This window comes from Pseudomonas sp. 39004, assembly GCF_028682155.1.
Lineage (GTDB): Bacteria > Pseudomonadota > Gammaproteobacteria > Pseudomonadales > Pseudomonadaceae > Aquipseudomonas > Aquipseudomonas capeferrum.
The window spans coordinates 1-41,657 of sequence record NZ_JANIAG010000029.1 but is presented as its reverse complement, the minus strand read 5'-3'; the positions used below and the strand labels follow the sequence as shown (position 1 = coordinate 41,657).

The 41,657-nt window shown below is 62.0% G+C and carries 42 protein-coding genes and 2 tRNA genes; 30 read left to right on the top strand and 14 right to left on the bottom strand.

Annotated elements, in window-relative coordinates; all coding sequences use genetic code 11:
• Positions 1-92: 92 nt before the first annotated feature.
• Both NP534_RS07740 and mgtE read left to right on the top strand, forming a co-directional pair.
• Positions 93-169, top strand: a tRNA-Arg gene (locus NP534_RS07740).
• A 400-nt stretch (positions 170-569) separates the two neighbouring features.
• Positions 570-2,012, top strand: a complete 1,443-nt coding sequence (mgtE, locus tag NP534_RS07735) for a magnesium transporter (RefSeq protein WP_033699555.1) — start codon at positions 570-572, stop codon at positions 2,010-2,012.
• 96 nt (positions 2,013-2,108) lie between these two features.
• Here the strand turns inward: mgtE and NP534_RS07730 are convergent, their stop codons facing one another.
• Positions 2,109-2,435 (bottom strand): Arc family DNA-binding protein, encoded by a 327-nt coding sequence (locus tag NP534_RS07730; protein WP_033699552.1) that lies wholly within the window; start codon positions 2,433-2,435, stop codon positions 2,109-2,111.
• Positions 2,436-2,507: 72 nt separating this feature from the next.
• Here NP534_RS07730 and NP534_RS07725 point away from each other — a divergent pair, with 72 nt between their 5' ends.
• From NP534_RS07725 to NP534_RS07715, 3 genes are all read left to right on the top strand, one after another.
• Complete coding sequence (locus NP534_RS07725) at positions 2,508-2,771, top strand: hypothetical protein (RefSeq protein ID WP_077068496.1); 264 nt, start codon at positions 2,508-2,510, stop codon at positions 2,769-2,771.
• 12 nt (positions 2,772-2,783) lie between these two features.
• Positions 2,784-3,413: a phosphonate metabolism protein/1,5-bisphosphokinase (PRPP-forming) PhnN gene (gene phnN / locus NP534_RS07720; protein WP_274098340.1), complete on the top strand. Its 630-nt coding sequence runs from the start codon at positions 2,784-2,786 to the stop codon at positions 3,411-3,413.
• An 87-nt stretch (positions 3,414-3,500) separates the two neighbouring features.
• Positions 3,501-3,577, top strand: a tRNA-Arg gene (locus NP534_RS07715).
• A 24-nt stretch (positions 3,578-3,601) separates the two neighbouring features.
• On the opposite strand, the gene NP534_RS07710 is transcribed toward NP534_RS07715, so the two are convergent.
• From NP534_RS07710 to NP534_RS07690, 5 genes are all read right to left on the bottom strand, one after another.
• Positions 3,602-3,928 (bottom strand): AzlD domain-containing protein, encoded by a 327-nt coding sequence (locus NP534_RS07710; RefSeq protein WP_033699548.1) that lies wholly within the window; start codon positions 3,926-3,928, stop codon positions 3,602-3,604.
• Positions 3,925-4,668 (bottom strand): AzlC family ABC transporter permease, encoded by a 744-nt coding sequence (locus NP534_RS07705; RefSeq protein WP_274098339.1) that lies wholly within the window; start codon positions 4,666-4,668, stop codon positions 3,925-3,927. The genes NP534_RS07710 and NP534_RS07705 overlap by 4 nt, the downstream gene beginning before the upstream one ends.
• A gap of 130 nt (positions 4,669-4,798) precedes the next feature.
• Complete coding sequence (locus NP534_RS07700) at positions 4,799-5,743, bottom strand: dihydrodipicolinate synthase family protein (protein WP_443201075.1); 945 nt, start codon at positions 5,741-5,743, stop codon at positions 4,799-4,801.
• A 37-nt stretch (positions 5,744-5,780) separates the two neighbouring features.
• On the bottom strand, positions 5,781-7,154 hold the full coding sequence (gene abaF, locus NP534_RS07695; RefSeq protein ID WP_274098337.1) for a fosfomycin efflux MFS transporter AbaF: 1,374 nt from the start codon (positions 7,152-7,154) through the stop codon (positions 5,781-5,783).
• 185 nt (positions 7,155-7,339) lie between these two features.
• The gene (locus NP534_RS07690) at positions 7,340-7,960 is read right to left on the bottom strand and encodes a GntR family transcriptional regulator (protein WP_274098342.1); all 621 of its coding nucleotides are present in this window, start codon (positions 7,958-7,960) and stop codon (positions 7,340-7,342) included.
• Between the two features lie 281 nt (positions 7,961-8,241).
• Here NP534_RS07690 and NP534_RS07685 point away from each other — a divergent pair, with 281 nt between their 5' ends.
• Positions 8,242-9,276 carry a sensor domain-containing diguanylate cyclase gene (locus NP534_RS07685; RefSeq protein ID WP_274098336.1) on the top strand — a complete coding sequence of 345 codons (1,035 nt, stop codon included), beginning with the start codon at positions 8,242-8,244 and terminating at the stop codon, positions 9,274-9,276.
• Positions 9,277-9,348: 72 nt separating this feature from the next.
• Here the strand turns inward: NP534_RS07685 and lpdA are convergent, their stop codons facing one another.
• Genes lpdA through NP534_RS07665 form a run of 4 tightly spaced genes read right to left on the bottom strand, consistent with a single transcriptional unit; the run spans position 9,349 to position 14,310 of the window.
• Complete coding sequence (gene lpdA / locus NP534_RS07680) at positions 9,349-10,728, bottom strand: dihydrolipoyl dehydrogenase (RefSeq protein WP_274098335.1); 1,380 nt, start codon at positions 10,726-10,728, stop codon at positions 9,349-9,351.
• Between the two features lie 2 nt (positions 10,729-10,730).
• Complete coding sequence (locus NP534_RS07675; protein WP_274098334.1) at positions 10,731-12,017, bottom strand: dihydrolipoamide acetyltransferase family protein; 1,287 nt, start codon at positions 12,015-12,017, stop codon at positions 10,731-10,733.
• Positions 12,018-13,076, bottom strand: coding sequence for an alpha-ketoacid dehydrogenase subunit beta (locus NP534_RS07670; protein ID WP_033699538.1), 1,059 nt, complete (start codon positions 13,074-13,076; stop codon positions 12,018-12,020).
• Position 13,077: 1 nt separating this feature from the next.
• Positions 13,078-14,310, bottom strand: a complete 1,233-nt coding sequence (locus tag NP534_RS07665; protein ID WP_274098333.1) for a 3-methyl-2-oxobutanoate dehydrogenase (2-methylpropanoyl-transferring) subunit alpha — start codon at positions 14,308-14,310, stop codon at positions 13,078-13,080.
• 197 nt (positions 14,311-14,507) lie between these two features.
• Here NP534_RS07665 and bkdR point away from each other — a divergent pair, with 197 nt between their 5' ends.
• The 3 genes from bkdR to NP534_RS07650 all read left to right on the top strand — a co-directional run bounded on the left by bkdR (position 14,508) and on the right by NP534_RS07650 (position 17,896).
• The gene (gene bkdR, locus NP534_RS07660) at positions 14,508-14,993 is read left to right on the top strand and encodes a Bkd operon transcriptional regulator BkdR (RefSeq protein WP_027593063.1); all 486 of its coding nucleotides are present in this window, start codon (positions 14,508-14,510) and stop codon (positions 14,991-14,993) included.
• A gap of 196 nt (positions 14,994-15,189) precedes the next feature.
• The gene (locus NP534_RS07655; RefSeq protein WP_274098341.1) at positions 15,190-16,431 is read left to right on the top strand and encodes a glutamine synthetase family protein; all 1,242 of its coding nucleotides are present in this window, start codon (positions 15,190-15,192) and stop codon (positions 16,429-16,431) included.
• A 127-nt stretch (positions 16,432-16,558) separates the two neighbouring features.
• Entirely contained in the window at positions 16,559-17,896 is a 1,338-nt protein-coding gene (locus NP534_RS07650) for an MFS transporter (RefSeq protein ID WP_274098332.1), read from the top strand.
• 76 nt (positions 17,897-17,972) lie between these two features.
• On the opposite strand, the gene NP534_RS07645 is transcribed toward NP534_RS07650, so the two are convergent.
• The 4 genes from NP534_RS07645 to flgA form a co-directional block, all read right to left on the bottom strand.
• Positions 17,973-18,716 carry a flagellar brake protein gene (locus NP534_RS07645; RefSeq protein ID WP_274098331.1) on the bottom strand — a complete coding sequence of 248 codons (744 nt, stop codon included), beginning with the start codon at positions 18,714-18,716 and terminating at the stop codon, positions 17,973-17,975.
• 79 nt (positions 18,717-18,795) lie between these two features.
• Entirely contained in the window at positions 18,796-19,263 is a 468-nt protein-coding gene (locus NP534_RS07640) for a flagella synthesis protein FlgN (protein WP_274098330.1), read from the bottom strand.
• Positions 19,264-19,313: 50 nt separating this feature from the next.
• Positions 19,314-19,628 (bottom strand): flagellar biosynthesis anti-sigma factor FlgM, encoded by a 315-nt coding sequence (flgM, locus tag NP534_RS07635; RefSeq protein ID WP_033699529.1) that lies wholly within the window; start codon positions 19,626-19,628, stop codon positions 19,314-19,316.
• A 156-nt stretch (positions 19,629-19,784) separates the two neighbouring features.
• The gene (gene flgA / locus NP534_RS07630) at positions 19,785-20,537 is read right to left on the bottom strand and encodes a flagellar basal body P-ring formation chaperone FlgA (protein WP_156310990.1); all 753 of its coding nucleotides are present in this window, start codon (positions 20,535-20,537) and stop codon (positions 19,785-19,787) included.
• A 77-nt stretch (positions 20,538-20,614) separates the two neighbouring features.
• Here flgA and NP534_RS07625 point away from each other — a divergent pair, with 77 nt between their 5' ends.
• The 21 genes from NP534_RS07625 to fleQ all read left to right on the top strand — a co-directional run.
• On the top strand, positions 20,615-21,544 hold the full coding sequence (locus NP534_RS07625) for a chemotaxis protein CheV (RefSeq protein ID WP_033699526.1): 930 nt from the start codon (positions 20,615-20,617) through the stop codon (positions 21,542-21,544).
• 51 nt (positions 21,545-21,595) lie between these two features.
• A complete protein-coding gene (gene cheR / locus NP534_RS07620; protein ID WP_047583440.1) occupies positions 21,596-22,423 on the top strand; it encodes a protein-glutamate O-methyltransferase CheR in 828 nt (275 codons plus the stop codon).
• Between the two features lie 296 nt (positions 22,424-22,719).
• The gene (gene flgB, locus NP534_RS07615) at positions 22,720-23,127 is read left to right on the top strand and encodes a flagellar basal body rod protein FlgB (protein WP_033699522.1); all 408 of its coding nucleotides are present in this window, start codon (positions 22,720-22,722) and stop codon (positions 23,125-23,127) included.
• Positions 23,128-23,129: 2 nt separating this feature from the next.
• Positions 23,130-23,573 (top strand): flagellar basal body rod protein FlgC, encoded by a 444-nt coding sequence (flgC, locus tag NP534_RS07610; protein WP_274098329.1) that lies wholly within the window; start codon positions 23,130-23,132, stop codon positions 23,571-23,573.
• 12 nt (positions 23,574-23,585) lie between these two features.
• Complete coding sequence (flgD, locus tag NP534_RS07605; protein WP_274098328.1) at positions 23,586-24,287, top strand: flagellar hook assembly protein FlgD; 702 nt, start codon at positions 23,586-23,588, stop codon at positions 24,285-24,287.
• Between the two features lie 27 nt (positions 24,288-24,314).
• Entirely contained in the window at positions 24,315-25,637 is a 1,323-nt protein-coding gene (gene flgE, locus NP534_RS07600) for a flagellar hook protein FlgE (protein WP_274098327.1), read from the top strand.
• Positions 25,638-25,711: 74 nt separating this feature from the next.
• Complete coding sequence (locus NP534_RS07595) at positions 25,712-25,903, top strand: hypothetical protein (RefSeq protein ID WP_274098326.1); 192 nt, start codon at positions 25,712-25,714, stop codon at positions 25,901-25,903.
• Between the two features lie 158 nt (positions 25,904-26,061).
• Positions 26,062-26,802: a flagellar basal body rod protein FlgF gene (locus NP534_RS07590; RefSeq protein ID WP_033699512.1), complete on the top strand. Its 741-nt coding sequence runs from the start codon at positions 26,062-26,064 to the stop codon at positions 26,800-26,802.
• A 46-nt stretch (positions 26,803-26,848) separates the two neighbouring features.
• Complete coding sequence (gene flgG / locus NP534_RS07585) at positions 26,849-27,634, top strand: flagellar basal-body rod protein FlgG (protein WP_033699511.1); 786 nt, start codon at positions 26,849-26,851, stop codon at positions 27,632-27,634.
• A 48-nt stretch (positions 27,635-27,682) separates the two neighbouring features.
• A complete protein-coding gene (flgH, locus tag NP534_RS07580; protein WP_033699509.1) occupies positions 27,683-28,378 on the top strand; it encodes a flagellar basal body L-ring protein FlgH in 696 nt (231 codons plus the stop codon).
• A 12-nt stretch (positions 28,379-28,390) separates the two neighbouring features.
• Complete coding sequence (locus NP534_RS07575) at positions 28,391-29,500, top strand: flagellar basal body P-ring protein FlgI (RefSeq protein WP_033700185.1); 1,110 nt, start codon at positions 28,391-28,393, stop codon at positions 29,498-29,500.
• Between the two features lie 9 nt (positions 29,501-29,509).
• On the top strand, positions 29,510-30,664 hold the full coding sequence (gene flgJ / locus NP534_RS07570; protein ID WP_274098325.1) for a flagellar assembly peptidoglycan hydrolase FlgJ: 1,155 nt from the start codon (positions 29,510-29,512) through the stop codon (positions 30,662-30,664).
• 12 nt (positions 30,665-30,676) lie between these two features.
• The gene (gene flgK / locus NP534_RS07565) at positions 30,677-32,719 is read left to right on the top strand and encodes a flagellar hook-associated protein FlgK (RefSeq protein ID WP_274098324.1); all 2,043 of its coding nucleotides are present in this window, start codon (positions 30,677-30,679) and stop codon (positions 32,717-32,719) included.
• A 13-nt stretch (positions 32,720-32,732) separates the two neighbouring features.
• A complete protein-coding gene (locus NP534_RS07560) occupies positions 32,733-34,295 on the top strand; it encodes a flagellar hook-associated protein 3 (protein ID WP_274098323.1) in 1,563 nt (520 codons plus the stop codon).
• Positions 34,296-34,706: 411 nt separating this feature from the next.
• On the top strand, positions 34,707-35,636 hold the full coding sequence (locus NP534_RS07555) for a ketoacyl-ACP synthase III (protein ID WP_095063733.1): 930 nt from the start codon (positions 34,707-34,709) through the stop codon (positions 35,634-35,636).
• 305 nt (positions 35,637-35,941) lie between these two features.
• A complete protein-coding gene (locus NP534_RS07550) occupies positions 35,942-37,384 on the top strand; it encodes a flagellin N-terminal helical domain-containing protein (protein WP_274098322.1) in 1,443 nt (480 codons plus the stop codon).
• 76 nt (positions 37,385-37,460) lie between these two features.
• The gene (locus NP534_RS07545) at positions 37,461-37,814 is read left to right on the top strand and encodes a flagellar protein FlaG (RefSeq protein WP_274098321.1); all 354 of its coding nucleotides are present in this window, start codon (positions 37,461-37,463) and stop codon (positions 37,812-37,814) included.
• An 83-nt stretch (positions 37,815-37,897) separates the two neighbouring features.
• Entirely contained in the window at positions 37,898-39,283 is a 1,386-nt protein-coding gene (fliD, locus tag NP534_RS07540; RefSeq protein ID WP_274098320.1) for a flagellar filament capping protein FliD, read from the top strand.
• A gap of 128 nt (positions 39,284-39,411) precedes the next feature.
• Positions 39,412-39,813, top strand: a complete 402-nt coding sequence (gene fliS / locus NP534_RS07535; protein ID WP_033699497.1) for a flagellar export chaperone FliS — start codon at positions 39,412-39,414, stop codon at positions 39,811-39,813.
• A gap of 15 nt (positions 39,814-39,828) precedes the next feature.
• Complete coding sequence (locus NP534_RS07530; protein ID WP_274098319.1) at positions 39,829-40,122, top strand: flagellar protein FliT; 294 nt, start codon at positions 39,829-39,831, stop codon at positions 40,120-40,122.
• Between the two features lie 168 nt (positions 40,123-40,290).
• On the top strand, positions 40,291-41,657 hold a 1,367-nt coding region (fleQ, locus tag NP534_RS07525), incomplete at its 3' end, for a transcriptional regulator FleQ (protein WP_274098318.1).

The window sequence follows — 41,657 nt, the reverse complement described above, 5'->3', positions numbered from 1 at the left end:
GAATCCTGCTGAGTCCGCCACTTTTGAAGTGGCTTTGCTTGCAAGGCTACTTCAGTCAACCAGTGGTAACCTGGTCTAAAACTACCAATTGCGGACTCATAGCTCAGCTGGATAGAGTACTCGGCTACGAACCGAGCGGTCGCAGGTTCGAATCCTGCTGAGTCCGCCACACACAAACAAAAAGCCCGCTTATTCAAGCGGGCTTTTTGTTTTTCTGTTTCGCTGAATTGTCGGCGATGTCCAACTAAGCTTTTCTGTAATCGCTGGGGTACCGCCAGAAGCTGCGCGCCACCTGCCCAGAAAACAAATGTGCTTCCTGATCCAGTGCAGCCGTCGCACTGATAGCTTCGAGCGTTGTCCTAGCTTTATCTCGCAAACGATTGTTCTGGCCAAAAATTTAAGCGATCTGCCCGCCGAGGCAGTGTATGATTGCGCCCGTCAGCCCCGCCGGGGCTTGTGGAATACCACCATGGACTTACCCAGTAGTTACTCCTTAACAAGTTTCATACAGAAAGATCTGACCGATTGATTCCCCCGGCGTGCTCCGCTGCTGGGAGTGGAGTTCGCCTATGACTGAAGTAGAAGTAAAGAAAGCGCAAGAGAGCCTGCAGGATCGCCTGGCCCAGGTGGTCGAACTGCTGCAGCGTCAGCGTGTGGTCGAAGACCTCACCCACCGCCAGGAGGGTGCTCACCACGATCTGGTGGAAAACCTGGTCCACCGCCAGAACCTGGTCGAGCTGCAGCGCAAGCTCGATGACCTGCACCCCGCCGACGTCGCCTACATCCTCGAAGCCTTGCCCCTGGAAGACCGCCTGACGGTCTGGCAGCTGGTGCGCTCGGATCGCGACGGCGACATCCTGCTTGAAGTTTCCGATTCGGTTCGTCAATCGCTGATCGCCGACATGGACGATCACGAGCTGCTCGCCGCTGCCAAGGAAATGGACGCCGACGAACTCGCCGACCTGGCGCCGGAGCTGCCGCGCGACGTCGTTCACGAGTTGATGGAAACCCTCGATGCCCAGCAACGCGAGCGCGTGCGCTCGGCGTTGAGCTACGACGAGGAGCAGGTGGGTGCGCTGATGGACTTCGAGATGGTCACCATCCGCGAAGACGTCAGCCTCGAAGTCGTGTTGCGTTACCTGCGCCGCCTGAAAGAGTTGCCGAACCACACCGACAAACTCTTCGTGGTCGACTATGACGGCATCCTCAAGGGCGTGCTGCCTATCAAGCGCCTACTGGTCAATGACCCGGACAAGAAGGTGGCGGAGGTCATGGCGACCGACCCGGTGTCCTTCCATCCCGATGAAGATGCCTACGACGCTGCTCAAGCCTTCGAGCGTTACGACCTCGTATCCGCCCCGGTGGTGGACAAGAGCGATCGCTTGATCGGCCGTCTGACCATCGACGAAATGGTCGACCTGATCCGTGAGGAGAGCGAGAGCGAAGTGCTGAACATGGCAGGTCTGCGCGAAGAAGAAGATATCTTCGCTTCGGTCTGGCGTTCGCTGCGCAACCGCTGGGCGTGGCTGGCCATCAACCTGATCACGGCGTTCCTGGCCTCGCGGGTGATCGGCCTGTTCGAGGGTTCGATCGAGAAGCTGGTGGCGCTGGCTGCGCTGATGCCGATCGTGGCAGGTATTGGTGGTAACTCTGGCAACCAGACCATCACCATGATCGTGCGCGCCATGGCGCTGGACCAGGTGTCGCCAGGCAATACCAGCCGGTTGATGCGCAAGGAACTGGCGGTGTCGCTGCTCAACGGCCTGATCTGGGGTGGTGTGATCGGTGTGGTGGCGTTCTGGCTGTATGACAGCTGGTCGCTGGGCCTGGTGATGACCGCGGCGATGACGCTTAACCTGCTGTTGGCCGCGCTGATGGGCGTGTTGATCCCGATGACGCTGACGCGTCTGGGGCGCGATCCGGCGATGGGGTCGAGCGTGATGATCACTGCGGTTACCGACAGTGGCGGGTTCTTCATCTTCCTCGGGCTGGCGACGCTGTTCCTGCTTTGAACCTCGGCGTGTGGGGGCGGGTGAACCCGGCTCCCACAGGCAGAACCAAAAAAGCCAGCTTACGCTGGCTTTTTTGTACTCGCTTGCAAGCTGACGTCAGGAAGCGTCTGCGGCCATTTCCACATCGTGAGCGATGAGGGCGACCAGAGCGTTCTGCTGTCGGTGCGACAGTTGGCGGAAGCGCTGCAGCAACTCGCGCTCATGCAGGGACAGTTCAGGGCTGTCCAGGCGCATGCTCAGCTCGTCACCCAACGCACCTTCCTGGATAAGGCTCTGTTCCAGGCGCGCGATGATTTCGGAGTTCATGCTGCGGTGATGGTTGCGCGCTACCTCGGCAATGCGCTCACGCATCCCGTCTGGCAGGCGGACGACAAACTTGTCAGCAGTGCGGCTCGAATAAATAGCCTGTTTCAATGGGCGCATATAAATTGACCGGATTTTCTGGTTCAGGGGACGCGGTTGTCAAATTGGCCGCACGGGGGTGGAAGTACGACCGTGACGACGACAAAATGTTCAACCGACATGGAAAATTGGATGCTCATCTTGCCTCATGCTCGCCGTTTCCTTGGCGTCAATTCTGTGACAAATAGTGAGCTGGATAAAGGCTTTATGCCAGTACCAATTATCAGAAATGAGCACTGGTTTGAAAAGTTTTACCTGCCCCAACTTGCCCTGCCGTCATTCTTCTGCCGTCAAAAACTGGTAAAACGCAGCAAAAGGCCAAGAAAACACCTAGAATGCGCGGGTTTCCTTCCATAGAGCATAGTGGCTATGCAACATGACGCAAGCGCTCGTCGATCAGCGACAGGCAGGCTGATATTTCTCATAGGACCCTCGGGTTCCGGGAAAGATTCCCTGATCGATGCCGCGCGCGAACAACTTGTTGCAGCCGGGGTGCAAATCGCCCGTCGCGTCATCACCCGTTCGGCCGAAGCCAAGGGTGAAGCGGCCCACGGCGTCACTGCCGAGCAGTTCGAAGCGCTGTGTGCCCAGGGTGCATTCGCCATGCACTGGCGCGCCAATGGCCTGGGTTACGGCATCCCGCTGCAGGTCGATCAATGGCTGCAGGCGGGCAGGCCGGTGCTGGTGAACGGTTCCCGCGCCTACCTGAGCGAAGCGCGGCGGCGCTATCCGGACCTTCTGCCGGTGCTCATCGACGTGAAACCGCAGGTGCTGCGCCAGCGCTTGCTTGCCAGGGGCCGGGAGACTGCGCAAGAGATCGAGCAGCGCCTGGCACGTAACAGCGGGTTGCAGGCGGTTGCCGATCCGTCAGTTCATGTGTTGGACAACTCCAGCACGCTCGAAGCAGCAGTGACGAGATTGTTCAAACTGCTTCACGATGAAGGCGTGCTTGCCGGGCCAGACGTGCCCGGCACCGGCCCGCAGAAAAGGATTACGTGAAAAAGGCCTGTTGCAGCATGACAAACGCCAGCATGCTGGTTAACATGCTGGCCGTCCAACCGTGCAGTGCTCACTGCCGGTGTTTGCGTCTCAGTAGCTCAATTGGATAGAGCATCCCCCTCCTAAGGGGAAGGTTGCAGGTTCAATTCCTGCCTGGGACGCCATTTCTTCACTCCCTCCGCCAAAGCCTACAGCCCCCAGTGCTTCAACGCCCACAGCGCGCCCATGCCCACGCCCAGCGTCAGCAGCGTGCTGCGCGTGCGCCAGGCCACCAGGCCCGCGAGTATCGCGGCCGGTATCTGCGGGTTCAGCCAGTCGAAGTCGGCCTGCCGGTCAGGCAGCACTACGGCCGGCAGCACCAGTGCGGCCAGCACGCTGGCCGGCACATACGCCAGGGCGCGGCGAAACAGCGGCGGTATGCGCAGCACGGCGTAGAACTCGATGAACGACAAGCGCACCGCAAAGGTGCCCAGGCCGATCAGCAGGAAGGTCATCCACGGGGTCATTTCGCTCATGATGCTTCCTGTTCGCGGTTTTCATCAGCTACAGGCTGCACGGTTCTGCCTTTTTGCAGGCGCTCGAGGAGCAGGCCGGCGATGATCCCGCCCAGTGCACCCGCCAACAGGCCCAGGTTATAGGGCAGGCCCACCGCCAGCACGGCGAGTACACCACCGGTCAATGCCGCGCCTAGGGTCGCCGGGCTGCGCAGGCTGGGGATCAGCAGCGCCAGGAACGACAAGGGGATGGCAAAGCCCAGGGACCAGTCTTCCGGGATGCCCGCGCCCAGGTATATGCCGGCCAGCACCGAGAGGTTCCAGCCGAACCACATGGTGATGGCCGTGCCGGCATAGTAGTGGAAGGCGAAACGGCCCAGTTCCCCCGAGGCCATTTTCAACGAACACAAGGCAAAGGACTGGTCCGAAAGCAGGTAGGCCATCGGCCACTTGCGCCGCCGCGGCAGGTGGCCAAGGTGCGGGGCCAGGCTGGCGCTGTACATCAGGAAGCGGAGGTTGATCACCAGCGCCGTGACCACCATGGTTACCGGCAGGGCGCTGTTCTGCATCAACTGCATCACCACCATTTGCGCCGAGCCTGAATAGAACAGCAAGGTCATGCCGATGGCATCGGCGGGCGACAGGCCCATGCCGATGGCCGTGACCCCGGTGATCAAGCCGAACGGCACGACCCCGGAGGTCAACGGCAGGACGCTGTGGGCGCCCTGTCTGAACGCTTGGGTCGCGCTGGGGTACGGCATTTGAAGTCCTTGACGGTGTACGGGAGGGCGAGGGTTGCTGCCAAGGTAATGCCCGTGAAAGCTGGCCGCAAGGGTAGATCTTGCACACTGCCGCCCCCTGCCCAGGGGAAGGGGGCATGGCTGCGCGTTGTCAGTCTACGTTGTTGGCCGCCGACCAGTCGGCGTACCAGGCGCGGAACAGCGCGTACTGCTGTTCGGCATAGCGGCGCTGGGCGTCGGTCAATGCATCGGTTTCGTTGAAGTGCAGGGCGTATTCCGGGTTGCCGTTGAGCACCATCAGGTGCTTGTAGTACAGCACCAGGTCGCAGCCTTCATCGAAGGACGACAGCACGGCCAGGGCCGCTTCCAGTTCCCCGGCAAGGCGCCGCGCTTTGGCATCGCCCTGGGCTGCACGTTTGGCCAGCGCCACCAGGTGCAGCACCTCGCGCGGCAGCGCATTGCCAATGCCGGTGATGGCGCCGGTGGCATTGCAGTTGACGAACCCGTGCACCACCTGGGTATCGACGCCCACCATCAAGGTGACGTCATCATCTTTGGAGGTGATGAACTCTGCGGCATAACGCATATCCGCAGCGCCGCCGAACTCCTTGAAGCCGATCAGGTTGGGGTGCTCGCGGCGCAGTTCGAAAAACAGGTCGGCGCGGGTCGCGAACCCGTAGTACGGGCTGTTGTAGATCACCGCCGGCAGCTGCGGGGCGGCATCGAGGATGGCCTTGAAGTGGGCCTTCTGGGCCACTCCCGACGCACCACGGGACAGCACACGGGGGATCACCATCAACCCCTGGGCGCCGACCTTCGCCGCATGGGCGGCATGGGCCACGGCTTCGCGGGAGTTTACCGCACCGGTGCCGACGATGGTCGGGATGCCGGCCGCTACCAGGCGTGCCACTCCCTCCTGGCGCTCTGCCTCGGTGAGCAGCGGCCAGTCGCCCATGGAGCCGCAATACACCACGGCGCTCATGCCGGCTTCGATCAGTTCGCGGCCTTTGCGCACCAGGGCGTCAAAATCGGGCTTGCGCTCGGGGGTGCACGGGGTCATCAGTGCGGGGATGGTGCCGGTGAAGATGTTGCTCATGGTCATTACCTCGAGGGTTGTCGTTCTTGTTGGTCTGTCAGCGGTCGGCGGTGCGTGCCAGGGATTCTTCATCCACCGCCCGCAGCGACTTGCCACGTGTTTCCCTGGCACCGGCCACGGCAATGATCGAGATCACGGCGGAGGCCACCAGGTACCAGGCGATCGGCGTTGAGCTGTTGTATTCCTTCAGCAGGGTCACGGCGATCAGCGGCGCCAGTGAACCGGCCAGGATCGGCGCCACCTGGTAGCACAGCGACAGGGCGGTGTAGCGCACATGGGTCGGGAACAGCTCGGCCATCAGGGCGGAGTAGGGCGCATAGGTCATCGACTCGATGGCCAGGCCCAGGGTGATGGCTGCCATGATCAGCCAGTCGTTGCCGGTGTCCATCATCGGGAAGCCGACGAAGCCCCAGAAGGCGGTGAGCACGGCGCCGATCAGGTACACAGGCTTGCGGCCGATGATGTCCGAGAGGTAGCCCATGAGCGGGATCATGAAGAAGTGCAGCAGGTGAGCGCCAAACATCAGCAGCAGGATCTCTGACGTGTCCTTGTGCACCACCAGCTTCAGGTAGGTGATGGAGAAGGTGACGACGATGTAGTAGAGGATGTTTTCCGCAAACCTGGCACCGATGCCGATCAGCACTTCGCGCCAGTATTTGGTGACCACCTCGACCACGCCCAGTTGCTGGCTTTCCACCCGCTGCTGGCGGGCCTGGGCCTCTTTGAAGATGGGGGCATCATCGACCCGGGTGCGGATCCAGTAGCCAATCAGCACCACCACGGCCGAGAACCAGAAGGCGACGCGCCAGCCCCAGTCGAGAAATTGCGCTTCGGACAAGTTGGTCGAGAGCAGCAGAAGGATGACCGTGGCAATCAGGTTGCCTGCCGGCACGCCCGCTTGCGGCCAGCTGGCCCAGAAGCCGCGACGGTTGTCCGGGCTGTGTTCGGACACCAGCAGCACGGCACCACCCCATTCGCCGCCAAAGGCAAAGCCCTGAATCAGCCTCAATACCACCAGCAGGATGGGGGCGGCATAGCCGATGCGTTCGAAGGTGGGCAGGCAGCCCATGAGGAAGGTGGTCACCCCGACCACGATCAGGCTGATCTGCAGCAAGTGTTTGCGCCCGACCTTGTCGCCATAGTGGCCAAACACCAGGCCGCCGATGGGGCGGGCGAGAAAGCCCACGGCATAGAGGGCGAAGGCCGCGATGATGCCGTCCATCGCGCTGCCGGTCTGGCGGAAGAACAGCTGGCCGAAGACCAGCGCGGACGCGGTGCCATACAGGAAGAATTCGTACCACTCGGCAACGGCGCCCGCCATTGCGGCTGCCACCACGCGTTTGATGCCCGCAGGCGCCTTTTCTGCTGTGTTCGCGGCACTCACTGATGCCGCCGTTGTGGGTGTGGCCATCGTTTTGCACTCCGATACGTATTATTGGAAGAAGGAGTAGGCAGTTCGGCATCGTAGGGTGCCGTCCATTCCTTATATGGTATTTCGTATACGATATCTAGATAAGCAAAAACGAAGCCAAGGACAGGCGGTCGCGCGCGGGCGGCGCTCGCTATACGCCACCCTAAAAATCAAGGCAGGGCTGCTCAGTTATGGGGCAGGTGATCGTAAAGGCTTTGGCACACCCCATTGATGTGCGACTCGATCAGCCGGGCAGCCAGCTCCACGTCCCGCGCGCGGCAGGCGGCGACAATGTCGCGATGCTCGTGATCCGCGCGGTCCTTGCCGGCCGACAAGCTCATCTGCATGCGCAGATAGCGTTCGACCTTGTCATGGATGGAGCGAATCAGGCCAATCAGGTAGGGGCGTTTTGCGGGTTCGTACAAACACGCATGCAGCGCCCAGTTGAGGTCGGCCCAGCGGCCGATATCGTCCTCGCCGATGAACTCCGCGCAGATGGCTTCGGCACGGGCAAAGTGCGCTTCGGTCATGTTGGGGATCGCCAGGCGAATCGCCTTCACCTCCAGCAGCACCCTGACCTCGAACATCTGCGCCAGCTCGGGCTCGGAAATGCGTGTAACCAGGGCACCACGGTTGCGATGAAAGTCCACCAGGCCTTCCGCTTCAAGGCGTTTCAACGCCTCGCGCACCGGAATCTTGCTGACATTGAAGGCCTGCGCCACCTCGTCCTGGCGCACCGGTTCGCCTTCCGCGAGCTGCCCCGAGATGATCGCCTCGCGCAGGTGCTTGGCGATGATTTCGGACATCGAGGGTGTGGCACCCAGGTTGGTAGCTTTGAACGACGGCAGCGGCACGGGATTTTCCAGCAATCAGACTTTGTGGATATCTTATACGAAACGCAATGCCAGCCAAACCAGCCGCCGCCGCGAGGCCCATCGCGAAATAGCCCCTTGGTACTATTCCGGTTGCACCCTGGCGGGCATATGCTTGCCCGTCAGAGGCATTGCCTTGCCGCCTGCGGCACCTATCAAAACTGTCGGCAGCTCCTTGACCGGGGCGCAGTTGCTGGACATCAGGGAGAGCGTCCATGAGTCACAACACCAGGCCGGCACCCGCCAGCTTCAGTGAGCAGCAGCTGCATACCTTGTTCGAATTGATCAGCGACGGCATCTGGGACTGGAATGCCAACACCGGCTATGTCTATCGCAACCCGGGCTGGTACGCCATGCTCGGTTACGCCAGCCATTCCATGGCCAACTCGGTGCTGACCTGGGAAAGCGTGATCCACCCCGAGGACTATCCGCGGGTAATGGCGCACTTCGAGGCCTACATCACCCAACGCAACGAGCGCTACCTGATCGAGTACCGATGTCGTTGCCAGGATGGCAGTTACCTGTGGGTCGAAGACAGCGGCTACATCATCGCCCGCAACAGCGACGGCTCGGTGGCGCGCATGCTCGGCGCCCACCGCAACATCGATGCCGGCAAGCGGCGGGTGGCGCAGCTTGAGCAACAGAACCTGTCGCTGGAAAGCCTGGTGGCCGAACGCACCCGTGAGTTGTCCTGGGTCAACCAGCAGTTGCAGCGCCAGCTGGATGAAAACCGCGAATTGGCCGAGCGCGATGCGTTGACCCGGATCGCCAATCGCTATCGGCTGGACAAGGTGCTGGAGCAGGAATGCGAGCGAAGCCAACGCTTCCGCCAGCCGATGTCGCTGATTGCCATGGACGTGGACGACTTCAAACCGATCAACGACCGCTATGGCCATGCCCGTGGCGATGCAGCGCTGGTCCAGGTGGTCGACAACCTGCGTACCTGCCTGCGCGAACATGACCTGCTGGCGCGTTGGGGCGGCGATGAATTCGTCATTGTGCTGCCGCAGACGCTGCTGGACGATGCGCTTGAAGTGGCAGCAAGGTTGCGCCAGGTGATGGAGAAGGTGGAGCCGATCGGCGAGTGTCGCCTGACCATGAGCTATGGGGTGGTGCAGTGGCAGGAAGGTGAGGCGCCGGATGACCTGCTGGCCCGTGCCGACAAGGCTCTGTACCGGGCCAAGGGGGCGGGCAAGAACGCAATAGCGGATGACCTGACTGCGCTTGCAGAACAACACCGATCTTGCTGATTTAGCGGGTGCCTGAGGGGAGCGGTTTACCCACCCCCCCCAGGGACTCAATCGGCCTGAGCCATTTCAGCGTCAGATATGCAGGGCGTGGCCCAGCGCACGTAACGCCGCTTCCTGCACCGCTTCACCCAACGTCGGGTGGGCGTGGATGGTGCCGGCGATATCCTCCAGGCATGCCCCCATTTCCAGTGACTGGGCAAAAGCCGTGGACAGTTCCGAAACGGCCACGCCCACCGCTTGCCAACCCAGGATCAGGTGATTGTCGCGGCGCGCCACCACGCGCACGAAGCCGGCTTTGGACTCAAGGCTCATGGCCCGGCCGTTGGCGGCGAACGGGAACTGCGCGACGATGCAGTCAAGGCCCTGCTGGCTGGCCTGCTCAGGTGTCTTGCCGACCACCACGATCTCCGGGTCGGTAAAGCACACCGCAGCGATCGCGCTGGGTTCGAAGCGCCGTGCCTTGCCAGCGATGATCTCGGCGACCATCTCGCCCTGGGCCATGGCCCGGTGCGCGAGCATCGGTTCACCGGCCACATCGCCGATGGCCCAGACATTGTGCATGCTGGTATGGCAGCGCTCGTCAATGGCGATGGCGGCGCCGTTCATCTTCAGCGCCAGGGATTCCAGGTTGAAACCCTGGGTGCGGGGGCGGCGGCCCACGGCCACCAGTACCCGGTCCGCTTCCAGGCGCAGTTGCTCGCCCTGGCCGTCGCGGGCCAGCAGGCAACCGTTGTCGTAACCCTCGACGCTATGGCCCAGGTGCACGGCGATGCCCAACTTCTTCAGCGCCTCGGCCACCGGGGCAGTCAGTTCGCTGTCGTAGGTTGGCAGGATGCGCTCGCGTGCTTCCACCACGCTCACCTGTGCGCCCAGCTTGCGGTAGGCGATACCCAGCTCCAGGCCGATATAGCCACCGCCCACCACCACCAGGTGCTGCGGCAAGGCCGCCGGTGCCAGTGCTTCGGTCGAGGAAATGATCGGCCCGCCCAGCGGCAGCATCGGCAGTTCGACGCTGTTGGAGCCTGTGGCCAGCAGCAGGTGCTCGCACTGGATGCGCTGGCCATCGACGTCGACATGCTTGCCGTCGAGGATCTTCGCCCAGCCGTGGATCACCTTGACCCCGTGCTTTTTCAGCAAGGCCGCAACCCCACTGGTCAGGCGGTCGACGATACCGTCCTTCCAGGCCACGCTCTGGGAGATGTCCAGGCGCGGCGAGCTGACACTGATGCCCAGTGCCGACGGCGCGGTGTACCGCGAGGTCTGGTGAAACTGCTCGGCGACATGGATCAATGCCTTGGACGGAATGCAACCGACGTTCAGGCAAGTGCCGCCCAGCGCCTGGCCTTCGACCAGCACGGTGGGGATACCCAATTGCCCGGCGCGGATGGCGGCCACATAGCCGCCAGGGCCGCCGCCGATGATCAGCAGGGTGGTTTCGATAGTCTGTTGCATGCTCACTCCACGAACAGGCAGGCGGGTTGTTCAAGCAGGCCACGCACGGCCTGGATGAACAGCGCGGCATCCATGCCATCGACCACCCGGTGGTCGAACGAGCTGGACAGGTTCATCATCTTGCGCACGACGATCTGGCCGTCGATCACCATCGGCCGCTCGACCATGCGGTTGACGCCGATGATCGCCACTTCCGGGGTGTTGACCACCGGCGTGCTGACGATGCCGCCCAACGCACCGAGGCTGGTCAGGGTGATGGTCGAGCCGGACAGTTCTTCGCGGCTGGCCTTGTTGCTGCGCGCGGCAGTGGCCAGGCGCGAGATTTCGCTGGCATTGCCCCACAAGTTGCCGGCTTCGGCATGGCGCAGCACCGGCACCATCAGGCCGTTGTCACCCTGGGTGGCGATGCCCACATGCACCGCGCCATGGCGGGTGATGATCTGTGCTTCGTCGTCATAGGTGGCGTTGATCTGCGGGAAGTCGCGCAGGGCCACGACCAGGGCGCGGACCAGGAACGGCAGCAAGGTCAACTTGCCACGGCTGTCGCCGTGCTTCTGGTTGAGCTGCTGGCGCAGGGCTTCCAGGGCGGTGACGTCGATTTCCTCGACATAGCTGAAGTGCGCGACCCGGCGCTTGGCGTCCTGCATGCGCTGGGCGATCTTGCGGCGCAGGCCGATGACTTGCACCTGCTCGCTGTCGGTACGCTTGGCGTAGCCGCTCGGGGTTTGCCCGGCGGCGGTCTGCGGTTTGCTCATGAAACCGTCGAGGTCTTCGTGCAGGATGCGCCCGGCCGGGCCGCTGCCGTGCACGTAGCGCAGCTCGATACCGGCATCCAGCGCACGCTTGCGCACGGCCGGGGAGGCCAGTGGCTTGTCGCCGGCCTGGCGCGGCACGATGGGCGCGGCGGTGTGGGGGGCTGCGCCCTGGCAGGCGGGCGCAGGCGCTGCGGCACGCGGTTGCGGCGCGCTCGCGGCTGGCGCGGCAACTGCTTCGGCCGGTTTGGTGTCGGCCGGCTTGCCCTGCGGCGCGTCGACATGGTTGCCGCTGCCTTCCACTTCGATGCGAATCAGCTCGCTGCCGACCGCCATCACTTCACCCGGCTGGCCACCCAAGGCCAGCACCTTGCCGCTGACCGGCGAAGGGATTTCCACGGTCGCCTTGTCGGTCATGACGTCGGCCACCACCTGGTCTTCGGCGATCACATCGCCGACCTTGACGAACCACTCGACCAACTCGACCTGCGCGATGCCTTCGCCAATGTCCGGCATCTTGATGACGTGCGTGCCCATTCAGACCTCCATGACCCGTTTCAATGCCGCACCTACCCGCGAAGGCCCTGGGAAGTAAGCCCATTCCTGTGCGTGGGGGTAGGGGGTGTCCCAACCAGTGACGCGCTCGATCGGCGCTTCGAGGTGATGGAAGCAGTGTTCCTGAACCAGCGACACCAGCTCGGCACCGAAACCACAGGTACGGGTGGCCTCATGCACCACCACGCAGCGGCCGGTCTTCTTCACCGACGCGACGATGGTTTCCAGGTCCAGCGGCCACAGGCTGCGCAGGTCGATGACCTCGGCGTCGACGCCGGTCTCCTCGGCGGCCACCTGGGCCACGTAGACCGTGGTGCCGTAAGTCAGCACGGTGACATCGTTGCCAGGGCGAGTGATCGCCGCCTTGTCCAGTGGCACGGTGTAATAGCCATCCGGCACGGCGCTGTGCGGGTGCTTCGCCCAGGGCGTCACAGGGCGGTCGTGGTGGCCGTCGAACGGGCCGTTGTAGAGGCGCTTGGGCTCAAGGAAGATGACCGGGTCGTCGCATTCGATCGAGGCGATCAGCAGGCCCTTGGCGTCATAGGGGTTGGACGGCATGACCGTGCGCAGCCCGCACACCTGGGTGAACATCGCCTCCGGGCTCTGGCTGTGGGTCTGGCCGCCGTAGATACCCCCCCCGCACGGCATGCGCAGGGTCAGCGGCGAGATGAACTCACCGGCCGAGCGATACCGCAGGCGGGCCATTTCCGAGACGATCTGGTCGGACGCGGGGTAGAAGTAGTCGGCAAACTGGATTTCCACGACCGGGCGCAGGCCGTAGGCACCCATGCCCACGGCGGTGCCGACGATACCGCTTTCGGAGATCGGCGCGTCGAACACGCGCGACTTGCCGTATTTGTTCTGCAGGCCTTCGGTGCAGCGGAACACGCCGCCGAAGTAACCGACGTCCTGGCCATAGACCACGACATTGTCGTCACGCTCAAGCATGATATCCATGGCCGAGCGCAGGGCCTGGATCATGGTCATGGTAGTGGTGGCCATGGCGGTTTCCGGGTTGATGCTGTTGTTATGGTCGTTCATCTCAAACCCCCAGTTCCTGGCGTTGACGGCGCAGGTGTTCGGGCATTTCCTTGTACACGTCCTCGAACATCGAGGCTGCGCTCGGGATATGGCCGTTGGCCAGGGTGCCGTACTGTTCGGCTTCCTTCTGCGCCGCGATGACCGCAGCTTCGAACTCGGCGGTGACGGCCTGGTGTTCTTCCTCGGACCAGTGGCCGATCTTGATCAGGTGCTGCTTCAGGCGGGCGATCGGGTCGCCCAGCGGGAAGTGGCTCCAGTCATCGGCGGGGCGGTACTTGGACGGGTCGTCGGAGGTCGAGTGCGGGCCGGCACGGTAGGTGACCCACTCGATCAGGCAAGGGCCCAGGCCACGGCGGGCGCGTTCGGCAGCCCAGCGCGAGGCGGCGTAGACAGCGACGAAGTCGTTGCCGTCGACGCGCAGCGAGGCGATACCGCACCCTACGCCACGGCCGGCGAAGGTGGTCGATTCACCGCCAGCAATCGCCTGGAAGGTGGAGATCGCCCACTGGTTGTTGACCACGTTGAGGATCACCGGCGCGCGGTACACGTGGGCGAAGGTCAGGGCGGTGTGGAAGTCCGACTCGGCGGTGGCGCCGTCGCCGATCCAGGCCGAGGCGATCTTGGTATCGCCCTTGATCGCCGAGGCCATGGCCCAGCCGACCGCCTGCACGAACTGGGTCGCCAGGTTGCCGCTGATGGTGAAGAAACCTGCCTCGCGCACCGAATACATGATCGGCAGCTGGCGGCCCTTGAGCGGGTCACGCTCGTTGGACAGCAGTTGGCAGATCATCTCCACCAGCGACACGTCGCGGGCCATGAGGATGCTCTGCTGGCGGTAGGTGGGGAAGCACATGTCGGTGCGGTTCAGCGCCAGGGCCTGGGCGCTGCCGATGGCTTCCTCGCCCAGGCTCTGCATGTAGAAGGACATCTTTTTCTGGCGCTGGGCAACCACCATGCGGCTGTCGAAGATGCGCGTCTTGAGCATGGCGCGCATGCCTTGACGCAGCACCTCTGGGTCGATGTCCTCGGCCCACGGGCCAAGTGCGTCGCCATGCTCGTCCAGCACCCGGATCAAGCTGTTGGACAGCTCGGCGGTGTCGGCAGCGTCGACGTCGATCGAAGGTTTACGGGCAATACCTGCATCGTTCAGACGCAGGTAGGAAAAATCGGTCTGGCAGCCTGGCCGGCCGGTTGGCTCGGGCACATGCAAACGCAGGGGGGCGTACTCGTTCATGCTTTTTACGCTCGCTCGAATGTTGTTTTTGTGAGCTCTGAAGCGGCCGCCGCTGAGTACCGGCTCGTGACTGGCAAGTCAGCGTCCCCTACATCTTAGTGGCACGGCAGAAGAATATTTCTCTCAAGTTGGTTGCCTTTGCCGACGGGCGCAGATAAACATTCCGCATAAACACAAAAAACCGGTGAATTTGTCTCATGCGCAAACTCGATCGTACCGATATCGGCATTCTCAACAGCCTTCAGGAAAACGCCCGCATCACCAATGCAGAGCTGGCGCGTTCGGTTAACCTGTCGCCCACCCCCTGTTTCAACCGGGTCAAGGCCATGGAGGAACTTGGGGTGATCCGCCAGCAGGTGACCTTGTTGTCACCGGAGGCGCTGGGGCTGGATGTGAATGTGTTCATCCATGTGAGCCTGGAAAAACAGGTGGAGCAGTCGCTGCACCGGTTCGAGGAGGAGATCGCCGAGCGCCCCGAGGTGATGGAGTGCTACCTGATGACCGGCGACCCGGACTACCTGCTGCGGGTGCTGTTGCCGAGCATTCAGGCGCTGGAGCGGTTTCTCGATTACCTGACTCGGTTGCCGGGAGTGGCGAACATTCGCTCGAGTTTTGCCTTGAAGCAGGTGCGCTACAAGACCGCCTTGCCGTTGCCGGCCAATGGCATGACCCTGCGCGAATAAAGGGTTGCCAGCACTGGCAACCCAGTAGGTGCTTGATATTTTAAACACCCCCAGCCTATGTTGTTGTCAGCCAATAACAACAAGGACAAGCGTCATGACCACCGCAGGCCAGAGCACCCTCGCCGAACACCTTCACGGCATCGATGAAATCGAATGTGTCACCCCCGACCTCAACGGTGTGCCGCGCGGCAAAGTGATGACTGCCGAGGGCTTCCTCGAAGGCCGGCGTCTGCAGATGGCCCGTGGCGTGCTGTTGCAATGCATCATGGGCGGCTACCCGCCGGCAAGGTTCTACGGCAGTGATGACGGCGACCTGGCGCTGGTGGCCGAGCCCACGCAAATCCACCGCTTGCCCTGGAGCGACGATGGCCGCGCCCTGGCCATCTGCGACGCCAACGAACTGGATGGCAGGTCGTCGGCGTTGTCCACCCGCGGCCAGCTCAAGGCGGTGATCGCCCGCTACGCAGCCTTGGGCCTGGCCCCGGTGGTGGCGACCGAACTCGAATTCTTTGTCTTTGCGCCCAACACCGACCCCTTGCAGCCCTTTCTGCCGCCCCTGGGCAAAGATGGCCGCCGGGAGCTTGGCCATTCGGCGTTCAGTGTCAGCTCCAACAATGGCTTGCGGCCGTTCTTCAACGAGGTCTACCAGTGCATGGCAGCGCTCGGCCTGCCACGCGACACCTTCATGCACGAGATGGGCATCAGCCAGTTCGAGATCAACCTGTTGCACGGCGACCCGCTGCTGCTGGCCGACCAGACCTTCCTGTTCAAGCACCTGCTCAAGGAAGTGGCGCTCAAGCATGGGCTGACCGTGGTGTGCATGGCCAAGCCCCTGGCCAAGACCCCCGGCAGTTCCATGCACATTCACCAGAGCCTGGTGGAGATCGGCAGCGGGCGTAACGTGTTCAGCGATGAGCAGGGGCAGCCGACCCCCACCTTCCTGCATTTCATCGGTGGCCTGCAGGCGTGCATGGCCGATTTCACCGCGTTGTTCGCGCCCAATGTCAATTCCTACCAGCGCCTGTGCCACCCGTACGCCTCGCCCAACAACGCCTGCTGGTCCGAGGACAACCGCGCGGCGGGCTTGCGCATACCGGCCAGCGCGCCCGTGGCACGGCGCGTGGAAAACCGCCTGCCCGGCGCCGACGCCAACCCGTACCTGGCGATTGCCGCGAGCCTGGCTGCCGGGTTGCACGGCATCGAGCAACGCTTGCAGCCGGCGCCGGCCATCCAGGGCGAATTCGAGGTGCCAGAGCACCTGAGCCTGCCTTGCACCCTGCACGCAGCACTGCAGCGCCTCAAGCACAGCGCGCTGGCGCGGGAACTGTTCGGCAACGAGTTCATCGAAGGCTACGTAGCCAGCAAGACGCTGGAGCTGACCGACTTCTTCGACGAGATCACGCCGTGGGAGCGGCGAGTGCTGGCAGCACAGGCCTGATCGCGACACGACCGCTACTGGACGCGTCCCCTGCACGCTATTTCGCAGGCAAGGGACTGCGCTGCAACACAATTGCTTTTATGCTTGCCAGGCCAACGCCACCTGACCAGGGAGCCCGACGGGACGTATGCGAAACATCTGGAAGCCGTTTCAGTCGCTGTATTTCGCTGCCTTGATGATGCTTATCGGCTCAGGCCTGCTCAGTACCTACCTGGCACTGCGCCTGGCGGCCGACCATGTCGACAGCTTGTGGGTCGGTGCGTTGATGGCGGCCAACTACTTCGGCCTGGCCGTGGGCGGCAAGGTCGGCCACCGGCTGATCGGCCGGGTAGGGCACATTCGCGCGTATGCCACCTGCGCCGGTATCGTCTGTGCGGCGGTGCTCGGCCATGGCATGACCAACTGGCTGCCGGCTTGGGTCGGGCTGCGGATGGTGGTCGGCCTGGGGATGATGTGCCAGTACATGGTCATCGAAAGCTGGCTCAACGAACAGGCCGATGCCAAGCACCGCGGTGCGGTATTCAGTGGCTACATGATCGCCTCCTACCTGGGGCTGGTGCTCGGCCAGCTGATTCTGGTGGTGCACCCCGAGCTCGGCCCTGAACTGCTGATGCTGGTCGCCATGTGCTTCGCCCTGTGCCTGGTGCCGGTGGCGATGACCCGGCGCATTCACCCGGCGCCTTTGCGCCCGGCCCCGATGGAGCCGAAGTTCTTCATCAAGCGGGTGCCGCAGTCGTTGAGCACGGTGCTCGGTTCGGGCCTGATCGTCGGTTCGTTCTACGGCCTGGCGCCGCTGTACGCTTCCAATCAGGGGCTGTCCACCGAGCAGATCGGTCTGTTCATGGGTAGCTGCATCTTTGCCGGGCTGCTGGTGCAGTGGCCGTTGGGCTGGCTGTCCGACCGCTACGACCGCGCGTTACTGATCCGCAGTGCCGCCGTGGGCCTGGCAGTGGCCTCGGCGCCGCTGGCCATCTTGCCCAGCGTGCCGCTGGAGTTGCTGTTCGGTATCGGCTTTGTCATTTCGTTGTTGCAGTTCTGCCTGTACCCCTTGGCAGTTGCGTTCTCCAATGACCACGTGGAGAGCGAGCGGCGGGTCTCGCTGACCGCCATGCTGCTGGTCACCTACGGTGTGGGCGCTTGTATCGGCCCTCTGGCGGCGGGCGTGTTGATGAAGGTGCTGGGCGCGCAGATGCTGTATGCGTTCTTCACGTTCTTCGCGCTGGTGCTGGTGTGGCGCATTCGGCCGAAAGCGGTCACCGGGCTGCACCAGGTGCAGGACGCGCCGCTGGGCCACGTGGCAATGCCGGCGGCGGGTTCGCCGTTGTCGGCGGCGCTCGACCCGCGGGTCGATGAGCAGACGGTGCAGGATGTGATGCAGGCGCCAGTGGCGGCGGAAGACACCGAGCAGGACTCGGCGCCGAGTGAGCAGGGCGTCGGGCCTGAGGAAGTCAGCAAGTCGGTGTAAGCCTGCGCCGCAGCCCAGCACGCGCACAAACGAAAACGCCACCTGAACAGGTGGCGTTTTTGCATTCAGCGAATGATCAATAGTCGTCTTTATCGAACCGACGCGCTTCACGCTGCAACTGGTAGACGAAGCTTTCGATCTTGCGTTGCGCCTGGCCGCTGAGGTTATGGAAGCGCACGCCAGCGAAGGTGGTATTGATACGCTCCTCGAAGTGCAGGTGGCGCAGCTCGACCATGGTGTCGATCAGGCCCAGCGGGTTGCCGGCCTTGTAGCGCTCGTACACCTGGCCCAGTTGCAGGCGGTCCTCGACGTTGCCTTCGAAGCGCAGCTTGCAGCCGGTGGCAGAGATGTCCAGCAGCTTGCCGCGCAGGGCGCCGTTGCCTTTGAGGTGGGTGCCGTCGAGGATGACATCGACCAGCTGCGACAGCTTCAACGCGGCGCGAAAGGCGTTGCGGCGCTGGTGGTAGGTCATTTCTTCCGGCATCGCGCCGCGGTAGCAGCGGTGGCCGTCGACTTCGCTGATGGTCAGCGGGGCAGTGCATTCCCAGGCGATGCGCACGCCATCGTGGAAGCCTTCGACGCGGAACGGTTCGCCGTTCTCGATGAATTTTTCGCCGTCGCGGGGGATCATTTCGTCCAGTGCCAGGGTATCGCTGTCGCGGTCAACATTCACCACGTAGCTCTGGAACCGCTGGCTGCGATCATGGAAGGTGATGATCAGGGGGTCATGGCTTTCCTGCAGCTGTCGCAGGTTGGCTGCGATCTCCAAAGGTGTACTCAGCACCTTCGGCGGCTGCGGGGCATCGGCTTCATTGAACACGGCTAATCAATCTCCAGGCAAAAACGACACACGCAAGTAACGGCATTTTGCCAGTATGTTCCGTGCCTTGATACAAGTATCACACTTGGCTGAGGGCGCGCGGCTTGGCCAGCAGCGAGGTGCCGCCACGGCTGTCGTAGAGCGACGGAGAATCGCCACCCATGAGGATTCTGATCTGGTTGTTGGTGACGTGTTGCTGCACCTGGATGATGCGCCCGTTGGTCTCGTTGATCTGCTGGCAGGTGTCCATCAGTTGCGAGAGCATGTCGAGCCGTTGCAGCATGGTTTCGCCATGCTGCGACTGCGCTGCCACGGCCTGCACACCGGCGCGGTCAGCGCTGAGGCCGAGGCCGGTGAGCAACTGGCTGCGCCGCTGCCCATGCTGCTCGAGCAAGATGATCAATGACTGCTTGCGGGCCAGGATCTGTTCCAGCAGCGTCATCTCGCGGCCGTGCAGGGCGACCGCTTCTTTATGAAGGAGGTCGAGCAGTTCCTGCATCGGTGCGATGTCATCTTCGATCAGTTGCAGCAAGGTGGTGTCGTGCATGGCTAACTCTTGGCTTTGTTAAGCGTCCGTGAAGTCAGCGCGCCGAACGGTCAGCGCTGGGCTTCGAAATCGAGCAGTTTGCTGGCGACCCGGCCAGCATCGACCTGGTAGCTGCCATCGGCGATCGCCTGTTTCAACTCGGCCACGCGGGCACTGTTGACCACGGGCTGTTCGCGCAGCGTGTCGCTGATCTTTTGCAACTGCTGTGCCTCTTGGCTGAGGTGTACGGCTTCTCCGCTGGCGCTGGTGCTTTTAGGCGCTTCCTGGCTCGCGCCGGGCTTTTCGGCGGTGCCGGGCGCGGCATTGCCGCGAACGCCGCCCGTGACGGACGGAGAGTTATTCAAACGACTGAAGTCGATGACCATGATCAGAAACCCCTGGGTATTTGGACGCTTGCCTTGTTTTCGGCCAACCCGAAAGAAACTTTAGGCACAAATGCATAGCCGCCTGTCAGCAAGCTCGCGAACCCGTTTTCTGACACAGTTTAGGAAAAGCCGTTCCACACTGCCAGCGCAATCCTGCTACATCGTCACCTCGACCTGGCCGGGGCCGGTCACCCGGGCCTTGATCACGCGTTTGGAGTTGAGGTTGCGCACCCGGATCTGTTCACTCAGGCCGCCCTTGCTCAGTGCTTCGCCTGGCATGCGCACGCTCAGGCTGCCGCTGCGGGCGATGATCACCACGTGGTCGCCCTTGCGCACCACCTCGGCTTGCTCAAGGTGCTGCGGGGTGAGCACCTGGTCGATGACCGTAGGGCGCAGCATCTTCATGCCCACCGCCTGGTCCAGCTCGCTGAGAAAGCCTTGGCCAAGGGTGCCGACATCACGCTCGCGCAGGGCCACGTCACCTTCGCCGACCACGTTGTCACGCTTGAGCGGACGGGTGACCACCACCACATCGCGAAACAGCCGCACCGTTGCCGGCACAAACACGGTCCACGGTGCCGCACTGTCGCAACGCACCCGCACTGTGACCCGTCCCAGTGGCTGCGCGGGGCTTTCCAGCGAAGCGTCCAGCGGCTGGCTGCACAACGGCATGCGCAAGCGCGGGTCGAGGGTGCTGACCTGGATCTCGTAACGGCCGACGGTTTGGGTGGTGGCCAGATAATCTTCTACGGTGAATTCAAGAAACCCTTGGGTGACACCGATAAGCTGTTCAGGCAAGGTAAACGCGTCCGCCAGCGTGCGAACGCCGGGCACCAGCAGGCACAGCGTGGCCAGCGAGCCAGTCAGCAGGTGCGTCAATCGTCGGAAAAATGTCGTTTTCGTGTACATGGCGCTCAAAAAAGCAAAGCCCGTGCCGACTCGGTACCTGATTTGCAACGAAAGGCTGAAACGTAAAGGAGTCTGGCATGGCGGGTGTTATGGATTCGGTCAACCAGCGCACACAGCTGGTGGGGCAGAATCGCCTGGAATTGTTGCTGTTTCGCCTCAATGGCGGCCAGCTCTACGGCATCAACGTGTTCAAGGTCAGGGAGGTGCTGCAGTGCCCTGCGCTGACCGTGCTGCCCAAGTCCCACCCGGTGGTGCGCGGCGTGGCCAACATTCGCGGGGCGACCATCCCGATCCTCGACCTGTCGATGGCCACTGGGTTGGCGCCACTGCAGGAGGACACGCGCAACAGTTTTGTGATCATCACCGAGTACAACACCAAGACCCAGGGCTTTCTGGTGCACTCGGTCGAGCGCATCGTCAACATGAACTGGGAAGAAATCCATCCGCCACCCAAGGGCACCGGCCGTGACCACTACCTGACTGCGGTCACCCGGGTGGATAACCGCATGGTCGAGATCATCGACGTGGAAAAGGTGCTGGCCGAAGTGGCGCCGTCGTCCGAGCAGGTGTCTGCCGGCGTGGTCGATGCCGAGGTGCAGGACAAGGCCGTGTTGCTGCGGGTGTTGACCGTCGACGATTCGTCGGTGGCGCGCAAGCAGGTCAGCCGCTGCCTGCAAACCGTCGGTGTCGAAGTGGTGGCGCTCAACGATGGCCGCCAGGCGCTCAACTACCTCCGGCAACTGGTGGAAGAGGGCAAAAGGCCGGAAGAAGAGTTCCTGATGATGATCTCGGACATTGAAATGCCAGAAATGGACGGTTACACGCTGACCGCGGAGATCCGCAGCGATCCGCGCATGCAAAAATTGCACATCGTCCTGCATACTTCGCTGTCCGGGGTATTCAACCAGGCGATGGTCAAGAAAGTCGGCGCCGATGATTTCCTGGCCAAGTTCAAACCGGACGACCTGGCGCAGCGCGTGGTCGACCGGATCAAGGCAACACATTGAAGCAGCCGGGAGCCCGCTCCCGGCACCAGCGATTGAAAAGAGGCGGCAGTAGTGTCTACGGGTAATTTGGATTTCGAACAGTTCCGGGTCTTCCTGGAGAAAGCCTGTGGCATCCTGCTGGGCGAGAATAAGCAGTACCTGGTCTCCAGCCGTCTCAACAAGCTGATGGAGCAACAAGGTATCAAGAGCCTGGGCGAGCTGGTGCAGCGCATCCAGACCCAGCCGCGCAGCGGTTTGCGCGAACAGGTGGTCGACGCGATGACGACCAACGAGACCCTGTGGTTCCGTGATACCTACCCGTTCGAAGTGCTGAAGAACAAGGTCATCCCCGAGTTCATCAAGAACAACCCAGGCCAGCGCCTGCGCATGTGGTCGGCGGCCTGCTCGTCGGGGCAGGAGCCGTACTCGATCTCGATGGCTATCGATGAGTTCGAGCGCAGCAACCTGGGCCAGCTGAAGATGGGCGCGCAGATTGTCGCGACCGACCTGTCCGGGACCATGCTCACCAACTGCAAAACCGGCGAATACGACAGCCTGGCGATTGCCCGCGGCCTGTCGCAGGAGCGCCTGCAGCGCTACTTCGACCCCAAGGGGGCGGGGCGTTACGCGATCAAGCCGGCCATTCGCAGCCGCGTCGAGTTTCGCTCGTTCAACCTGCTCGACAGTTACGCGAGCTTGGGCAAGTTCGACATCGTGTTCTGTCGCAACGTGTTGATCTACTTTTCGGCCCAGGTGAAGAAAGACATCTTGCTGCGTATCCACAGCACGCTCAAGCCGGGCGGGTACCTGTTCCTTGGCGCCTCCGAGGCGCTGAACGGGTTGCCGGACCATTACCAGATGGTGCAGTGCAGCCCGGGGATTATCTACCAGGCCAAGTAGGGTTTGCCTTGAGGGTTGTGGCGCCTATGAGATCGAGCGCCGCCCGCGCGGCGCTCGGTCTCGTAGGCGCCACACCTCTATCGCCAAGCACGTCAATTTTTTGTTTTGCCGCCCATGCCGACCGGCAATTGCCGCTTGCGCCCCTTCAAGCGGAAGACCTTTGCCGCTTTTCTGGCATCACCCTGACAGCATTCCGTCTTGCTAGCCCGTCTTTCCGGGCTTTTCAGGTGGTTGGCACAGCCCTTGCTATATCTTGCTCAACGACACTCCGGTCAACCTTCGAAGGTTTCCCTGACATGAGCATCAGCTTCGACAAGGCGCTTGGCATTCACGAAAAGGCCCTGGACTTCCGCGCCCAGCGCGCCGAAGTGCTGGCCAACAACATCGCCAACGCCGACACGCCCAACTACAAGGCGCGTGACATGGACTTCTCCTCGGTGCTCGCCGCCGAAAGTGAAAAACAGCAAAGCGGCCGCTTCGCCCTGGACCGGACCAACAGCCGGCACATCGAGGCCGATGGCCTGGCCCTTAGCGACGAGGCGCTCAAGTACCGCACGCCGCTGCAGCCGTCGATCGACCAGAACACCGTGGACGCCCAGATCGAGCAATCGAACTACACGGAAAACGCCATCGGTTTCCAGGCCAGCTTCACCTTGCTCAACAGTAAATTCAAAGGGCTGGTTTCGGCCCTGCGCGGAGAGTAACCATGTCCCTTTCCAGTGTCTTCAACATTGCCGGCAGCGGCATGAGCGCGCAAAACACTCGCCTCAACACCGTGGCCTCGAACATCGCCAACGCCGAGACCGTGTCGTCGAGCATCGACCAGACCTACCGCGCACGCCATCCGGTATTCGCCACCACCTTCCAGGACGCGCAAAGCGGTACCAGCCAGTCGCTGTTCGAGGACCAGGGCGAAGCCGGGCAGGGCGTGCAGGTCAAAGGTATCGTCGAAGACCAGAGCAACCTGGAAGCGCGCTACGAGCCCAACCATCCGGCGGCGAACAAGGACGGCTACGTCTACTACCCGAACGTCAACGTGGTCGAGGAGATGGCTGACATGATCTCTGCCAGCCGTGCGTTCCAGACCAACGCCGAACTGATGAACACCGCCAAAAGCATGATGCAGAAAGTCTTGACCTTGGGTCAGTGATAGGAAGCCGACATGACCACGACCAATTCCACCAGTGACGTCGGCAGCGCGTACCTGACCTCGCTGCAAAAGCAGACCAGCAAGACCGACAGCAGCACCGGCGCTGCCGGCAGTGCGCTGGGCAAGGACGCGTTCCTGCAGTTGCTGGTAACGCAGATGAAAAACCAGAACCCGCTCGACCCGCAGGAAAACGGCGAGTTCGTGGCGCAGCTGGCGCAGTTCAGCAGCCTTGAAAGCATGCAGACGCTCAACGAAACGGTGAACTACATCGCCGGTTCGTTCCAGTCGTCCCAGGCATTGCAGGCCTCGTCGCTGGTTGGGCGCAACGTGATCGTCCAGACCGACAAGGCCGTGGTCGACACCAGCAAGGAGCTCAAAGGCTCGGTCAACCTGACCTCTTCGAGCACCGCCACGTCCGTCGGCATCTACGACAAGGACGACAAGCTGGTGCGCACCCTGGACCTGGGTACCAAGGCGGCAGGCAAGGCTGACTTCACCTGGGATGGCAAGGGTGACGATGGCGAGGTAATGGCGGAGGGCACCTACACCTTCAAGGCCACTGCCAGCATCGATGGCAAGTCCACGGCCATGACGACCAACCTGCCGGCCACGGTCACCAGCGTGACCATGGGCGGCAATGGTGCGGAAATGACGCTCAACCTTGCCGGGCTGGGCAGCATCGCGCTTTCCAAAGTTCAAAGCATTGGCATCTAGGGCCTAACCCAACGACAGGAGTAGCACATGTCTTTCAATATCGGCCTTAGCGGCCTCTATGCAGCAAACAAGGCCCTGAACGTAACCGGCAACAACATTGCCAACGTCGCCACCACCGGCTTCAAATCGTCGCGCGCCGAGTTCGCCGACCAGTATTCCAACTCCATCCGCGGCACCAGCAGCGGCAAGAACGCCATCGGCAGCGGCGTCAAGACTGCCGCCGTTTCGCAGTTGTTCACCCCGGGCAACATCAATGGCACCGGCCAGGCGCTGGACATGGCCATCGATGGCAACGGCTTCTTTGCCCTGAATGACAACGGCTCGAAAATCTACACCCGTGCCGGCGCGTTCTACAGCGACAAGGACGGCTATGTGGTCAGCTCGTCGGGCGCCAACCTGCAAGGTTACGCGGTGGATGGCAACGGCAAGATCATCCAGGGCATCCTTACCGACCTGCAGATCGACACCTCCAACCTGACGCCGAACCCGACCGGGCGCATTTCCGAGACGGTCAACCTCAACTCCAGCGCCACTGTGCCGACCGAGACGCCGTTCGACCCGACCAAGGTCAACACCTACAACTATACGTTCAACACCGATGTGTACGACAGCCAGGGCAATGCGCACCAGCTGAACCAGTATTTCGTCAAGGATGCAGGCACCAACTCCTGGACCATGTACACCACCGTTGACGGCCGCAACCCGGCTGACCCGGCCCTGACCACGCCGCTGGTCAACAAGCTGCCGTTCAAGTCCGACGGTACCCTGGATTCTGCCGCGATGACTGAAGGCCCTGTCACTGGCGGCCTGACCATCAGTGCCAACAAGACCTTCAACCTCGATGGCTGGGTGCCGGCGCAGAAGAACGCTGCAGGCGCATGGTCGGCCAACGGCGCTACCGCGAGCCTTTCCGGGGTGAACCTGGACATGCTGGGCACCACCCAGTACAACGCCGCGTCCGCCACCACCGCCAAGAGCCAGGACGGTTTTGCCACTGGTGAGCTGTCGGGCCTGACCATCGACCAGAACGGCAACCTGTTCGCCAACTTCACCAACGGGCAAGACAAGGTGATCGGCCAGGTGGCCATTGCCAACTTCGCCAACCTTCAGGGCCTGACCCCGATCGGCGGCACCAACTGGAAAGAGTCCTACGCATCGGGCGTGCCAGTGATTGGCGCGCCGGATACCGGCACCCTGGGCCAGATCACCGGTGGTGCACTGGAAGACTCGAACGTCGACCTGACTGGCGAGCTGGTCAACCTGATCAAGGCGCAGAGCAACTATCAGGCGAACGCCAAGACCATTTCCACTGAAAGCACCATCATGCAGACCATCATTCAGATGACCTGATGGTGGTTTGTTTGGGGCAGTGTTGTCTGTAATGGGGGCGCTTTGCGCCCCCAGATTCTTCAAAGGTTATCCCCATGAAAAGGCTGCTGCTGTTAGCGCTGCTCCCTCTCCTGGTCGCCGCGCCATCGCTGTCCGCCGCCCCCGCCCCCTTCTACCAATGGCAAAGCCTGGCCACCGGCCGTTTCATGTGCTCGGCCACCAACCCAGGCGACGGCTGGGTCCGCCATTCCGGCCCCTACAACAACGCCGGTTGCCGCGTTTACTGAGCCTCCATTGCCGCTGACGGCAAATATGTGCCGACAAACTGACGGTCTTTGCCTCTCGATGCCCTGAACCCCCCGAAATCAGGGGGCGGCAGACCTGGTTCGATTATTGCTTATCCCTGCTCAGTGACAGCGCGGCAGGTACGCGCAGAGGAGATGCTGTGGACAAGATGCTTTACGTGGCCATGACCGGCGCCAGCCAGAACGCGCTGGCGCAGAAGGCCCATGCCAACAACCTGGCGAACATTTCCACCAACGGCTTCCAGCGCGACCTGGAACAGGCGCGCTCGATGCCGGTGTTTGGCGACAGCTTTCCGGCGCGCGCCTTTGCCATGACCGAGCGCCCGGCCACCGACTTCAGCGAAGGCCCGATGATCGAGACCGGTCGCGAGCTGGACGTCACCGTGACCGGCAAGGGCTTCATCGCCGTGCAGGCCCCGGACGGCAGCGAAGCCTACGTGCGCACCGGCAGCCTGAACATCGATGCCCTGGGCGTGCTGCGTGCCGGCAACGGCATGCCGGTGATCGGCAACGGTGGCCCGATTGCCATCCCCCCGGAGCAGAAGGTTGAAGTGGGCGCCGACGGCACCATCAGCATACGCGCCATGGGTGAAGACCCGCGGGTAATGGCCGAGGTCGACCGTATCAAGCTGGTCAACCCCGACACCAAAGGCCTGACCAAGGGCCTGGACGGCATGATCCATACCAGCAATGGCCAACCGGCCGACGCCGACGTCAACGTGCGCGTGGTGTCGGGCTTCCTGGAAGGCAGCAACGTCAACGCCGTCGAGGAAATGACCTCGGTGCTGGCGTTGTCCCGTCAGTTCGAGCTGCACGTCAAGATGATGAACACGGCCAAGGAAGGCGACGAAGCCATGGCGCGTGTTTTGCAAATCGGCTAATCACATTTGAACGGGTGCCGTAAAACAGGCGCACGAGGAGAACAGCATGCTTCCGGCTCTTTGGGTCGCTAAAACCGGCCTGTCCGCCCAGGACACCAACCTGACGGTCATTTCCAACAACCTGGCCAACGTCTCGACCACCGGCTTCAAGCGTGATCGCGCCGAGTTCCAGGACCTGCTCTACCAGATCAAGCGTCAGCCTGGCGCCCAGTCGACCCAGGACAGCGAGCTGCCATCGGGCCTGCAAGTGGGTACCGGTGTGCGCATTGTCGGCACCCAGAAGAACTTCACCGCCGGCAGCCTGCAGACCACCGAAAACCCGCTGGACATGGCGGTCAACGGCCGTGGCTTCTTCCAGATCCTGCAGCCAGATGGCACGGTTTCCTACACCCGTGACGGCACCTTCCACCTGAACTCCGATGGCCAGATCGTCACGGCCAACGGCTTTGCCCTGGAGCCGGCGGTGGTCGTACCGAACGACGCGCAGACCTTCACCGTCGGCCAGGATGGCACCGTGTCGATCACCACTGCCGGCAACCCGGCGGCCCAGGTCATCGGCAACATCCAGACCGCTGACTTCATCAACCCGACCGGCCTGCAGGCAATCGGCGACAACCTGTTCCTGGAAACCGCCGCCAGCGGTGCGCCGCAAGTCGGTACCCCAGGCCTGAACGGCTTCGGCACCACCCTGCAGCAGACCTTGGAAAACTCCAACGTCAGCACCGTGGAAGAGTTGGTGAACATGATCACCACCCAGCGTGCCTACGAGATGAACTCCAAGGTCATCTCCACCGCCGACCAGATGCTGTCGTTCGTCACCCAGCAGCTGTAACACCCTGAACCTGGTCCACGTAGCCCAGTTACACCGTGAGGTAGCGTCATGAATCGTCTGTTGTCCGTCTTCGCCCTGGGGGGGGCGGTGTTGCTGGCAGGTTGCGTCGCGCCGACGCCCAAGCCCAACGACCCGTACTATGCGCCGGTGTTGCCGCGCACCCCGTTGCCGTCGGCGGCCAACAACGGTTCGATCTACCAGGCCGGTTTCGAGCAGAACCTGTACAGCGACCGCAAGGCGTTCCGGGTCGGTGACATCATCACCATCACCCTCAACGAGCGCACCTCGGCCAGCAAGAACGCCGGTTCGCAGATCCAGAAAAACAGCAAGGCCGACATCGGCCTCAGCTCGTTGTTCGGCAGCACGCCCAACACCAACAACCCGTTCGGCGGCGGTGACCTTTCGCTGGAGGCCGGCTACAGCGGCGAACGTGCCACCAAGGGCGACAGCAAGGCCACCCAGGGCAACACCCTGACCGGTTCGATCACCGTGACCGTGGCCGAAGTGCTGCCCAACGGCATCATCGCCGTGCGCGGCGAGAAGTGGCTGACCCTGAACACCGGCGAAGAGCTGGTGCGCATTGCCGGCATGATCCGCGCCGACGACATCGCCACCGACAACACCGTGCCGTCCACCCGCGTGGCCGATGCGCGCATCACCTATTCGGGGACTGGCTCGTTTGCCGATGCCAGCCAGCCCGGGTGGCTGGACCGCTTCTTCATCAGCCCGCTTTGGCCTTTCTGAGTACGGATGACCATGTTCAACGTGAGGCAGCTGATTGCCGCAACCCTGCTCCTGTCCTGTGCCTTCGCGGCCCAGGCCGAGCGCTTGAAGGACATCGCCAGTATCTCTGGCGTGCGTTCCAACCAGTTGATCGGCTATGGCCTGGTGGTGGGGCTCAACGGCACGGGTGACCAGACCACCCAGACGCCGTTCACCCTGCAGACCTTCAACAACATGCTGTCACAGTTCGGCATCAAGGTGCCGGCCGGTTCCGGCAACGTGCAGTTGAAAAACGTCGCGGCGGTGTCGGTGCACGCCGACCTGCCGGCGTTCGCCAAACCCGGCCAGGTGGTGGACATCACCGTTTCGTCGATCGGCAACTCCAAGAGCCTGCGCGGCGGCAGCCTGCTGCTGACCCCGCTCAAGGGTATCGACGGCAACGTCTACGCGATCGCCCAGGGCAACCTGGTGGTCGGCGGCTTCGATGCCGAAGGGCGCGATGGCTCGAAGATCACCGTCAACGTTCCGTCGGCCGGGCGTATCCCGGGGGGCGCCAGCGTCGAGCGGGCCGTGCCGAGCGGGTTCAACCAGGGCAACAGCCTGACCCTGAACCTCAACCGCCCAGACTTCACCACCGCCAAGCGCATCGTCGACAAGGTCAACGAACTGCTTGGCCCAGGCGTCGCCCAGGCCTTGGACGGTGGCTCGGTACGCGTCAGTGCGCCGATGGACCCAAGCCAGCGGGTGGATTACCTGTCGATCCTGGAAAACCTCGAGATCGACCCGGGCCAGGCGGTGGCGAAAGTCATCATCAACTCGCGTACCGGCACCATCGTCATTGGCCAGAACGTCAAGGTGTCGCCGGCCGCAGTGACCCACGGCAGCCTGACCGTGACCATTACCGAAGACCCGATCGTCAGCCAGCCGGGGCCGTTCTCCAATGGCCAGACTGCCGTGGTGCCACGCTCGCGGGTCAACGCCGAGCAGGAAGCCAAGCCGATGTTCAAGTTCGGCCCGGGGACCACGCTGGATGAAATCGTCCGCGCGGTGAACCAGGTTGGCGCGGCGCCCAGCGACCTGATGGCGATCCTCGAAGCCCTGAAACAGGCCGGCGCCTTGCAAGCCGACCTGATCGTGATCTGAGGACGCAGGATGAACAGCAAAAGCCTGGTATCCGGTGGCGCCGACAGCGGCGCCTACACCGACCTCAACCGCCTGAACTCGCTCAAGCACGGCGACCGCGACAGCGAAGCCAACGTGCGCAAGGTGGCCCAGGAGTTCGAATCGCTGTTCATCAGCGAAATGCTCAAGGCCTCGCGCAAGGCCAGCGATGTGCTGGCCGCCGACAACCCGATGAACACCGAGACGGTCAAACAGTACCGCGACATGTATGACCAGCAGCTGGCCGTGAGCATGTCCCGCGAGGGTGGCGGTATCGGCCTGCAGGACGTGCTGGTGCGCCAGTTGACCAAGAGCAAGAGCACGGCAGGCGCCAGCAGCCCGTTTGCGCGCGGCGAGGGCAGTGGCCCGGCGCTGTGGGGCAACAAGGTGGCTGAGCCGGTGCATGCCACCGAGTCGGGTGCCACCCGCAACGACGTCGCGGCCCTCAATGCGCGGCGCCTGGCGCTGCCGAGCAAGCTCACCGACCGCCTGCTGGCCGGCATCGTGCCGTCGGCCGCGACCAGCAACGGCGCCGCCGTGCCGGCCCGTGACGGCCAGCAAGTGGCCAAGGCCTTTGCCGTGCCGGAAAACGGCCTGCGCATTGTCGGGCGTGCCGTGGCCCAGCCGCCGCTGGCGCCGAACAAAGCCTTCAGCGACAGCGACACGTTCGTGGCGACCATGCTGCCGATGGCCGAGCAGGCCGCCAAGCGCATCGGTATCGACCCGCGCTACCTGGTGGCCCAGGCGGCGCTGGAAACGGGCTGGGGCAAGTCGGTCATGCGCAACACCGATGGCAGCAGCAGCCACAACCTGTTCGGCATCAAGGCCAGTGGCAACTGGCAGGGCGAGCAGGCGAGGGCGATCACCAGCGAATTCCGTGATGGCCAATTCGTCAAGGAAACGGCGGCGTTCCGCTCGTACGATTCCTACCAGGACAGCTTCCATGACCTGGTGAATCTGTTGCAGGGCAATTCCCGCTATCAAGGTGCGCTGGACGCGGCCGATAACCCTGAGCAGTTTGCAAGAGAGCTGCAAAAGGCAGGTTATGCGACTGACCCGGGCTATGCGAAGAAGATCATCAGCATCGCCCAGCAAATGCAAGCAACCCCTCAATACGCCATGGCTGGCAGAACCACGAATCTATAAAAGGACTAAATCATGTCGAGCCTGATTTCGATCGGCCTGAGTGGCCTGAGTGCCAGCCAGGCGGCATTGTCGGTTACCAGTAACAACATCGCCAACGCCGCCACCAGTGGCTATTCGCGCCAGCAGACGATCCAGGCCGCAGGGGCCTCGCATAACATCGGCGCGGGCTTTCTCGGTACCGGTACTACGCTGTCGGACGTGCGCCGTATCTACAGCGCTTACCTGGACAACCAGCTGCAGACCGCCACCTCGCTGCAGGCCGACTCGGTCGCGTTCCAGGACCAGATCACTAGCGTCGACAAGCTGCTGGCTGACCGCGACACCGGTATCAGTTCGGTCCTTACCGCGTTCTTCTCGGCCTTGCAGACGGCGGCGGCCAAGCCCGGCGACGTTGCTTCGCGGCAGTTGCTGCTGACCCAGGCGCAGACCTTGAGCAACCGCTTCAACGCGGTGTCCAACCAGCTCACCCAGCAGAACGAAACGATCAACTCGCAGCTCGATACCATGGCGGGTCAGGTCAACAAGCTCACGGCCAACATCGCCGAGTACAACAAGCAGATCTCTGCAGCGACGGCCACCGGCAATACCCCCAACAGCCTGCTGGATGCGCGCAGCGAAGCGGTTCGCCAGCTCAACGAGCTGGTCGGCGTGACCGTGCAGGAGCGCGACGGCAACTACGACGTCTACCTGGGCAGCGGCCAGTCGCTGGTCACCGGCAACAAGGCCAACACCCTGTCGGTGCAGCCGGGGGTTGCCGACAAGAGCCAGGCCAGCCTGCGTATCAACTATGAGTCGTTCAGCTCTGACGTGACCTCGGTGGTGAGCGGTGGCGCGATCGGCGGTCTGCTGCGCTACCGTCAGGACGTGCTGACGCCGTCGATGAACGAGCTCGGCCGCGTCGCCCTGGTCGTGGCTGACAGCATCAACAGCCAGCTGGGCCAGGGCCTGGATGCCAATGGCCAGTTCGGCAGCTCGCTGTTCTCCAGCATCAACAGCGCCACCGCCGTCGCCCAGCGCAGCCTGGCGTCGTCGAACAACAGTGCAGGGTCTGGCAACCTGAATGTGAGCATTGCCGACAGTGGCGCGCTGACCACCTACGACTACGAGGTGAAGTTCACCAGCGCCAACCAGTACAGCGTGCGCCGCTCCGACGGCACCGACATGGGCAGCTTCGACCTCAATGCCGACCCGGCACCGGTGATCGACGGCTTCAGCCTGGCGCTCAAGGGCGGCGGCCTGGCGGCGGGTGACAGCTTCAAGGTGATCCCCACGCGTGCGGCAGCAGGCAGCATCACCACGACCCTGACCGATGCCAACAAGTTGGCGTTCGCCGGGCCGATCAGCGCCGCAGCGGGTAGCGGCAACAGCGGCACCGGCACCATCACCCAGCCTGCCCTGGGCGAATCGCTGGACATCTATGGCGGTGCCGATACTGCGTTGATCCAGCAGTCGATTCGCGACTCGATGCCGGTACGCGTGGTCTTCGACGCCGCCAACGGTGGCTCCCAGGGCTACAAGCTGTTCGATGCCAAAGGCACTCAGATCGGCACCGGCAGCGTGGTGCCTGGCCAGGACAATAAACTGTCCGTGGCCGTGCCCATGCTCGATGCGGCTGGTAATCCAATCCTCGATGGCAGCGGCAACCCGCGCACCTTCAGTGTCGAAACCACGATCGGCGGCAGCCCGGCGGCGAATGACAGCTTCACCCTGTCGTTCAATGCCGACGGCAAGGCAGACAACCGCAATGCCACGGCACTGCTCGACCTGCAGACCAAGTCGACGGTGAACACCGGGTCTGGTGGCGGCACCAGCTTCACCTCGGCCTATGCCTCGCTGGTCGAGCGCGTGGGCGCCAAGGCCAGCCAGGCTGCCATCGACACCACCGCGACCGAGGCGGTCATCAAGTCCGCCAGCGAGAGCCGCAGCGCGGTTTCCGGGGTCAACCTCGATGACGAGGCGGCGAGCCTTGTGAAGTTCCAGCATTACTACACGGCGTCGTCGCAGATCATCAAGGCGGCGCAAGAAACCTTCAGCACCCTGATCAATGCTTTGTAAGGAGTAGACTCTCGTGCGTATTTCCACTGCTCAGTTCTACGAGTCCAGCGCCACTAGCTACTCCAAGAATTTCTCTGGCATGAACAAGACCAACGACCAGGTCACCTCGGGTATCCGTATCCAGACGGCGGCCGATGACCCGGTCGGCGCCGCGCGCCTGCTGCTGCTGCAACAACAGCAGGCACTGCTGGACCAGTACGGCGGCAACATCAATACGGTGAGCAACGCCCTGCTGCAGGAGGAGAGCGTGCTCTCCACCGTCAACGACGCCATGCAGCGCGCCAGTGAGCTGGCGATCCGTGCGGGCGGGCCTGGGGTCACAGACTCCGACCGCGTGGCCATCAGCACCGAGCTCAAAGAGATCGAAGCCAACATCTTCGGCCTGCTGAACTCGCGCGATGCCAACGGCGACTACATGTTCGGCGGCTCCAAGAGCACTTCGCCACCCTATGTGCGCAACTCCGACGGCACCTACAGCTACCACGGTGACCAGACCCAGCTGAGCCTGCAGGTGTCCGACACCCTGAACCTGGCGACCAACGATACCGGCTTCAGCGTATTCGACTCGGCCAGCAACAAGAGCCGCACCGAGTCGACGCTCTTGGTGCCGGCCACCGACGATGGCGTGGTCGGGGTGTCGCCAGGCTTGATGACCTCGAGCAGCAGCTACAACAACAACTTCACTGCAGGCCAGCCCTACAAGCTGACCTTCACCAGTGCGACCCAGTACGTGATCACCGACGGCACGGGCCGCGATATCACCGCTGAAACCGCCACCAACGGTCACTTCGACAGCAACACCGAAGGCTCCAACCGCATCGCCTTGCGTGGCGTCGAGTTCGAAATCACGGTCACGCTGGAAGAGGGCGCCGACGCCGACGCTTCGGTGGCGGGGCGCGAGTTTTCCCTGGCGGCGCGGCCGGACTCGTTCAACACCACCCGCAGCGCCGGCAACACCTCCAGCGCCCAGGTCACCAGCAGCACCGTAAGCGACGAGGCGGCCTATCGCAGCACGTTCCCCAGCAACGGTGCAGTGATCAAGTTCACCGGCCCTGGCAGCTACGAGTTCTACGCGCAGCCACTGACGGCTGACAGCAAGCCTGTGGCTACTGGTACGTTTACGGCGCCAGCCTTGACGGTGGCGGGTGTGACCTACCAGGTTTCCGGTTCGCCGGAGGCGGGTGACCAGTTTGCCGTTACCGCCAACACTCACCAGAACCAAAACGTGCTGGAAACCCTCAGCCAGCTGCGCGCTGCGCTGGATACGCCGGTCACGGGCACAGGCCAGGCCAACTCGCTGAAGGATGCCGCGGCTTCGGCCATCGCCAACCTGGCCAGCGCCCGTGAGCAGGTCGATGTCACCCGGGGTTCGATCGGTGCCCGTGGCAACTCGCTGGAGATCCAGCGCCAGGAGAACACCAGCCTGGGCCTGGCCAACAAGACCACCCAGAACGCCATCGGCAACACGGACATGTCGCAGGCTGCGATTACGCTGACCTTGCAGCAAGCCATGCTCGAAGCTTCGCAGCTGGCTTTCTCGCGCATTTCCCAGTTGAGCCTGTTCAACAAGCTCTGATCCGCTGCTGCCCCTGCAGGCTCGCACAATCCTTGTGCGGCCTTGCCGGGGCGCCGGACCGGTCGTAATGGGCTGCGCAGCGGCCCCAGGTTCTGTGGCGCAGCAAAAATCGCCGGGGCCGCTACGCAGCCCTTTCGCGACGCAAGGCCGCTCCTACGGGGATCTGTGCCTGCCTGGTCATTCCTCGAATTCCTCAGTCTCCACGCCCCGCGCACGGCTTTCGTAGCATTTCAATGTGACCAATGAGTCAAAACGCTCATCTTCCCTGTATTCTATGCAGCAGCTGTTGCAGCATTTTGTTACCGGTGCGCAGGCGAGCTCTGCTTTCAACCCTTGGCGGTGACGCTCCGGTATTTGGCGCCCTCAATTCATCGAGTGGTGGTCTTTGGCTGTTTTCATTGGGAAGCCAGAATGATTGGCATCAAAAGCATCGCGAGTTACGTGCCCACCGCTGGCCTGGACAACTATGTCCAGGGTGCGAAGTTCGGCAAGGACGAAGAGTTCATGTTCGGCAAGATCGGCGCGTCGTTCCTGCCGCGCAAGGCCGAAGAGCAGGAAACCTCCGACCTCTGCGTAGAGGCCGCCCAGGCCCTGTTCGCCAGCAACCCTGACCTTGATCCGCAGTCGATCGATGCGCTGATCGTGGTCACGCAGAATGGTGATGAAGAGGGCCTGCCGCACACCGCTGCCATCGTCCAGAGCAAACTTGGCCTGTCTACCCGCGTGGCGGCGTTCGACGTGTCGCTGGGCTGCTCCGGCTATGTGTATGGCTTGTATGCGATCAAAGGCTTCATGGAAGCGGCAGGGCTGAAGAACGGCTTGCTGATCACCGCCGACCCGTATTCGAAGATCGTCGACCCGGAAGACCGCAACACCACCATGCTGTTCGGCGACGCCGCCACCGCCACCTGGATGGGTGAAAACGCGGTGTGGAACTTGGGTGAAGCGCGTTTCGGTACTGACGGCTCCGGTGCCGAGCACCTTAAAGTCACTGACGGCAAGTTCTTCATGAACGGCCGCCAGGTGTTCAACTTTGCCTTGGTCAAGGTGCCGGCGCACCTGCACGAACTGCTGGATGCCAGTGGCCTGACGTCGGCGGATATCGACGCCTTCTGTATTCACCAGGGCAGTGCGGCGATTGTCGATGCCGTGGCCCGGCGCTTCGAAGAGCAACACCCGGAGAAGTTCGTCAAGGACATGCTGGAAACCGGCAACACCGTGTCGTCCAGCGTGCCGCTGCTGTTGCAGAAGCACATGCTTGACGGCAGCTGGAAGCGTGTGGCGATCAGCGGCTTTGGTGTGGGCTTGTCTTGGGGTTCGGCCATCCTGTATCGCGACTGATTGCTCGCAGCCCCCAAAAAAGCGCCCGGCGGCCACCGCCTGGCGCTTTTTTTATGCCTGCAGAAAAACCGCTCTCGTGGTGGTGCTGCAAGCCGTTATCTGGCGCATTTCATAAGGTTTTTGACGCCAATAAAATGCCCTTAAGCCCTTGATTTTCCGAGGGTGGCCGCTTGCCAGTATTTTTTTTTCAAAAAAGCCCTCAAGCAACCCGCGCACCCGACGATAACTATTACGAAGGTTCTCTAGGCCAAGCCGGCGGTTGCCAAGGCCGGAAGCCGCAGTACCCATCCAACGAGGATTTCGTCATGGCTTTAACTGTAAACACCAACATTGCGTCGATCACTACTCAGGGCAACCTGACCAAGGCGAGCAACGCTCAGACCACTTCGATGCAGCGTCTGTCCTCGGGTCTGCGTATCAACAGCGCTAAAGACGACGCTGCTGGCCTGCAGATCGCCAACCGTCTGACCAGCCAGATCAATGGCCTGGGCCAGGCTGTGAAGAACGCCAACGACGGTATCTCGATCGCCCAGACCGCTGAAGGTGCGATGCAGGCTTCGACCGACATCCTGCAAAAAATGCGTACCCTGGCTCTGTCCTCGGCTACTGGCTCCCTGAGCGCCGACGACCGTAAGTCGAACAACGACGAATACCAGGCGCTGACCGCTGAGCTGAACCGTATCTCGGAAACCACCACCTTCGGTGGCCAGAAGCTGCTGGACGGTTCGTACGGCACCAAGGCCATCCAGGTCGGCGCCAACGCCAACGAAACCATCAACCTGGCCCTGGACAACGTTTCCGCCAAGAGCATCGGCTCGCAGCAGATCAAGTCGGGCACTATCTCGCCAAGCGCCAGCGGCGTCGCCGCAGCCGATCTGGTTGTCACTGGCAACGGTCAGAGCAAAACCGTCAGCTACGATGCCGGCTCCTCGGCCAAAGACATCGCTGCCAAACTCAATGGCTCGATCGGTGGCCTGACTGCTACTGCCAGCACCGAAGTCAAACTGGCTGTTGCCAGTGGCGCTGCAGCTACTCCAGCCAACTTCGACCTGACTGTAGGCGGTAGCACCGTCAGCTTCATCGGTGTTAAGGACACCGCAAGCCTGGCTGATCAGTTGAAGTCCAACGCCGCCAAGCTGGGTATCAGCGTCAACTATGACGAATCGACCAAGAGCCTGTCGGTCAAGTCGGACACTGGCGAGAACCTGGCCTTCACCTCCAAAGCTGGCGCAGACGCCATCTCGGTGGGTGCACGCAACGGCAGCGGTGATTTCCCAGGTACTCTGACCACGCTTTCCGCTACCCTTGACGACAAATCGACTATCACTGGCCAGATTTCTCTGGACTCCGCCAAAGGTTACTCGGTCGCTAACGGTGCAACCGGTACGGGTGCTACTGACCTGTTCGGCGCGGCGTCCAAGTCCTCGGATAAAACCACCATCGCTGATACCGATGTTACCGACGCCGTCAATGCCCAGAACGCTCTGGCCGTTATCGACAAGGCCATCGGTTCGATCGACAGCGTCCGTTCGGGCCTGGGTGCTACCCAGAACCGTCTGCAAACCACCGTCGACAACCTGCAGAACATCCAGAAGAACTCCACCGCTGCCCGCTCCACCGTGCAGGACGTGGACTTCGCTTCGGAAACTGCCGAGCTGACCAAGCAGCAGACCCTGCAGCAGGCTTCGACTGCGATCCTGTCGCAGGCTAACCAGCTGCCATCTTCGGTCCTGAAACTGCTTCAGTAATTCAGGCGCCTGAGTAAAGGGTGAAAGGGCGCGTTTACGTGCCCTTTCACCCTTTTTGGCATGAGGAGTTCGAAACATGGACATGAATGTCAAGCTGAGCCAGGTGTACCCGTCTGTGTTACCCCAGGCGCCAGTCGCTGACCGGGACCCGGTAGTGCCTGCCAAAGTGCAGGAGGCTGCTGCTGCCCCTGATAGTCAGCCGCACTCGCGCGAAGACCTGGAGAAGGCGGTTGGCGAGATTCGTGATTTCGTCCAGTCGAGCCAGCGTCAGCTGGACTTTTCCATTGATGATTCCACGGGGCAGGTTGTGGTCAAGGTGATCGCCACCCAATCAGGTGAAGTGATTCGCCAGCTCCCGTCGGAAACAGCACTGAAGCTTGCACAAAGCCTCAGTGAAGCCGGCAGCCTGCTGTTTAATGATCAGGCATAGGCTGGCATGATTTTTGTTGCTGTTATCTATTTGATGGATTTATCCGCCAAGGATCCGGCAGCTACTGAACAAGGAGAGCAATGATGGCAGGTACAACAGTCAGCGGTATTGGCTCGGGCATTGATACCCAGGCGATTGTCGATTCCCTGGTGGCCGCGCAGAAGGCGCCGAAGCAGGCGCAGATCAATACCCAAACGCTGAAGGCAACCACCACGTTGTCCTCTATCGGCAAGATTCAGTCGGCCCTGGATGCCTTCCGCGGCGCCTTGACCAACATGACCGACACCAACAGCTTCGGCGGTTTGAGCCTGAAGTCTTCGGATGAGAAGGTCGCGACCGTCACCATGGGTACCGGTGCTGCCAACGGTTCGTTCAAGTTGATTGTCGACAAGCTGGCGACTGCGTCGAAAATCTCGACCAAGGTCTATGCGAACGGCGCGGGCTCGGTAGTCAATGCCGGTAGCACACCGACCACCTTGACCATTCGTCAGAATGACAAGAACTACGATCTGAGCGTTCCTGCCGGCGCAACACTGCAGCAGGTGCGCGATAACATCAACAGCCAGTTCGGCGTGGCGGGCCTCAGCGCCAACGTGCTGACGGATGCCAATGGCTCGCGTTTGATCATCACCTCGACCAAGATGGGTGAAGGCTCCGACATTACCCTGCTGGGCGATTCAGGCATCGATACGGGCTATACCGTTGTCGATGAACCGGCGGATGCTGAGTACACGCTCGACGGCATTGCCATGAAGTCCAAGACCAATGACATCACCGATGCCGTCAGTGGTCTGAACATCAAGCTGATCGGTACTTCACCGAAAAACGCTACCAGTGGCGAAGTGACCGCTACCATTCTTTCGCTGAGTACCAGTTCCGCGACGTTGAAGTCGGGCCTCAAGGGTTTCATTGATACCTACAACGCCTTGCTCAATGTGATGAACGCAGAAACCAAGGTCACCAAGAATGCCAACGGCACCATGACCGCTGCCGCGCTGACCGGTGATGCCGCGATGCGCACGTTGATGTCCTCCATTCGTGAGGAGCTCAATGCGGTGTCGGGCAATGGCACCTTGAAATCGCTTGCGGCCTTCGGTGTCACCTCGGCCCAGGATGGCGGTGCGCTGAGCCTGGACGACAAGAAATGGGACAAGGTTGCCTCGAACAATGCGGCAGACGTGACCAGTATTTTCAATGGCAAGGACGGTTTGCTGGCGCGCCTGCAGAAGGTCACCGAGCCATTCGCCAAAGCCGCCACCGGCTCCCTCGCCGAGCGCTCCAAGACCCTGAGCGAAAGCCTGACCAAGCTCAAGAGCGAGCAGGACTCGCTGGATGCTCGTATGGAAGCCCTGCAGAAAAGCCTGCAAGACAAGTACAACAACATGGATACCCTGGTCACTCAGTTGCGTCAGCAGCAGAACTCGGTGCTGAGTACCCTCAACGCACTGAACAAATCGAGCGACGATTGATCAGTGAGCGGTGCGTGAAGCCCGGGCGTAACGCCCGGCTTCATGTCATCAGCCGGTAAAGTTTTCCGCCTTTTGCCCGATACAGGGAATATCACCCCCCTTTAGCCTGCCCGTCACGAGGTCGCAAGATGAATCCCATGAGAGCCCTTCGTCAGTACCAGAAGGTCAATTCCCATGCCCAGATTTCCGAAGCCACGCCGCATCGCCTGGTGCAGATGCTGATGGAGGGTGGCCTTGATCGCATGGCGCAAGCCAAGGGTGCAATGGCCCGTGGCGACATCGCGGAAAAGGGGCTGATGCTCGGCAAGGCGATCGACATCATCATCGGCCTGCGCGATGGGTTGTTGCCTGAAAAGAGCGAAAACCCGGAGTACGTCGAAAAGCTCGACGCCCTTTACGTCTACATGACCAACCGCTTGATGCAGGCCAACGTCGACAACGATGCCGGCATTATCGACGAAGTTGCCCAGCTGCTGATTACCGTGAAAAGCGGTTGGGACGGCATCGCCGACGCCCAGCCCGCCAGCTGACGGAAGGAGATTACCGTGACCGCACTGCAACGCCTCGATGACACCTGTGATGCCCTGATCGGTGCCTTGGGTGAGCGTGACTGGGATGCCATTGCCAAGCTGGATGTGGCGTGCCGCGCGTGCATCGACGAGGTACTGGAAACCCACGCGATGGACCAGGCGTTGCTGCGCGGAAAGCTGGAAGGGGTGCTGCGGGTCTACCGCAACCTGATCGATGTGACAACCGGTGAACGCCAGGCAATTGCCGAAGAGATGATGCAGATCAACCAAGCGAAAAATGCTTCGAAGGTTTATCATCTGTTCAGTTAATATGCGCACAACTGAATAAAAGGCGCCATAAATTTGACTGTTTGGGCCTTTTTGACTTTACTAGTGGCTGTTTTCGAATTTCAGACGTCCGAACACTGACCATTCAGTCGGAATGATGTCGAGCATGCCCTTGCAGGGCGCCGATATGACTAGGGAAGTTGCTATTGCATGTGGCGTGAAACCAAGATTCTGCTGATCGATGACGACAGCGCGCGCCGCCGCGACCTTGCGGTGGTGCTGAACTTTCTCGGCGAAGAAAACCTCGCTTGCTCGAGCCAGGACTGGCAACAGGCGGTCGAGACGTTGTCCTCGAGTCGTGAAGTGCTGTGCGTGCTCATCGGCGCTGTAAACGCTCCGGGCAATCTCCTAGGGCTCGTTAAGACAGTGGCGGGTTGGGATGAGTTCCTTCCTGTTATGCTTTTAGGTGAAATTTCTTCTGCCGAGTTCCCGGAAGACCTTCGTCGCCGGGTACTGTCCAACCTGGAAATGCCACCAAGCTACAGCCAGCTGCTGGATTCGCTGCACCGTGCCCAGGTCTATCGCGAGATGTACGACCAGGCCCGCGAGCGTGGCCGCCAACGCGAACCCAACCTGTTCCGCAGCCTGGTCGGCACCAGCCGTGCCATCCAGCACGTGCGGCAGATGATGCAGCAAGTGGCCGATACCGACGCCAGCGTGCTGATTCTGGGTGAGTCCGGCACCGGCAAGGAAGTGGTGGCGCGCAACCTGCACTACCACTCCAAGCGCCGCGAAGCGCCGTTCGTGCCGGTCAACTGTGGCGCGATCCCGGCCGAGCTGCTCGAAAGCGAACTGTTCGGCCACGAGAAGGGCGCCTTTACCGGGGCGATCACCAGCCGTGCCGGGCGTTTCGAACTGGCCAACGGCGGTACCCTGTTTCTCGACGAAATTGGCGACATGCCCTTGCCGATGCAAGTCAAGCTGCTGCGTGTGCTGCAGGAGCGTACGTTCGAGCGCGTGGGTAGCAACAAGACCCAGAGCATCGACGTGCGCATCATCGCCGCGACGCACAAAAACCTCGAGAGCATGATCGAGGACGGTACCTTCCGCGAAGATCTGTACTACCGGTTGAACGTGTTCCCCATCGAGATGGCGCCGCTGCGTGAGCGGGTAGAAGACATCCCGTTGCTGATGAACGAGCTGATTTCGCGCATGGAGCACGAAAAGCGTGGTTCCATTCGCTTCAATTCCGCTTCGATCATGTCGCTGTGCCGCCATGGCTGGCCGGGCAATGTGCGCGAGCTGGCCAACCTGGTCGAGCGCATGGCGATCATGCACCCGTACGGGGTGATTGGCGTGTCCGAGCTGCCGAAAAAATTCCGCTACGTCGATGACGAAGACGAGCAGATGGTCGACAGCCTGCGCAGTGACCTGGAAGAGCGCGTGGCAATCAATGGCCACGCGCCGAACTTCAGCAACCCTGCGATGCTCCCGCCTGAAGGGCTGGACCTGAAGGACTACCTCGGTAGCCTGGAGCAGGGCCTGATCCAGCAGGCGCTGGACGACGCCAACGGTAT

Coding starts and splice junctions, on each gene's coding strand:
- NP534_RS07575 (WP_033700185.1), top strand. CDS start 28,391: ATGTTCAACGTGAGGCAGCTGATTGCCGCAACCCTGCTCCTGTCCTGT.
- fliD (WP_274098320.1), top strand. CDS start 37,898: ATGGCAGGTACAACAGTCAGCGGTATTGGCTCGGGCATTGATACCCAG.
- NP534_RS07730 (WP_033699552.1), bottom strand. CDS start 2,435: ATGCGCCCATTGAAACAGGCTATTTATTCGAGCCGCACTGCTGACAAG.
- NP534_RS07625 (WP_033699526.1), top strand. CDS start 20,615: ATGGCGGGTGTTATGGATTCGGTCAACCAGCGCACACAGCTGGTGGGG.
- NP534_RS07545 (WP_274098321.1), top strand. CDS start 37,461: ATGGACATGAATGTCAAGCTGAGCCAGGTGTACCCGTCTGTGTTACCC.
- NP534_RS07705 (WP_274098339.1), bottom strand. CDS start 4,668: ATGCCGTACCCCAGCGCGACCCAAGCGTTCAGACAGGGCGCCCACAGC.
- abaF (WP_274098337.1), bottom strand. CDS start 7,154: ATGGCCACACCCACAACGGCGGCATCAGTGAGTGCCGCGAACACAGCA.
- NP534_RS07550 (WP_274098322.1), top strand. CDS start 35,942: ATGGCTTTAACTGTAAACACCAACATTGCGTCGATCACTACTCAGGGC.
- flgM (WP_033699529.1), bottom strand. CDS start 19,628: ATGGTCATCGACTTCAGTCGTTTGAATAACTCTCCGTCCGTCACGGGC.
- NP534_RS07595 (WP_274098326.1), top strand. CDS start 25,712: ATGAAAAGGCTGCTGCTGTTAGCGCTGCTCCCTCTCCTGGTCGCCGCG.
- NP534_RS07650 (WP_274098332.1), top strand. CDS start 16,559: ATGCGAAACATCTGGAAGCCGTTTCAGTCGCTGTATTTCGCTGCCTTG.
- bkdR (WP_027593063.1), top strand. CDS start 14,508: ATGCGCAAACTCGATCGTACCGATATCGGCATTCTCAACAGCCTTCAG.
- NP534_RS07700 (WP_443201075.1), bottom strand. CDS start 5,743: ATGAGCAACATCTTCACCGGCACCATCCCCGCACTGATGACCCCGTGC.
- mgtE (WP_033699555.1), top strand. CDS start 570: ATGACTGAAGTAGAAGTAAAGAAAGCGCAAGAGAGCCTGCAGGATCGC.
- flgH (WP_033699509.1), top strand. CDS start 27,683: ATGAATCGTCTGTTGTCCGTCTTCGCCCTGGGGGGGGCGGTGTTGCTG.
- NP534_RS07685 (WP_274098336.1), top strand. CDS start 8,242: ATGAGTCACAACACCAGGCCGGCACCCGCCAGCTTCAGTGAGCAGCAG.
- flgJ (WP_274098325.1), top strand. CDS start 29,510: ATGAACAGCAAAAGCCTGGTATCCGGTGGCGCCGACAGCGGCGCCTAC.
- NP534_RS07670 (WP_033699538.1), bottom strand. CDS start 13,076: ATGAACGACCATAACAACAGCATCAACCCGGAAACCGCCATGGCCACC.
- flgD (WP_274098328.1), top strand. CDS start 23,586: ATGACCACGACCAATTCCACCAGTGACGTCGGCAGCGCGTACCTGACC.
- flgG (WP_033699511.1), top strand. CDS start 26,849: ATGCTTCCGGCTCTTTGGGTCGCTAAAACCGGCCTGTCCGCCCAGGAC.
- NP534_RS07710 (WP_033699548.1), bottom strand. CDS start 3,928: ATGAGCGAAATGACCCCGTGGATGACCTTCCTGCTGATCGGCCTGGGC.
- phnN (WP_274098340.1), top strand. CDS start 2,784: ATGCAACATGACGCAAGCGCTCGTCGATCAGCGACAGGCAGGCTGATA.
- lpdA (WP_274098335.1), bottom strand. CDS start 10,728: ATGCAACAGACTATCGAAACCACCCTGCTGATCATCGGCGGCGGCCCT.
- NP534_RS07675 (WP_274098334.1), bottom strand. CDS start 12,017: ATGGGCACGCACGTCATCAAGATGCCGGACATTGGCGAAGGCATCGCG.
- NP534_RS07665 (WP_274098333.1), bottom strand. CDS start 14,310: ATGAACGAGTACGCCCCCCTGCGTTTGCATGTGCCCGAGCCAACCGGC.
- NP534_RS07690 (WP_274098342.1), bottom strand. CDS start 7,960: ATGTCCGAAATCATCGCCAAGCACCTGCGCGAGGCGATCATCTCGGGG.
- flgB (WP_033699522.1), top strand. CDS start 22,720: ATGAGCATCAGCTTCGACAAGGCGCTTGGCATTCACGAAAAGGCCCTG.
- flgE (WP_274098327.1), top strand. CDS start 24,315: ATGTCTTTCAATATCGGCCTTAGCGGCCTCTATGCAGCAAACAAGGCC.
- flgA (WP_156310990.1), bottom strand. CDS start 20,537: ATGTACACGAAAACGACATTTTTCCGACGATTGACGCACCTGCTGACT.
- flgK (WP_274098324.1), top strand. CDS start 30,677: ATGTCGAGCCTGATTTCGATCGGCCTGAGTGGCCTGAGTGCCAGCCAG.
- NP534_RS07640 (WP_274098330.1), bottom strand. CDS start 19,263: ATGCACGACACCACCTTGCTGCAACTGATCGAAGATGACATCGCACCG.
- fliS (WP_033699497.1), top strand. CDS start 39,412: ATGAATCCCATGAGAGCCCTTCGTCAGTACCAGAAGGTCAATTCCCAT.
- NP534_RS07655 (WP_274098341.1), top strand. CDS start 15,190: ATGACTGCCGAGGGCTTCCTCGAAGGCCGGCGTCTGCAGATGGCCCGT.
- NP534_RS07555 (WP_095063733.1), top strand. CDS start 34,707: ATGATTGGCATCAAAAGCATCGCGAGTTACGTGCCCACCGCTGGCCTG.
- flgC (WP_274098329.1), top strand. CDS start 23,130: ATGTCCCTTTCCAGTGTCTTCAACATTGCCGGCAGCGGCATGAGCGCG.